This window comes from Microbacterium saperdae, from assembly GCF_006716345.1.
Lineage (GTDB): Bacteria > Actinomycetota > Actinomycetes > Actinomycetales > Microbacteriaceae > Microbacterium > Microbacterium saperdae.
The window spans coordinates 1,013,261-1,069,439 of record NZ_VFOX01000002.1; the positions used below are offsets into that span (position 1 = coordinate 1,013,261).

Below are 56,179 nucleotides of genomic sequence, written 5' to 3' on the forward strand. Positions count from 1 at the left end.
CGCTTCATCATCATCCTCGTGCCGGTCTTCATGATCCTCCCGCTCGGAATGGCCTTCGCCTTCATGGGTGTGCAGATGGCCGTCTTCGGTGTCTACATGGGTGCGTCCTTCGCGCCGAACCACAAGGGCATGCCGATCATCGATCCGAACGCCCGCCTGGACTTCTTCTCGAAGCAGGTCCGCACGTCGCGCAACGTCAGCGGCGGCTGGTGGGTCACCTCGTTCATGGGCGGCCTCAACTACCAGGTCGAGCATCACCTGTTCCCGAACATGCCGCGCCCCAACCTGTCGAAGGCGCGTGAGGTCGTGCGCGACTACTGCATCGCGAACAACGTGCCCTACACCGAGACCAACCTCATCCGGTCGTACGCGATCGTGATCCAGTACCTCAACAGGGTCGGCCTCTCCGCCGGCGCGGACCCGTTCGACTGCCCCGCCGTCTCGCAGTTCGGTCGCGCGTAGTCCTCGCTCTTCCCGAATCGCCCGGATCCTCTCTGCGAGGGTCCGGGCGATTCGCCGTTCTCGGCGTCAGTCCGTCGACGACCACTCGGTGTCGCGCAGCCGTTCGAACGCATCGAGCAGAAGGTCGAGCGTGAACTCGTACTCCGCCTGCTCATCGCAGGCGCCCTCGGGGTTGCGTGCGGCGGCGTCGGATGCGATCGCAACGACGTGCGGATAGCGGGCGGCCATCTGGTGCATCGCGGCCGGCTGCGCCTCGCGGGGCGCCGTCGCCGAAGGGGCGGCGAACGCCTCGGGGCTGAAGCCCCAGATGCGGTATCCGAGGGCGTGCATCGCGTGGTGGGTGAGATCGACCGAGTGTCCGCCGCTGATCAGGTCCCCCGCCACCGCGTTCATGTGATCGAGCACGGCGGGAGTCTGTCGCGTGGCGTTCTCGATCGCGGTGCGCATCCACGGATGCCGCAGCAGGGCCTCGCGCGCGGACAGCAGCCGCAGGCGCACGGCCGCGCGCGAGGGGGAGGATGCCGGCGGGGTGCCGTACTCGCCGATCACGCGGTCGATCATGCCGCCGCGCAGGTCGTCCTTGTCGGAGACGTGCTTGTACAGCGCCATCGGGACGACGCCGAGTTCGGATGCGAGGGTGCGCATGCTCAGCGCCTCGATCCCGTGGTTGTCGGCGAACGTGACTGCCGCGCGCAGCACCAGCGTTCTGTCGAGCGGGATGCGGGACGGTCGGTCGGTCGGCATAAGGCTCCTGCTTGACGAAGTGTACACCGTACACCTAATGTGTCGGTCACAGGTGTACGTCGTACACCCTACTCGTCGTCGAAGGGCCGCCGCATGTCCGACCACCGCACTCTCGCCCGTGTCGCCGGGCTGCTCTACCTGCTCACATTCGCCACGTCGATCCCCGCTTTGGCGCTCAAACAGCCCTTCCTGCAGGCGGGTGGAGCGGGGGCCCCGACCGCGGCGCAGGGGGCGGTCGTGCTCGAGATCCTGCTCGCCCTCAGCTGTCTCGGCACCGCGGTCGTACTCGCTCCCGTGACGCGCCGGGTGAGTGAGCCCCTCGCGCTGGGCTTCGTCGGCTCACGCGTGCTCGAAGCGGCAGCCGTGCTCATCGGCGCCGTCGCCCTTCTCGCGCTGATCCGGATCGGGCCGAACCCCGGCGCCGGTGCCGATGTCCTGGTCGCGACCCATGATGCCGCGTTCCTCCTCGGTCCGGGACTCCTGCCCGCGATCAACGCGGTACTCCTGGGTGCCGTCCTCTTTCGCGCGGGGCTCGTCCCGCGGGTGCTTCCCCTGCTCGGGTTCATCGGCGCGCCCCTGCTGGTGGCATCCGCGTGCGCGACCCTCTTCGGCGCCCTGGACCAGGTCTCGCCGCTCGCCGGGCTCGCGGCGCTCCCCATCGCGCTGTGGGAACTCGGACTCGGGCTCTGGCTGGTACTACGCGGCTTCCGTGCGGATGCGGTGGAGCGGCTTGCGCTGCGACGCTCCGCGGTCGGCTGAGATCCGGGGCCTGGATCTCAGCGCCGTGATCCCGTCGTCTAGAGCAGCCCCAGCTCCATCGCGAGAGTGACGGCGCGCGTGCGATCGGAGACTTCGAGCTTCTCGAACGCGTGCAGGAGATGTGTCTTCACCGTCGCTTCCCCGATGAAGAGATCCTTTGCGATCTGCGGATTGCTGCGACCCGCGGCGACGAGACCGAGCACCTCCAACTCGCGGGGGCTGAGCGAGGGCCGGGTCGGTCGGTCCTTTCGCATCCGGGTGACCAGGGTGGCGGCGATCGACGGCGCGAGCACGGTGTGCCCCTCGGCGACCGAACGGATCCCCGCGACGATCTCCTCCTGCGGCGCGGCCTTCAGCAGATAGCCGCTGGCTCCCGCCTCGATCGCGCCGAGGATGTCGTCGTCGCTCTCGTAGGTGGTGAGCACGAGCACGCGTACATCGGGAAGCTCCTGCGTGATCCGGGAAGTGGCCTCTGCGCCGGACAACGTCGGCATCCGCAGATCCATCAGCACGACGTCCGGACGCAGCGCGGTGGCCAGCGCGACCGCCTCGAGACCGTCGGATGCCTCGCCGACGACCTCCAGCTCCTCGTCGAGCGAGAGCAGACCGACGATGCCGGAACGCACGATCGGGTGGTCGTCCGCCACGATGACACGGATCATGACGACTCCTCCTGCACCGTGAGCGGCACGCGGACCATGAGCGTGGTGCCGGAGACCTCGCCGTCGGTCACATCCAGGGTGCCGCCGACCAGCGCGACCCGGTCGCGCATGCCCGCGAGACCGAAGCCGTTGCCCTCGCCCAGACGGACACCGCCGAGTCCGCGCCCGTCGTCGCTCACGACGAGCATCGCCTCTTCGCCCACCTGCAGGGTGACGGAGGCCGACACGGCGACGGCGTGCTTGCGGACGTTCGCCAGCCCCTCCTGCGCGCAGCGCAGCAGCACGACCTGGATGCCGCGCGGCACCGGCTGAGTGGAGGTGGTCACCGCGACCGGCAGCCCGGTCTCTCTGCTGAACCTCTCGCCGAGTCTGCGCAGGGCTTCCGAGAGCGAGTCGGACGGGTCGGCCGCCGGTGACTCGACGACAACCAGCGCTCTGGCCTCTCGCAGTGCGTCGCGTGCCGCTTCCTCGATCAGGGCGACGGTGTCTGCGGAACCGTCCAGCCGTCCGCGCTCCGCGAGCATCACGATGCTGGTGAGGCTCTGGGCGATCGTGTCGTGCACGTCCCTCGCGAGGCGCGCCCGTTCGGCCGATGCGCCGGCTTCACGGCTCGCCGCTTCGAGTCCCGCCTGCGCGGCGGTGAGGTCGGCGAGCAGGCGCTGGCGTTCCGAGCCCCATTCGGCGATCCGGGTGATCCACAGCCCCAGCGCGAGGCTGAAGGCCGCTGACAGCCCGGAGGTGACGACACCGGCGAGGACGAGCTCCGGCCCGAACCCGCCCCAGAACGAATAGGCGATGGCGACGACGGTGGCGTTGACGAGTGTCACGATGATCGACTGCGCGGTCGACCGCGAGGTCATCCAGATGAGGGGCAGCACCAGCGTCTGCAGCAGGAGCATGTTGGGCTCGATCGAGGTGCCGATCGCCATCAGCGCGATCAGCGCGATCTGGATCATCGCCGAGGCGAGAGGAGACGGCTCCGGCGCCTCGCGGAAGCTCACGTAGCGACGGGCCCCGAACGCGTAGACGGCGACCAGGCCGCAGGCGGTGGCGACCAGCATCCACGGGGAGGCGGCGCTGCGCGAGGGGAGGGTGAAGGCGAGTATCAGGATCACGACGAAGAGCGCGGCGGTCGCGAGGTCCCACCCCAGGCGTTCCTTGCGGACGGTGCTCATGACGACCACTCTGGCATCATCGCGGCGCTGCTGCCTCGAGACGGAGCCGTGCTCACCCGTCGCGGCGGATCCAGCGGAAGGTGATCCGACTGAGTACGAGTCCGGCCACGAGCCACACCAGCAGCATCACGGCGATGAGCCCGATGTCCCAGGCCCCGCTCGTCTCGGCGGTGCGGAACGAGTCGGGGAGGAAGACGGAGCGCATGCCCTGGGCGATCCACTTCACTGGCAGGACGCCGGCTGCGTTCTGCAGCCACTCCGGGAGCATCGAGAACGCGATGTACACCCCCGAGACGAACTGGATCAACAGCACGATCGGGATGACGACCGCCGCGGAGGACTTCCCGGAGCGCGGCACCGCGGACAGCGCGATTCCGAGGAGCGTGCAGGCGATCAGGCCGAGCGCGAAGATCCAGGCGAAACGCCCCCACGCGGCGGGATCAGTGGGGAGTTCCACCCCGTACACGATGACGGCGACGGCGATCAGCAGAGCGATCTGCAGGATAGCCGTGACGAAGACCTCGCCGATCTTCCCGATGAAGTAGGTGACGGGGGAGATCGGCGTCCCCCCGAGCCGCTTCAACGTTCCATCGCTCTTCTCCATCGCGATCTCGAGGGCGGGGCCCTGCACGCCGGAGAGGAGGATGCCACCGGCGATCAGCCCCGGGAGGTAATAGGTCGCCATGCTGATCTTGTCGGGTCCCTCCCCGATGTCGCCCGTGAAGATCGTCGCGAACACCACGTACATCAGGGTCGGGAACAGGAACGTGAAGAACACCTGGTCGCCGGCCCGGAAGTACTGACGGAGCTCGAATCCGATCCGGCGCAGGCCGAGGCGCACGGTGCGGGCGATGCCGAAGCGCGCGGGGGCAGAGGTGACGGCGGTGGACATGTTCACGACTCCTCAGAAACAGCGGCGGCAGAGGCGGAAGTCGGGGTGGAGACGGCGATCGGCCCTGCTTCTGAGGAGTTCTGCCCATCGAACTCGCGGATCAGCTCGAGGTACACGTCCTCGAGCGTCGGTCGGACGATCTCCAGATCCCGGGGCTCGCCGCCGTCGCGATGAAGCGCGGCGACGAGCGCGCCGGGCGCTGTCGTGCGCTCTTCGCGGGTCACGCCGTCGGCGTCGGTCCACCGCACGAGGGGAACGCGCGACTCCGCGCCGCCGAGCTCGTCGATCGCACCGATGGCTGCGATCGTCCCTCCGGCGATCACGGCCGCGCGGTCGCCCAGCTGCGCCGCCTCGTCGAGGTAGTGCGTCGTGAGCAGAATGCTGCTTCCCTCGGCCTTGAGGGAGCGGATCAGCTGCCAGAACTGCCGCCGTGCCTCCGGGTCGAATCCGGTCGTCGGCTCATCGAGGAACAGCAGTTCCGGACGGCCGATGATCCCGAGCGCGACGTCGAGGCGCCGTTGCTGACCGCCCGAGAGCCGCGCGGCACGCGTGCGCTGCTTCTGTTCCAGACCCACCGCGGCGATGACCTCATCGACATCACGCGGGCGAGGGTAGTAGCCGGCGAATTCGCGCAGCAGTTCACGGACCGTGAAGGAGCCCGCCTCGCCGGTGGACTGCAGCACGATCCCCAGCCGCGCCTTCCATTCCAGACCGCCGTGCTGAGGATCGACGCCGAGAACACGCACGTCACCGGACGACCGGTGGCGGTATCCCTCCAGTATCTCGATCGTGGTCGACTTGCCCGCTCCGTTCGGTCCCAGCAGGGCGAGGGTCTCGCCTTCACGGATGTCGAAGCTGATGCCGTCGACCGCGGTGAAGCCGCCGTATTCCTTGCGGAGGTCGCGCACCGTGATCACGCTGTCTGTCATGCATCCAGCCTGGCCCGACCAGGCGCGCACCGGTAGTGGTCGCCCGGCGGATCGTTCCCTCCACCGATCGGTGGAGGGAACGCGAAAGGGGCGGGCACGGATGATCCGTGGCCGCCCCCTTCGTGAGTCCGGGACTCAGCGCTTGCTGCTCTTCTCCGTCTCGACCACGTCGATCGTGATCTTCTCGAGCGGGCTGTCGTCGTCGATGATCTCGTCGTCGAGCACCTCGTCACCGAGGAACTCCTCGGCGGGGGCGTCGTCCTCGTCCTCGACCGGCTCGGCGATGAGGGCAGGGGTCGACGCGGTGGACTGCTCGTCCGAGAACACGCCGTCGGGGCGGATCAACTCGCGCACCTCCGCCATGAAGCTCGTCAGCTGCTGCTGCTGCCAACGGAGCTGACGCGTGCGGTCTTCCGCGTCGCGCAGCACGGCAGACGTGTGATTCGTCACGGAGTCGACGATCTTCTGCGACTTCACGCGGGCACGGTCCAGGGTCTCGCGGGCGCGCACCTGGGCGTCGGCTTCGATGGACTGGGACTGCGAGCGCATCAGTCGTTCGTAGTCCTCCGCCTTGGCCGAGATGCGCTGCGCATGCTCGAGGGACGAGGCGACCTGCTCGTTCGCGTCGTTCGTGATGCGCTCGGCATGAGCCACGGCCTGGTTGTGCAGCACGAGGAACTCCTGCTGTGCGTCGTCCTGGCGACGGGTGAGGGTCTCCTCGAACTCCAGCACGCGCGCGTTCATCTCGCGCACCTCGCGCTCGGCGTCGGCGCGCAGCTGGGTGGTCTCGCGGGTGACGAGCGACCGCAGTGCGGCGGCACCCTTCTCCGCCTCCGTGCGGATGGCGGTGGCCTCCTGGGACGCCTGGTTCACCTTCTCGGCCGCATGGCTCGCCTCGCGGTCCAGGCGTGCCTCGTGCGCCGTGTACTCGGTGTCCATCTTCAGACGCACCTGGTCGGCGTCGCGCTGCGCCTGCGAGGTGATCCGTTCGGCGTCGGCGTCGGCCTCGGCGCGCTGCGCGGCGACTTCCTCGCGGGCGGCGGCCATCAGGCGGTCGGCCTGCACGGCGGCGTTCTGGATCAGGACGTTCGCCTGCTCCTCGGCGACGCGCAGGATCGCTTCGAACTGCTGGCGCGACGGCGCCTCCTGGCCCTCGGCCTTGGGCGCGTCCACCAGCTCGGACGTGAGAGTGGCGATCTGCTGCTCGGCCTCGCTGGCCTGCGCCTTGGCGGCGATGAGCTCGCTCTCGACGGCTTCGCGTGAGGCCCGCTCCTCTTCACGGATGGACTCGATGCTGGTGGTGTGACGCTCGTCGGCGTCGGCGAGGTCCGCGGTGACCTGCTGGAGCTTGGTGCGCAGCGACGCGAGTGCGGCGTCGACCTCGGCCTTGTCGTAGCCACGGAAGCCCACGGTGAACGTGGACGGGTCCTGCGGGTTCGTCTCGATCAGCTGATCGAAGAAGTCAGGCGAGCGCTGACCGTCGCGGTCGGCGGTTCCGGAGGATTCGCTCATGGCGGTTCAAGCCTTTCTGGCGGGGCCGGGAGGTGACGAGCAGGCGCCGATCCGCAGAGCGGAGCGACGGAGTCACGCGGGCCGAAGTATGTCGTGAAGGGACTGGTGCCACGACAGCGACCTGCCGGAAGCCGGGCCGAGCGGTGGCGCGCTAACAGCATAGTTGCGTCCGCTGAGAGATGCGCCCTCAGTTTTCGCGGTCTGCAGTCGCTGCGCGGGCCGAAGGAGAGGGGGTCGGTGCGCCTCTGGGTGGGGCGCTGTTCCGCCGTCAGGGAATGTTGATCAGGTGATCGAGCACCAGTTCGCCGGTGGCGTTGAGCGCACGCATCATCTCGGCGATCAGTTTCGCGTCGATCGGCGGCTGCTCCGCGTCGTCGAATCCGAACTGCAGAGGGATCGCGGGGTGGATCCACACGGTGGCACGCAGGTCGGGGCCGTTGCCCACCGGCCGCCACGTCATCATGAAGCTCTCCTGGCGGCGCAGCTTGGTGGAGATGACGATCTTGAGGTGCGCGAGCGTCGTGTCCTCGATGAGGATCGGATCCGAGGTGCCGTCGTACCGGAGTCTTCCCATAATGAGAACCGTACGCCCATCCGCAGGAGTCCCCTGCATCGGAATCGCTCGCGACGCAATCCCCTTCTGCAACGGGATGCATCGGCTTAGCGTCGCGACATGGACGACATGGACGAGAAGGATGAGACGAAGGAGACGCCGACGATGGTTCGCACCCAGGTCGCGGTCAACGAAGTCGGATTCTTCCTGGCTCAAGGCCAGGACGTCCCCGACCTGAAACGGCGTATCGAGTTCGCGGCGCAGGCGGGTGGTCGTTTCGTGGACTTCATCGTGGTCGGGAACCGTTCGGTGAGCGTTCTGATCTCCGCCTCGAGCCACATCGTGATCTCCGTGGAGACCGTGGAGTTCGACGTTCGCGACAACGGCGATGACACCGTCCCGCTCAGCGGTGTGTTCGACATGCTCTGACGAGCGCCCACCGGAGCGCTCCTGTATGGGTGGAGGGGGAGTGCCCTCGCGGCGGTGGCGCAGACGCGCTGGTACGGTGACGGCGGAGGACATTGCGTCCCTGGGGCCAGCCGAGCAAGAGAGAACTCGACATGAAGCGAACGTCACGGTCGCGGCTCGTCCGCATCGCGATGGCGACCGTGTTGGCGGTGTTGCTCGGCACGATCGCACCCTCCGTGATCTCCTCGGGTGCCGCGTCTGCGGCTACAGACGGCCAGATGGTCTACCCCGCTTCGGGGAACATCCAGTCCAAGGTCGGTGACGGCTGCCGGGGGAACTACCGCGCGCACGACGGTATCGACATCTCGGGCCAGGGCGGGACCCCGATCCTGGCCGCCTATGACGGTGTCATCAAACTGCGAGCGTCGAACGGCGGCTACGGCTTCTACACCGATGTCGAGCATCCGGGTGGATACGTGACCCGATACGGGCACATGGCCGCACAGGGGATGTACGCCCCCGGCACCAGGGTCGTCCGTGGGCAGCAGATCGGTGTGGTCGGCGACACCGGCAGCCCTGGCGCGTACCACCTGCACTTCGAGGTCTGGCGCAACGGCTCGATCTACAGCCAGATCAACCAGGGCTTCACCTGCCTCTCGAACATCACCCGCGGGAACCCGCTCCCGCTGGTGTTCCCGGGACTCGCCACCCAGAACGTCGCCGTTCCGCTGACGGACTTCGATGCCGACGGCCGCGCGGACCTTCTGGGTATCGCCGCCGACGGTGATCTTCATCACATCAAGGGTGACGGCAAGGGGCGTTTCCAGCAGGGAACCACGATCACCTCGGCATGGGGAGCCCACAAGCACCTCTCGTTCGCCGACTTCAACGGGGACGGACGAACCGACATGCTCGTGGCGCGGCCGGACGGGCCGCTCGAGTTCTACGGCGGAAGCCGCACCGGCGGCTTCGACGACTTCCGCGTCATCGGCTCCGGATGGTACAACCTGCTCCATGTGACGTCCGGGGCGGACTACACGGGCGATGGGAAGGACGACATCATCGCCGTGGCGCCGACGGGCGCGTTGCTCATCTATCCCGGCAACGGGAAAGCCGGATTCGCGTCGTCCGCGATCACCGCGGGCAGCGGGTGGCTCGACTTCCGGTTCGTCGTCGGGGGCGATTTCAACGGCGACGGCGCCGGCGATCTCATGGCCGTCGACGGCAGCGGGTATCTCCGTTTCTACCCCGGGCAGTACAACAGGTTCGGCGCCGCACGCGTGATCAGCGGCGGCTGGGGAACCCATCGAGCGCTCACGGGCGGCAGCGACTACACAGGCGACGGCAAGGCCGATCTGGTGGTCGTCACCACATCCGGCGAGATGCTCGTCTACCCCGGGAACGGCGCGGGCGGCTTCGGCGCCGCCATATCGTCCGGTACCGGGTGGGGCGGGTACACCCAGATCGAGTAGCGGTGTTCGGGTGGGCGGAGTCAGCCCAGGACCGCCATGATCAGCACGAGCACCGGAAGACAGCCGAGCGTGGTGACGAAGACGGTGTCGCGGGAGATCGGTTCTCCCACTCCGTAGCGCTGGGAGTAGTTGAAGACGTTCTGCGCGGTGGGGAGTGCCGCCAACACGGTCACGATCAGCACCTCGGACGATGACAGACCGAACACCACGTCGGCGACGAACCAGGCGATCGCGGGCATGATCGCGAGCTTCAGTCCGCTCGCGAGGATCACATCTCTGCGGTGACCACGTGCGCCGAGCACGCGCTGGCCGTGCAACGACATGCCGTAGCTGATCAGCAGCACCGGCACGGCCGCGTCCGCGATCAGTTGCGCCGGATCCATCACGATCGCCGGGAGGGCGATTCCGCTGAGCGAGACGATCGTGCCGAGCAGAGCTCCCAGGATGATCGGATTGGTCGCCGTCCGACGCAGTGTGCGCGCGAGCGAGACGCGTTCGCTCGTGACGGCATCCAGGATCGTGAGCGAGATCGGAGTGAAGATCAGCAGCTGCATCAGGATGACGGGCGCGGGAAACGCCGCGCTGCCGAGCAGATACAGCGAGAGGGGAAGGCCGATGTTGTTGGAGTTGACCTGTCCGGCGGACAGCGCACCGATCACGGTCTCGCCGATCGGGCGGTGCCAGACGAACCGCGCGATGAGGACGTAGACGGCGATCACGGCGATGGCGGCGATCGCCGACACCGGCAGGAGCGAGGAGAAGAGCATCTTCGCGTCCGCGTGAGCGAGCACGGAGAACAGCAGGAACGGCGAGAGCACGAAGAAGATGAGTCGTCCCAGCACGTGCCGCGCGTGCGGGCCGAGCAGGTCGATGCGGGCGATCACGTATCCGATGACGATCGCGACAGCCACCACGGCGAATCCGGTGAGCGTGTCGAGCATCTCCTGAGCGTATCGAGCGATCAGCGGACGCAGGGAGCGCGGGCGGCGCGGATGACGGCGGATGACCGAAGAGGGGACAGCGGTGCTCCCTCGCGCTTCTCTACGATGAAGTCATGACCTCAGCTCGGAAGGCCCGCTCTCTCGCCGTCGCCCTCGCCCTGTTCGCCGGGGTGACGCTCGCGGGATGCGCGGCATCGCCCGAGAGCACGGGGGAGTTCCCGACCGACGCGCCGGAACAGAGCGCGACCGCGACACCGACTCCGGAGCAGACGGTGGCGCCCGCCGAGCCGACGGAGTCCGCGTCGGCATTCACCCCGAGCGCGCTGGCGCAGATCTGCATCGACGCCACCGTGTCGGCCTTCGATCCGGATGTCGAGTTCGACGCATCCGGTGTGCGCGTGGAGCCGCGGACCGTCACCCCTGAGTGGCTGGTCCTGGTTCCCGCCGTGACCATGGGGTACAGCGGCGAGGCGCAGTGCACGATCGGCGGCTCGCCGACGGATCCGGATGTCGACATGGCGGCAGCCTCGATCGAGCGTCTCCCGGAGGAGCAGATCCAGCGGCTCATCCGCGGAGAGAACGAGGGCAACGGGTAAGGGGCGTCGCCGGGGGAGTGCGCCTGCTCGACCCTGGCGATGAGTTCACCGCTGATGCCGGTGGACTCGGCGATCTCGAGCAATCCCGGGGCCGTGCTCAGTCCTGCGCGAAGATCTCGGGGTGCGTGCTGATGAGCTCGGCCTGCTCCGCCCAGGAGAGGCCCGCGATGCTCAGCACCACGCGCACCACCGTCGAGTCGGCGTCGGTCGTCGTCAGCCGCAGCTCGCGCAGCGTGGCCCGGGCGGTCTCCTCGATGAGGAAGGCGAGCAGCTCGGCCGGCATGTCTGCCCGAAACGCTCCCGAGTCCACTCCGACTCTCGTCAGATCACGGATGCGGCGGCGCAGCGGCGCGAGGGCGAGCACGGTGTCGGCCAGATGCGCGTCGTCGAGAGCGATGTTGGCCGAGGCGCGCACGGCGGAGGCCTCGCGCCACAGACGCGTCGCCATCCGCGCCAGGGTCACCCGCGGGTCGGATTCGTCGGTCGTCTCGGCGATGGCGTTGAACCGCTGCGCACCGACGGCGATCACCTCGCGCAGCAGGCTGTCGCGGTCGGCGAAATGACCGTAGACGGACCGACGCGTGAGGCCGGCGGCCTGTGCGATCACGTCGAGCGACGCCGTGGGGTTGGTCGCGAGCACCGACTGCGCCGCGCGCAGCAGGGCCTCGCGGTTGGCCAGGGCATCGCGTCGACGCGGCGGGTTCGGTGCTGTGGTCACTTCGGGGTCCTTTCGCGGGGCGGCGCGGGGTTCAGGACATCAGTCTGGTCGACGCGAGTGCCTCGACCAGTGTGCGGTTGTACGTCATCAGCGGGCGCCGCAGCACGAGGCCGAGGAGCAGCGCGGGAACGATGAACAGTGCGAGTGCGCCCAGCGCCCACCAGAAGTCGGCCTGGTAGACGCCGGCGATCGCCGACCTCACCATGTTCACCGCATAGGTGGCGGGAAGGAAGGGACTGATGCTCTGGAACCAGTCGGGCAGCAGCTGCAGCGGGTATGCGCCGCCCGACCCGGAGATCTGGATCACCAGGAGCAGCACCGAGAGCGCCTTGCCGGCGTTGCCGAACGCGACCACCGCGGTGTAGACGATGAGCGTGAACACGGTCGAGATCCCCCACCCGGCCAGGATCAGCAGGAGCGGGTGCGCGGGTTCGATCTGCACGAAGAGGATCAGCCCGAGGGTCAGCAGCGTGCTCTGCGCGAGCCCGACCAGCCCGAAGATGCCGTAGCGGCCGAGGTACTTCTGCGTCGGAGTGAGCTCGGGGCGATCGGGGAGCGTCTCGGCGTTCACATCGACACGGATCGTCACGGTCATCAGAAGAGCGCCCACCCACAGGGCAAGGATCATGTACAGCGGTGCCATGGCGGCACCGAACCCGGCCACGGGGAAGACAGCGGTGTGGTCGAGGCGCACGGGCTCGGCGAGCGATGTGGCGAGCACGCCGGGGTCGGCGCCGATCAGCTCGCTGAGATCACCGGTGTCAGCGGCCTTCGCCATCGACTGCTGGACGGCGTCGAACCTGTCGGCCATCGTGTTCAGCGATGCCGACAACTGCGTCGTCGCCTCCTGCGCGCGAGACAGCGTCGACAGCACGGAATCGGATGCTCCGGACAGGCCCGACGTGATGCCGGACAGGTCGGAGCGGATTGCCGACACATCGGATCCGATCTGCGAGAGCGTCGACGAGAGGGAGTTCAGCTGCGCTTTCAGCCCGGTGTCATAGGTGGTCCGCGCATCCGCGATCGCCTTCTTGGCCGCGGCGATCGCGGCCGTGATCTCCTGATGGGAGCTCTGCGCCGAGTCGTTGCCGGCCGCGATCTCGGTCGCCGCTTTCTGCAGTCGCTCCTGCAGCGCCTGCTGCCGCGCGATCGCCTCGTCGAGCCGGCTGATCACGGCGTCGAGATCGGGCTGCGCGGAGTCGGGAATGTTCGGTCCGACCTGCGTCTCCAGCGTGTTCTTCACCGCGGCGTACTGATCGGCCTGCTGTTGCACGCGCTCCGCGAGAGTGGTGATCGCCTGCACCTGGCTGCCGCTGAGCGAGTCGGCCCCCGCGTACAGCTCATCGATGCGGCGACCCACGGCGTCGTAGCTGCTCGATGTCGCCGCGAGGGCATCCGCCAGGGATTGCGCTGCCGTCTGCAGGGTCGACTTCAGCGTGTTCGCCGCGTCCACGCCGCTGCCCAGTGCGCCCGAGGTGTCCTGGAATGCGTCACCGGCCGTGCCGACCAGGGCCGAGGCGCTGTCGAGCAGCGGCCGGCTCGTCTCGAGCAGAGCCGTGAACGTGTCGGCCGTGTGCGCGCCGGAGCGCAGCTGGTCGCCCACACTCCCGAGGCGCGCCTCGACGCGGGTGAGCGCCGCCTGCGTGTCTTCATCGGTGAGGTAGTCCGACATCGACGAGACGAGACCGAGAGCGACGTCGCCGAGCGTCTGGGCGAACGTGTCGCTGATCGCGGATGACACCCCTTCGGCACCCTGTCCGGTGATCTTCGGCGCCAGCGCGTTCTTCTTCTCGTTCGTGTAGAGCGCGATGTGCGTGCGGTCGCCGCCGTCGGCGTAGAACGTCAGCATGTCGGCGCTGAACGTCTCGGGAAGCACGATGGCCGCGTAGTACTCGCCGGACTTCGTCCCGTCGATCGCGTCGTGCTCATCGGTGATGACCCAGTCGAGCTGGTCATTCCCGCGGAGTTGGGAGAGCACCTGTTCGCCGACGTTCACGCGGATCGGGACGAGATCGCTCTCGTACCCGGCATCCGTGCTGGCGACGGCGATCTTCAAGTCCTTCGTGTTCGCGAACGGGTCCCAGCTGGCGATGACGTTGAACCAGGTGAACAGCGACGGGATGACGACGAGTCCGAAGAGGACGATGCACGCCATCACGTTCTGGGTCGCGTGACGCACGTCGCGGCGCGTCAGGTGCAGCATGTCCTTCACGCGCGGTCCTCCCCGTCTTCTGTGCGTTCGTCGTCTGTCCGGTGGTCTTCCTCTGTCCGTTCGTCGGCTTCCGGGGCCGGCGGCTCTTCGGGAGTCTCGGCGGCGCCCGCGTCCTCGGTGAGCGCAGATCCTGCCGGCTCTCCATCCGGTTCGGCGCCCGGTTCCGAGTCGGTGTCCGGCCGCGGTTCCGGGTCGAACCACTCGGTGAGCAGGGCGTCTGCGTCGGCGCCGGAGGCCGGGGCATCCGGCACGTCCGGCAGGTCCTCCGTGATCACGGCGACCGGGGTGCGCGGGGACGTGGCGAAGGACGCGTCCGCCATGGCGGGTATGACCGCGTCACGGCCGGCGGGCCCGGCGAGGGCGAGCTGACGCAGCTCGAGGTCGTCGAGCGCGGCGACCTCCGCGCCGTTCTCGAAGCTGTGCTTGATGTACTCGATGGCCACCAGGAATCCGATGACGAGCAGGATCCAGAGCGTCCACAGGCCCAGCAGCTGCGCTTTCGCTCCCGGGAGCGACCAGGCGATGACCCCGATCACGACGAGCCCCGCGACCCCCGTGAGCACCGTCGCCTTCAGAAGGGTCGGGTAGCGGCGCGTGAACGGCTCGGCGCGTCGAGCGAGGTCGTCGCGGTACTCGCCGCGGCTCGACAGCGCCCGGATCACGTCGGTGAGCCGGTACCCGCTGCCGACGACCTGCACCTTCTCGCCGATCAGGAGGTCGGTCGAGAGCACCTGGCGGTTGAAGAGAAGGCTGAAGTTCGCGAGACGGCGGCGCAGGACGAGTCCGAGAAGGAATGCGAGCGCGACGAAGACGGCGAGCGCGCCCAGGTAGCGCCAGTAGTGGCCGTCGTAGAACCCCCCGATCGTCTCCCGCATCGCATCGATGCCGTAGGAGAAGGGGAGGAGCGGATAGATCGCGCGGAAGAATCCGGGCATCAGCTCGATCGGGTACAGACCGGACGCGCCGGGGATCTGCATGATCACCAGCAGGATGCACAGGCCGCGGCCGACGTGGCCGAACGCGACGCAGAGGGCGTAGATGATGCTCACGTAGGCGAGGGCGATGAGCACGCCGGTACCGACGAAGGCGAGCGCGCTGACGGTCTGCACGCCGATGATGAGGTTCCCGACGCAGACGATCAGAGCCTGGCCCACGGCGAGCGTCGCGAAGAGGAAGAAGCGGCCGAAGTAGGCCTGGCGCACGGTGACGTCCTCGACGCCCTCGGTGTCGACCTCGACCCGGAAGATCACCATGAGCACGAAGGCGCCGATCCACAGCGACAGATTCGTGAAGAGCGCGGCCATCGCCGACCCGTAGGTGTCGACCGGGAACACCAGGTGCTCGTCGACCTCGACGGGGGAGGAGATGAACTGCGCGATCTGCTCGGGTTCCAGATCGGTCAGGGTGCCGAGCAGGCCCCATTCGGATGCGGCGTTGAGCGCGATGACGTCGGTGCGCGACGTCTGCAGACCCTGTTCGATGCCGGCGAGGTCGGCGTCGAAGCTCTCCAGCGCCGCCGAGGTGGACACGAGTTGCGAGTCCAGCCCGGCCAGAAGCTCATCGGCCTGCGCCAGTACGCCCTGCTGCGCATCCAGCGCCGCCGAGAGCGAGCCGACGCTCGCGGACAGCTGCGACATGGCGCTGTTCAGTGAGGGGACGGTGCGGGTGAGGATGTCGCGCATGGCCGACGAGGCATCCCTGGTGTCCTGCATCGCCTGGTCGACCGCGTCGGCCGTCGCCTGAACGGAATCCACGGTGTCGGAGGCCTCGACCTTGAGGCTCTTCAGATCCGCGAGCAGCTGCTGGTCGGTGGCGTTGCGCTGCTGCAGCGAGGAGATGACTTCGGTCACACGCTGCTTCGTGTCGTCGCTGAGGTCGGTGTTGTCGAGAAGCGTCTGCAACCGGGCGACCGCCGTCTCGTTCGCCTTCAGCACGTTTGCGACGTCGTCGATCCCGGCGTCGATGCGCACGCCCGCCTGTTCGAGGCTCTGGGTGAGACGGGTGATCGAGACGTTCGCCTTCGAGGAGGCATCGGCGAGCAGAGTCGTGCCCTGGAGGAAGGCCGTGGTGGCGCTGTCGGTGAAGGCGATCACCTGCTTCTGCGTCTCGGCGATGATCGACTGCGTCTGGGCAAGCGACTTCTGCACGTCGCCGAGTGTCCGGTCGACGTCGCCGAGCGTGTTCCGTGCGGACGAGAGCGTGCTGCGGGAGGAGGCGAGCCCATCCTGCGTCTCGGAGAGGTTCTCGCGCGCCGAGGCCAGTGTCTGCGCCGCCTGGTCGAAGGCGTTGAGCGTGTTGTCCCTGGCGTTCAGCAGCCGCAGCTCTGTGGAATCGCCGACGTCTTTGAGGGCGTTCGTCGCCGCGAGGGCCACCTGCTCCTTGAAGGCGCTCGTGACCTGCCTGTCGAGCTCGGAGGCACCGACGTCGGTGATCTTCGGCGCGATCGCTCCGGCCTTCTCGTTGACGTAGTACTCCAGCGCCGGCTGAGTGAAGTCGCCGCTGGTGATGCTGAGCAGGTCGTGGCTGAACTGCGCGGGGATGACGATGGCGGCGTAGACGTCGCCCGTCTTCACCGCCTCCTGGGCCTCGTCCTCGCCCATGAAGGTCCAACCGAGCTGGTCGTTGTCCTCGAGCTGCGCGGTCACCTGCTCGCCGATGTCGATGTGACCGGTGAGGTCGGACGTGGCGCCCTCGTCGAGATCGACGACCGCGACGCGGATGTTCGCGGTGTTCGCGTACGGGTCCCAGAACGCGTTGATGTTGAACCACGCGTACAGAGCGGGGGTGATGAGCACCCCGATGATGATGATCCAGGCCTTGGGTACACGGGAGAGTCGTTCGACGTCGCGCTTGTAGACCCACCAGCTCTGTTTCACAACACGAGTTTACACAGTACGTGCACACCAGCGTGCAAGTTAGCTGAATGCCGGCAGCGGCGGCGATCGCCCGAAGGGTGGAGCCGTGCTATTCGAAGACCGGGCTGAGGAACCGGCGCTCGTAGCGGCGGATGCACTGCGTCCTGCGTGCGAACTCGAACGCCTCGACGCATTCGGGGTCCGTGCGCGAGGCTGTCCGATAGACCTCGTAGGCGGCGAGGGAGGGGAACGTGAACAGCGCGAACGCCTCGTCACTGTCGCCTTCACTCGGCAGGAAGTAGCCGTGGTGTGTTCCGCCGTGCTTCTCGACGAGGCGGATCCATGCCCGGCCGTACTCGGTGAAGTCGTCCAGCTTGTCCGGGTCGATCTCATAGCGCAGGTGAACGGTGATCATGCGGACGATCCTCGCAGATGCAAACCGGCCGTCTCGGCTGTCGACACGCGCCCGGGCAAAGCAAAACCCCCGCCATGTAGAAGCTAGGCGAGGGTTTCTGGGATCACTGTAATGATGATCCGTGTGGCTCCGACGGGCGTCGATCCCGTGACCTCACGATTTTCAGTCGTGCGCTCTACCAACTGAGCTACAGAGCCGTGCGACCGGCGAACCTGTCGCGTCCTAGACGAAGGGCTCTCTCCGAAGAAAGAGCCCGTCGAGCGGAGCGACCCTGACGGGACTTGAACCCGCGACCTCCGCCGTGACAGGGCGGCACGCTAACCAACTGCGCTACAGGGCCATACTTGTTTTCAATTGTATCGGACGAGTGACCCCAACGGGATTCGAACCCGTGCTACCGCCGTGAAAGGGCGGCGTCCTAGGCCGCTAAACGATGGGGCCGAGTCAGTCCCGGGGGACTTCCTTGCCGACGCTCAAGCATAAGGGATGTCTGAGGCAAATCGCGAATCGAGGGCGCGGCGCCTTCCGCCCGGGCGTGTTCAGGAGGACGATGGCGATGTCACCCGTGCGCGCGAACACTCGATCTCACCTGTTGCGGATGTGAAAGTTGTTGTTAGTGTGACATGTGTGAAACCGGCGGAAGGGGCCGCGTGAACGATAGGACTGCGTTGGATGCTGCGATGGCGGCCTCCGACGATTGTGGCTGCGCGCCGACCCCGGCCGAAAGTCGAAGCTTCTGGAAGAGCGAGGGAGTGTCACGTCGTGGCGCCCTCGGGCTCGGCGTGCTCGGAGTCGTCGCCCTCAGCGCGTTCGGCGTCGGCTCCGGCGTCACCGCCGCATATGCCGCGTCGTACCCGAGCTGGGACGACGTGCAGAAGGCGAAGAACAACGAGGCGGCCAAGGCCTCCGAGGTCTCGCGCATCGAGGGGCTCATCCAGTCTCTGACTCAGAAGGTCGCCGACACGCAGGCGGCCGCGAAGGTCGCCTCCGACGAGTTCTACGACGCGCAGCAGAAGTACTTCGCCGCTGCCACCGAGGCAGATGCCAAGCAGGCCAAGGCCGACGAGCAGGCGGCGGTCGCAGACGACTCCGCTCGCAAGGCGGGACAGGTCGCCGCACAGCTCTACCGCAACGGTGGTGACGACACCTCCCTGGAGCTGCTGTTCACCGGATCCGCCCAGAACGCCGACGAGCTGCTCGCGCGCCTCGGCACGATGGACAAGCTCTTCGAGTACAACCGCTCGGTCTACGACAACGCGGTCGCCGCACGCAACTCCGCGCAGTCCCTCAGCGACCAGGCCGTCGTCGCCCGCGACGAGCGCGACCGGCTGCAGAAGATCGCCGAGGAGAAGATGGTCGCGGCACAGAACGCCGCTGACGCCGCTCAGGCAGCGCTCGACGAGCAGTCCGCGAACCTCGCCACGATGCAGGCGCAGCTGGCAGCCCTCAAGGACACGACGACGAAGACGGTTGCCGGCTACAAGGCGGGCGTCATCGCCGAGGAGAAAAAGCGCAAGGAACGCGAGGCGGCAGAGGCAGCTGCGGCTGCCGCCGGTAACGGCGGCGGTGGCGGAGGAGGCGGCGGCGGTGGAGGCAGCCAGGGCAGCGGCGGCTGGCGCCGTCCACACGGCGGCGGCAAGAGCTCGGGCTATGGACCGCGTTCCGTGCAGTGCGGCTCGCAGGGCTGCTCGTCGAGCTTCCACTACGGCACCGACTTCGCCAACGGCTGTGGCGCGGCCATCTACGCCGCGCAGTCCGGCACGGTCGACTACGCGGGCGGCAACGGCGGCTACGGGAACTACATCCGCATCCAGCACGGCGGCGGCATCGGAACCGGCTACGCGCACATCCGCAACGGCGGCATCCTGGTGCGCTCCGGCCAGTGGGTGCGGTCGGGACAGGTCATCGCCTACGCGGGGAACACCGGCCGCTCGTTCGGCTGCCACCTGCACTTCGAGGTCTACGTGAACGGGAACGCCGTGAACCCGGTGCAGTTCCTCGCCCAGCGCGGCGTCTCCGCCTGAGCATCCGCGCCACCGCAGACGAGAAGACCCCCGGCCGCTCTGCGGAACCGGGGGTCTTCGTCTCGACAGGGTCAGCGACCCGACAGGTCAGTGGCCCTGCTCGCCGAAACGGACGATGGCCTCGTCGAGGATGCGCTGCGCTTCGGCGGCGTTCCCCCACTCGTCGACCTTGACCCACTTGTTGGGCTCGAGGTCCTTGTAGTGCTCGAAGAAGTGCGAGATCTCCTTCTTCGTGAACTCGGCGATGTCCTCGATGTCCTGGATGTGCGCCCAGCGCGGGTCCTTCGAGAGCACGGCGACGAGCTTGTCGTCTCCACCGGCTTCGTCGCTCATCTTCAGGACCGCGACGGGGCGGACCTCGACGACGACGCCCGGGTAGATGGCGTGGTCGAGCAGCACGAGCACGTCGAGCGGGTCGCCGTCTTCGCCCAGGGTGTTGTCGAAGTAGCCGTAGTCGGCCGGGTATCCGAAGGTCGTGTAGAGCACGCGGTCGAGGTGCACTCGCCCGGTCTCGTGGTCGACCTCGTACTTCACGCGGCTGCCGCGCGGGATCTCGATGACGGCGTCGTGTGCGCCCATGCGTGTGCTCCTCAGGAAAAGTTCGGTTGGATGCCGCGGACTAGCCTAGTCGCGGCTGCTGCACGCCTGCGGGCGATGACCGTTCACGTCCCGGTCGGGGAGGCCGGTGGGGTCGGTTCCGGCGTGCGCTTCCGGAGGAGACGATTCAGCAGGCGGCTCATCGGGTCGCTCAGCAGCAGCAGGAACAGCCCCGAGTATCCGTTCGGGGATGCCGCGACAGCGATCGTGAGCGCGGCCGAGAACAGCAGGATCGCCGCGACGTCGCCGATCACGCCGGCGCGGATCGTATCGGCCGCTGCGGTGGTGAGCTCGGGATGACGTGACAGGTACAGCCATCCGGCGAGCGTCGTGACCTGGGTCATGATGAGCGTGCCGATGTAGACCACAGCCTGCAGCGGATCCGAATCCATCTGGCCGATCATGGCCGTGGGCACCGGCAGCCACACGATGGTCGCCATCCACGCGACGTTGATCCACAGCAGCGGACCGGTGACGAACTCGACGTCGCGATACTGCCGATGGTGCCCCATCCAGAACGTCGCGATGAGGAGGAAGCTCAGACCGAAGCTCAGCAGCTGCCCGGAGTGCTCGGAGAGGAACTCGGCCGTTCCGATGTCGCCCGACGCGGCGTCGGACACCGACTCCATGAGCGGCAGGATGAGCAGCGTCATCGCGATCGCCACGACGGCGTCGACGAATGCCTTGAAACGCTCGCTCCGGAACGGTCGTGTGCCCGTGTGATGTGCCACGGCGCCAGACTAGACCGCGCCGCATCCGCAGGCCATGGGCGCGCGCAGAACCCGACGCGTGTCCTACCGTGGAGGGGTGCCGTCGCTCTCACCTGTCATCGCCGAGATCCGCCTCGCCGTGCGCACCGCGCTCGCCGAGGTCCCCGAAGGATCCACCGTCATCGTGGGCCTCTCCGGAGGGGCGGACTCGCTCGCGCTGACCGCGGCCACCGTCTTCGAGGCGAGGAGTCGTGGCATCCAGGTGCGGAGTCTGACCGTCGACCACGGACTGCAGGAAGGGTCGTCGCTCATCGCGAGCACCGCGGCGGTCGCGGCGGAGGGCGTCGGCGTCGACGATGCGTTGCAGACCCGCGTCGAGGTCGACCGGTCATCCGGTTCGGGGGTCGAGGCCGCCGCGCGCGACGCCCGATACATCGCACTCGCCGGCATCGCGCGTGCGGAAGGAGCAGCGGCCGTGCTGCTCGGCCACACCCTGGACGACCAGGCGGAGACCGTGCTCCTGGGCCTGGCCCGGGGCTCCGGCGCGACCAGCCTGCAGGGTATGGCGCCGATCCGCGAGGACGAGGACGGACTCCGGTGGATCCGCCCGCTGCTCGGGGTGCGTCGCGAGACGACCCGGGCGTTCTGCGCGGCATCCGCTCTCGAGTTCTGGGACGACCCCCACAATCTCGAGACGCGTTTCGCCCGCGTGCGTGCGCGCGAGACCGTGCTGCCGGTGCTGGAAGCCGAGCTCGGCCCCGGTATCGCCGAGGCCCTCGCACGCACGGCCGAGCAGCTGCGGGAGGACGCGGAGGCGTTCGACGAGATGATCCACGAGACGATCGAGGACATCGTCGAGCACGCCGAAGCCGGCATCTCGGTCAGCGTGGCAGCGCTCGCCGCGAACCCGGCAGCGCTGCGGAACCGCATCATCCGTCTCGTGGTCGACAGCGAGTTCGGCGTGAGTCTCACCCGCGCGCAGACCCTGGAGGTGGCGCGTCTCGTGACGGACTGGTCCGGTCAGGGGCCGATCGACCTGCCGGGATGCTCCGCCGTGCGCCGAGGCGGACAGGTCGTGTTCGCCGCGCGCGGCTGACCCCGGGCCGCGCGTGACGGGGCCGAAGACGACTTCTGCGGCCCCTCGTGTGCGAGGAGACCGCAGAAGTTCAGAATGGCCGCCGTCGTGGCGACGCAGAGCGTGGTGCCTACTTCTTGCCGCCCAGGAGGCCGCCGAGCAGTCCGCCGAGGTCGATGCCTCCGCCGGAGCTGCTGTTGCCGCCTCCGCCGAGCAGCCCGCCGAGCACGTCGCCGATGCCGCCGCCGCTGGAGCCGCTGTTGCCGCCTCCGCCCAGCAGACCGCCGATGAGGTCGCCGATCCCGCCCGAGCCCTCGGCTCCGGCATCCGCCTTCTCCGCCTTGCCCTTGTTGGCGTTCGCGATCAGGCCCATGACGATGGGCGCGAGGATCGGGAGAAGCTTGCCGAAGTCGATACCGGCGGTCGCCTTCGACTCGGTGAGCTGCTGGGTGACCTCCTTCTGGTTCGCTCCGAGGATGTGGCTGACGATCTTGCCGCCATCGGCCTCATCGATGTCGTCGACGGTGGCGACGCGCGTGGTCCCCTCGTGCTTCTTCAGGGCCGCCTGGATCGCGGAGGAACCCTCGTCGGTCTCTGCGTTCTTGGCCAGTCCGCCCAGCAGCACGGCTCCGCCCTGTTCGACCGCGGCCTTGGCGACGTCGGGGGAGACGCCGAGCTTCGCGGCGATGTCGTCGATCGGCACCTGCGTGAGGATGTCGTCAAGGGCCATGGTGAATCCTTCCGTCTGTGGGCGTGAGCCCGTCTCACCGCTCACAGTAGTGCGGATGCCACGGGTGTGGGGGAGCGGATACGGGGGATCCCTCGAGCCGGGGACGGAGCATCCGATCATGTCGCCTAAAATCGATCCATGCGCGCCGCGGAGATCCAGGATGACCTTGCACAGATCCTCGTCACAGAGGAGGAGATCCTCGCCAAGCTCGATGAACTGGCGACGCAGGTCGCCGCGGACTACGCCGGGAAGGACCTGATCCTCGTCGGCGTGCTCAAGGGCGCGGTCATGGTGATGGCCGACTTCGCTCGCGCGCTCCCCTTCCATGCGCCGATGGACTGGATGGCCGTGTCGAGCTACGGTGCCAGCACCAAGTCGAGCGGCGTGGTGCAGATCCGCAAGGACCTCGACACCGACCTCAACGGCAAGCACGTGCTGATCGTCGAGGACATCATCGATTCCGGCCTCACGCTCAGCTGGCTGCTGGAGAACTTCGAGTCGCGGGGCGCCGAGTCGATCGAGGTGCTCGCCCTGCTGCGCAAGCCCGAGGCCGCGAAGGTCGTGATCGACTGCCGGTACGTCGGCTTCGACATCCCCACGGACTTCGTCGTCGGGTACGGCCTCGACTACGACGAGCGCTACCGCAACCTGCGCGACGTGGCGGTGCTCGCACCGCACGTCTACAGCTGACGCGTCGACATGCTCAGCGACCGGTGGGTCCCTGAGCTCGCCGACGGGTACGCCGTGGGCGAATCACAGCAAGCGGCAAACAAGGGCGCGATACGCTGATCCGATCATGGATGTGAAGAAGATCACCAGGAACCCCCTGATCTACGTGGCGCTGATCGGTCTGCTGCTGTTCGGCGGCTTCCTGCTGATCTCGAACCTCGGTGCGCCCAAGCAGATCACCACGCAAGAGGGTCTGAAACTGCTCGCCGGCACCACGGTCACCGAGGTCGTCACCACCGACGGCGACCAGCGCGTCGACATGACGTTGTCGAAGGCGTTCGAAGGCTCCGAGAACGTGCAGTTCTACTACGTCGATGCCCGGGCCGACGAGGTCGTCACGGCGATCAACGACGCCGATCCCAAGGACGGCTTCAACGACGCGGTCCCGCGCGCCACCTGGTTCGACGGCTTCATCTCCCTGCTCCTCCCGCTCGTGCTGCTCGGTCTGCTGTTCTGGTGGCTGCTGTCGTCGATGCAGGGTGGCGGCGGCAAGGTCATGCAGTTCGGCAAGTCGAAGGCGAAGCTCGTCAACAAGGAGACGCCCACCGTCACCTTCGCCGACGTGGCCGGCGCCGACGAGGCCATCGAGGAGCTCCATGAGATCAAGGAGTTCCTGCAGGATCCCGCGAAGTTCCAGGCGATCGGCGCCCGCATCCCGAAGGGCGTGCTGCTGTACGGCCCTCCCGGAACCGGTAAGACCCTTCTGGCCCGCGCCGTCGCCGGCGAGGCCGGGGCCCCGTTCTACTCGATCTCCGGATCGGACTTCGTCGAGATGTTCGTCGGTGTCGGTGCCTCGCGTGTGCGCGACCTGTTCAACGTGGCCAAGGAGAACGCACCCGCGATCATCTTCATCGACGAGATCGATGCCGTCGGTCGTCACCGTGGAGCCGGCATGGGCGGCGGAAACGACGAGCGCGAGCAGACCCTGAACCAGATGCTCGTCGAGATGGACGGCTTCGACCCGAACGCGAACGTCATCGTGATCGCGGCGACGAACCGTCCCGACATCCTCGACCCCGCACTGCTGCGCCCCGGACGTTTCGACCGTCAGATCGGCGTCGACGCCCCGGACCTCAAGGGGCGCCAGCGCATCCTCGAGGTGCACAGCAAGGGCAAGCCGCTCGCGAAGAGCGTCGACCTCGAGGTCGTCGCCCGCAAGACTCCCGGATTCACGGGTGCGGATCTGGCGAACGTGCTGAACGAGGCCGCGCTGCTGACCGCGCGTTCGAACGCGCAGCTGGTCGACAACCGTGCGCTGGACGAGGCCATCGACCGCGTCATCGCGGGCCCGCAGCGTCGCACGCGCGTGATGAAGGACAAGGAGAAGCTCATCACCGCGTACCACGAGGGCGGACACGCTCTGGCGGCGGCGGCGATGAACTACACCGACCCCGTGACCAAGATCACGATCCTGCCGCGCGGCAAGGCGCTCGGGTACACGATGGTGCTGCCGCTGGACGACAAGTACTCCATCACCCGCAACGAGCTGCAGGACCAGCTGACGTACGCCATGGGCGGCCGCGTCGCGGAGGAGATCATCTTCCACGACCCCACCACCGGCGCCTCGAACGACATCGAGAAGGCGACGTCGATCGCTCGCAAGATGGTGATCGAGTACGGCATGACCACGCAGGTCGGTCCGGTCAAGCTCGGAACCGAAGGCGGCGACATGTTCGTCGCCCGCGACATGGGTCGTGGCCGCGAATACTCCGAGAAGGTCGCCGAGCGCGTCGATGCCGAGGTGCGCGCGCTCATCGAGCAGGCTCACAACGAGGCCTACACGGTGATCAGCGAGAACCGTGACATCCTCGACCGCCTCGCTCTGGCGCTGCTGGAGGAGGAGACTCTCGACCACAACCAGATCGCGGAGATCTTCACCGAGATCAAGAAGCTCCCCGAGCGTCCGCTGTGGCTGTCGAGCGAGGCGCGTCCTGTCTCGGAGCGTCCTCCGATCGAGGTGCCGAAGAAGGATGTCTCTCTCGCTGCTTCCGTCGAGGCGCCGGCTGCGGCCGCGCGCACGCAGACGGGATCGGCGGGTGCCGGTCAGGCGCGACCAGCGACGGCGTGACCGTGGCCGTCGACAGAGGTCGCGTCGAACGGCTCACCCGCGAACTGCTGGAGGCGATCGGTGAAGACCCCGATCGTCCCGGGCTGAAGCAGACGCCGTCGCGCATGGCGGAGCTCTACTCGGAGTTCTTCTCCGGCGTCGGAGAGGATGCCGCGGAGCCGCTCGCGCGCACGATCAGCGTGACGCGGGGTCCCGCTCCTGACACGCTGCCCTCCGGGGCGGTGCTGCTGCGTGACATCCGGTTCCGCTCGGTGTGCGAGCACCACCTGCTTCCGTTCGCCGGCCGCGCGCACCTCGCCTATCTTCCGGGTGAACAGGTCGTCGGCCTGGGGGCGCTCGTCCGCGTCGTCGAGATCCTCGCCTCGCGGCCGCAGGTGCAGGAGCGGCTCGGCGAGCAGATCGCCGACACCATCGCGGAGCACCTCGACACCCGGGGGGTCCTGGTCGTGCTGGATGCCAGCCACGGATGTGTCACGATGCGCGGCGGACGCCAGCCCGAAGCTTCCACCCTCACCATCGCGGCCCGAGGCGATTACACCGATCCGATCGCGCGCGCCGAGCTCATCGCCCTGATCGGAGCCTCGACGGCAGCTGCCGCGCACGCGAGGCAGCCCGAATGACCGGGATCTGGGGCATCGTCAACGTCACCCCGGACTCCTTCAGCGACGGCGGGCGGTACTTCGACGTCGGTCGCGCGGTCGCACAGGGGCTGCAGCTGCGCGCCGACGGTGCCACCGTGCTCGACATCGGCGGGGAGTCGACGCGTCCCGGTGCGGAACGCGTCGGCGCGGCCGTCGAGCAGCAGCGCGTGCTCCCCGTGATCGAGCAGCTCGTCGCGGCCGGTGCGCCGGTCAGCATCGACACGATCAACGCTTCGACCGCCGCCGCGGCAGTGCGGGCGGGAGCGAGGATCGTGAACGACGTGTCGGGCGGGCTCGCCGATCCCGACATGCGCGTCGCCGTCGCCGAGTCGGGCGCCGACTACGCGATCGGGCATTGGCGCGGTTTCTCCGATGACATGTACGCGCAGGCGGAGTACCGCCGCGCGGCCAGGGAGGTCGCGGGGGAGCTGCAGGAGCGCATCGGCGAGGCCGCGGCGTCCGGAATCGCGCCGTCACGGCTCATCGTCGATCCGGGCATCGGCTTCGCGAAGGCGGGCGAGCAGAACTGGGATGTGCTGCGCGGGCTCGACGAGATCGTCGCGCTCGGACCGCGCGTGCTGATCGGCACCTCGCGCAAGCGCTTCCTCGCGGAGACCCTGCGTCAGTCGGCGGGCGATGCATCCGCTGACGCCGCGGTGTCGGAGGCGCGACGCGACCTCGCGACGGCGGTCACCAGTGCGCTGGCTGCTCGCGCCGGCGTCTGGGCCGTGCGGGTGCACGATGTCGCCGCCACTCGCGACGCCCTCGCGATCACGCACGCCTGGGACGGTCGCTGAGGCGATCGGGCTCGTCCCGGGTCGTGAACGGGAGCGGCGGTCGGGGGTCCGCCGTACGCTAGGGGCATGGACTCCCTCGACCAGATCGCACTGACCGGCCTCACCGTGTTCGGCCGACACGGTGTCTACGACCACGAGCGCGAGAACGGGCAGGAGTTCACGATCGACCTGCAGCTGTCGTTGTCGCTGGAGCAGGCCGCCGCGACGGATGACGTGAGCGACACCGTGCACTACGGAGAGCTGGCCGAGAAGGTGGCAGCCGTCGTCGCCGGGGAGCCGGTGAACCTGATCGAGACGCTCGCCTCGCGGATCGCCGATGTCGCGCTGGACGACCAGAGGGTGCAGTTCGTGACGGTCACCGTGCACAAGCCGCACGCCCCCATCCCCCTCACCTTCGCCGATGTCGCGGTCTCCGTGCACCGAGGGCGCAAGCCCGCCGGCCTGGAGGACATCACCGCATGAGCCGCAACCTGACCATCCCGCCGAACATCCCGCCCTCCCGCGAGGGCCGCCCCGAGACGGTCGCCGTCGTCGCCCTCGGCGCCAACCTCGGCGACCGGGAGGCGACCATCCGAGGAGCGGCCGAGCGCATCGCCCGACTTCCGCTGGTCACCGACGTGCGCCTGTCGGCGCTCTTCGAGACCGTCGCCATGCGCCTCGACGGACCCGACCCGGATGCGCCCGGCTACGTGAACGCGGTCGCCCTCGTCACCACGCGTCTCGCGCCCGAGATCCTGCTGGGGATGCTGCACGCCATCGAAGACGAGAACGGTCGGGAGCGCCATCAGCGGTGGGGCGACCGGACGCTCGACCTCGACCTGATCACCTACGGCGACGTGGTCTCCGACGATCCCCGGGTCCAGCTCCCGCATCCTCGCGCGGCCGAGCGACTCTTCGTGCTGGAGCCCTGGCTGGATCTCGACCCCGACGCCCGGTTGCGGGGGCGCGGGCGGGTGGCGGACCTCGCCGAGGAGCTGCGGGCCCGAGGCGACGGATGAAACGCACATCGGCGGGCCTTCTCGTCGTGCTCGCACTGTTCGCGGCCGGGGGCGGCTATCTGCTCGATCAGCTGCTCACCGCGGGCGGCCGGGCGACGTTCACCCCTTCTCTCCTGCTGCCGGTGCTCCTGCTGCTGATCGCGGCCGCGGCGCTGGGGGTCTCCTGGCCGGTGCGGCGCAGCGTGCGCTCCGGCATCCGCATCGATCCGTTCCGAGCGCTGCGCGCGGCGACGCTCGCTCGGGCGTCCAGCCTGGTCGGCGCACTGATGGCAGGTTTCGGTGCCGGACTCCTGGTGTTCCTGCTGTCCCGCCCCATCGATCCCCCGGTAGGGTCGACTGTGGCCATGCTGGCCCTGATCGGGAGCGCGATCGTGCTCGTGATCGCCGCGCTCGTCGCCGAACAGTTCTGCACCCTGCCGAAGGATCCTGATGACTCAGAACCCAGAGAACTCTCCCCTGAACCCGGCAGAGGGCACTGACCTCGCCGCCCTCGATCAGGGGACGTACACGCAGCTGCGCACGGCTCGCAACGAGGCCCGGCTGGAGCTCGACGGCACCTGGCACCAGATCTCGCCGCGCTACGTCGTGTCGCAGATCGTGCAGAACGCCATCTTCCTGTTGATCGTCGTGATCGCCGCGGTGGTGCTCAACGTCGTGCTCTCGCAGGACTGGGTCTGGATCCCCGCCGGGGTCGTGATCCTGATCACCCTCATCACTCTCATCATCCTTCCCCGCCAGGCCAAGGCCATCGGGTACATGCTCCGCGCCGACGACATCGTCTTCCGCAAGGGCATCCTGTGGCAGCGGATGATCGCCGTGCCGTACGGCCGCATGCAGCTCGTCGACATCACCCAGGGGCCGCTCGACCGCGCCTTCGGCATCACGCAGCTCAAGATGGTGACGGCGGCAGCGACCACGGGCGTGCAGATCCCCGGCCTCACCCAGCGCGCGTCCGAAGCGCTGCGCGACACCCTGATCGAAGTGGCCGAGACCCGTCGGACCGGCCTGTGAGCGAGCAGTTCCCGGCGCCGCCTGCTCCGTCCGCCGCAGCCGGAGCCCCCGCCGCCGATTCCCTGACGCTCGCCGACGGCGAGTGGCACCGGATGCACCCGCTCACCCCGCTCTTCAAGGGTGGTCTGGTGCTGATCATCGTCGCCGGTATCGTGATCGCGAACATGCGCGACCGCGTCATCGCGTGGGTCGTCGACATCTTCGAGCCCGATGCGCACTACGGCGACTACACCGGCGGCGACCCCGTCGACTGGGTCCTCGACAACAATCTGATCCTGATCGCGCTCCTCAGCGTGCTCGGGCTGCTCGTCGTCCTGATCCTGGTCTTCTGGTTCATCTGGCGCTTCCAACAGTTCCGGATCACCGGCGACCATGTCGAGGTGCGCAAGGGCATCATCTTCCGGTCTCACCGACGCGCCCCGCTCGACCGCGTGCAGGGTGTCAACCTGACCCGCCCGTTCCCCGCCCGCATCATCGGACTCGCCAAGCTCGAGGTCGTGGGCGCCGGCAACGACGCGAACGTCGAGCTCGAGTACCTGGCGACAGGACGGGCGGAGTCCGTGCGCGCGGACATCCTCCGCCTCGCCTCGGGCGCCCGCGCCGCTCGGCAGAACGCGGTGGATGCCGCAGGCGGCGTTCCGGCCGCGCCCGGTGCCCCCGCGACCGCACGTGCCCAGCTGGTCGGATCGATGAACGACGGCGTCACCGGGATGATCACGGGGGTCGACCTCGCGGATGTCGCTCCGGAGAGCGTCGTCAAGATCCCCACCGGTCGCCTGGTCGGCTCGCAGCTGATCTCGGGTGTGCTCTGGATCGTGTTCTTCGGGGTCATCTTCGCCGTCGCGATCGGCGGAATCTCCATCGGCGCCCTGATCGACGGAGAGGCTGCGAGCGGATTCATCGGACTGGGGCTGGTGCTCGGCATGGGCATCCCGTTCGTGATCGCCGTCGTGGGTATCACCTGGGCGCAGATCTCGAAGTCGTTGAGGTACTCGATCGCGCCGACGCCGGACGGCGTGCGGATCACCTACGGCCTGCTGACGACGGTCACCGAGACGCTTCCGCCGGGGCGCATCTTCGCCGTCGAGGTCTCGCAGTCGCTGCTGTGGCGGCCGTTCGGCTGGTGGACGATCAAGATCAACCGGATGAGCGGCAAGAGCGCGTCGCAGCAACAGTCGGGCAGCGCCCAGCAGTTCAATGTGGTGCTCCCCGTCGGCAAGCGTCCCGATGTCGAGCGGGTGCTGGGTTTGATCCTCCCCGACGTGCCCGCGAGCGACATCCCTCTCATCTGGGAGCACGGCGTGCTCGGCCCGATCGAGGGAGATCCGTATCGCACCATCCCGAAGCGCGCGTGGTGGCGTCGCCCGGTGTCGTGGAAGCGCCACGGCTTCGCGGTCACGGACTTCGGTCTGCTGCTGCGCCGCGGTGTCGTGTGGCGCAAGCTCGCGGTGTTCCCGCTCGCGCGTCTGCAGGGCGTCTCGCTCTCGCAGGGCCCGATCGATCGCGCGCAGCGCGTCTCCGGCGCGCAGGTGCACACGGCACCCGGGCCCATCACCGGACTGCTCTCGGGCCTCGAGCGGGACGACGCGCTCTCGCTGCTGGATGACGTGAGCCGCGCTGCCGCTGCCGCGGCCGCGCGTGACACCACGCATCGCTGGAGCGAGCATGCGAGTGCCGTCGCGGATGGCGTGGTGCCGGTCGCCCCTCCGGCTCCTCCGGTGCTGAGCGGGCAGAGTCTGCCGCCGGCGCCGCCCGCAGCGCCGTACGTCGGAACCCCGGCTCCGCCTGCGCCGCCCCTGCCTCCCGTCGCGGCTCCTGCTCCGCCGGTGCAGCCTCCTGCTCCGCCGGTGCAGCCTCCTGCTCCGCCTGTCGCGCCGCCCGTGCCGCCGGTGGCGCCGCCCACTCCGCCGGTGGCGCCGCCTGCTCCGCCGGCCGCGCCGCCTGTGCCGCCGGTCGTGCCTCCGACGAGGGACTGAGCGCGTGGTGCGTGACGGGCGCCTCGGCGTCGGCATCATCGGTGCAGGTCGTGTCGGTCCGGTGATCGGGGCGGCGCTCGGCGGCGCCGGCCACGCCATCGTCGGCATCACGAGCGGCTCCGACGACGAACGTGCATCGGCCGTGCTGCCGGACGTTCCGGTCCTCGATGCGCTCGAGGTGGTCCGTCGCGCCGAACTCGTCATCCTCGCCGTGCCGCACGATCAGCTGCCGTCCCTCGTCGCCGGTATCGCCGAAGTCGGAGGCTGGCAGATCGGGCAGCTCGTCCTGCACACGGATCCCGCCTATGGCATCGAGGTGCTGCGTCCGGCCGCGGAGCGCGGGGCGATCCCGTTGGCCGTCCACCCCGCGATCACCTTCACGGGGACGTCGATCGACCTGCGGCAGCTTCCTGCGAGCTTCGCGGCCGTGACCGCCCCCGCCGCCGTGCTTCCGATCGCTCAGGCCCTTGCCGTGGAGATGGGATGCGAGCCCGTCGTGATCGCCGAAGAGGATCGTGCCGTCTACGCCGACGCCATCCAGACCGCAGCCGACTTCTCGCGCTCGATCATCGGCCAGTCGACAGCGCGGTTGCGGGAGATCGGCGTCGAGAATCCCGGCGGGTATCTCTCCGCACTGGTGCAGTCGACGGTCGAACGGGCGCTGCGCGAAGCATCCGACCCGCCTCCGCTCCTCTGATCTGACGTCGCTGGCGCGTCAGCGTCCGCCGGAGAAACCTCCGCCTCCGCCTCCGCCGGAGAAGCCACCGCCGAAGGATCCTCCCGAGCTCGACGAGCTGCTCGCCGAGGGCGCCGTATACGTCGCGGCCTCGTGCGATGTCATCGCGAACGCGGCCAGCTGCACACGCAGGTAGGGCGACGTGGGGTCGCCGATCCAGCCGGGGCCGCGCTGCTCCACCGAGTACGCGTACTCCAGCACGCGCCCCCATTCGTCTTCCATCCCGAACAGCATCGCGTAGGGGAGCAGGCGTTCGTAGACCAGGATCACGTTCGCCGAGCCGTCCTGACGTCGCTCGGCGCCGCTGTAGGACTGGAGCATGCGGAGTCGGTCCTCCTCGGCGACGCGGATGAACTCCTCGACGCCCTTCAGGTACTCGAGCTGTCTGGCGCCCTCGACCGTGAGCACGGTGTGCTTCGAGAACGTGTAGAAGCTCGAGATCAGCACGATCACCACGCCGAAGCCGATCGCGACCATCGCAGGAATCGCGGAGATCCGCCCGCTGATCACTCCCCAGAGCCCGAGGACGAGACCGACGGCGCCGATGGCGATCGCGCACCACTGCAGGATCATCGCGCCGCGGCTGCGCGCTGTCGTGGTGTACCCGCGGGTTTCCGCCGCGGCCTTCCCGCTCTGCTGCAGGGCCGCCATCCGCCCGGCGAAACTCTCGCTCGACGAAGGAAGCGCCGCGACGCCCTCGCTGTCCGCGCCGACGAACAGCGCGTCGAGCGCCTCGACGTCGAGCTGGTCGGGGATCCGCGTGCCCGGCAGTCTCCGCAGACGCGGCTGTTCGACGTCCGACCCCTCCTCGATGCGGAGCGTGCCGCGCACGGCGAGATGCACGATCTCGGCGGGGATCGGGTCCTTCGCGCCGGGGACGATCGCGGCCGCGAGCAGCGGAGGCATCGAATCAGGCACGTCGTATTGCGCGACGATGATCCCGTCGGCCGTGCGTCGGCGCCGCGCGGTGGCGGTCACCGCGATCCATCCTGCGACCGAGAGACCCACCGCTCCGACCGCGGCGACCGCGGGGCCGATGTCGGTCACCGCATTCGGCTGCCGCGCGGGGGCCTGTGCGGCTGTTCCCGGTTCGAAGCCGATGGCGACGGTCACGCCGTCGCCGGCTGCGCGCTCGCCGGATTCGACATGGAACACCGCGGTGTCGCCGTCGACCTCCGGCCCCTGGATCGGGCACTCCGCCGACGACCCCGAGAATCCGGTGTAGCAGCGTGCCGATCCGGTCAGATGCCCGCTGAGCGTGGCGTCGACGGCGATGTCGGCGCGGAACTCTTCGATGGCCTGCGTGCTGTCGAGCGGGAGGAGGTCCCAGTAGAACTCGTCGACGCCGTTGTCTGCGGCGAGGATGACGTCGCGCATCGAGTACTGGATCACGTAGGTGGTGAGCCCGTGCACGTAGTCGTCGTTCCCGGTGAGGATGAGGAGCACACCGTCATCCGTCTCGGTCTCGAACGGCACGTCGGCACCCGTCTCATCGGTCACGGACAGCACCGTGGTGTCGGTCCAGGCGCCTTCGTAGCTGGTGGGTAGTCCGCGCACGATCCCACGGTTCTGGTCGACCTCGGGGAACCGTGCGACCAGGGTCTCTGTCACCTGCATCCGGGAACGGCCGTCCTCGTCCAGGCCGATCTCGTACCGAGCATCCCACGACGCGTAGGAGAACGCGTTGACATCCTCCTCGGCGAGGAGAGCGGAGGAGGTGGGCGCCGCAGCGAGGGCCGGCGCGGTGTCCGGCGTCGTGGCCGCTGCCGCGGATGGCATCAGCGCGAGGCCGGAGACGGCGAGAGCGAGCGCAGCGAGCAGGCGGACGATCCGTGTGGCGACCATACTTCGAGGCTACCCAGGCGACGCCCACGAGTCGGCACCCGACCTCGGTAAACTGGACACGACTTTTCAAGGAGCCCCGCAATGACTGACGCGTCCGCCGCGCCCGAGCAGAACCCGAACGACCCTTCCACGGGCTCGGGTGACGACGACATCCACGAGCAGAAGGCCGTGCGGCTCGCCAAGCGCGAGCGGCTGATCGAGAAGCGCGCGGATGCGGCCGGCGGGGCGTTCCCGGTGGCTGTCCCCGTGACGCACACGATTCCGGCGCTCCGCGCGGAGTACGGCGAGCTCGAAGCCGGTGCCGAGACCGGCGTCGTCGTCGGCATCGCGGGCCGTGTGGTCTTCAGCCGCAACACCGGCAAGCTCTGCTTCGCGACGCTGCAGGCCGGCGACGGCTCCCGCATCCAGGCCATGATCTCGCTCGCGAACGTCGGCGACGAGTCGCTGGCGGACTGGAAGGAGTACGTCGACCTCGGGGACCACGTCTTCGTGCACGGAGAGGTCATCTCCAGCCGCCGTGGCGAGCTGTCGATCATGGCGGACGAATGGGCGATCGCCGCCAAGGCGATCCTGCCGCTCCCGAACGCCTACTCCGAGCTCAGTGAGGAGGGGCGCGTCCGCAGCCGCTACCTCGACCTCATCGTGCGTGAGCAGGCCCGCACCACCGTGCGTGCCCGTGCGGCCGTGAACGCGAGCCTGCGGGCGACGTTCTCGTCGCACGACTACCTCGAGGTGGAGACTCCGATGCTGCAGGTGCAGCACGGTGGAGCCTCCGCTCGGCCTTTCGTCACGCACTCGAACGCCTTCGACACCGAGCTGTACCTGCGCATCGCCCCGGAGCTGTACCTGAAGCGTGCGGTCGTGGGCGGCATCGAGCGTGTCTACGAGATCAACCGCAACTTCCGCAACGAGGGCGCCGACTCGACGCACAGCCCCGAGTTCGCGATGCTCGAGGCGTACCAGGCCTACGGCGACTACAACCAGATGGCCGCGCTCACGCAGGAGCTCGTGCAGAAGGCCGCGATCGCGGTCTCCGGCTCGACCACCGTGACCTGGGCCGACGGCACCGAGTACGATCTGGGCGGCGAGTGGGACCGCATCTCGATGTACGAGTCGCTCTCCACCGTCTCGGGTCGCACGGTCACGCCGCAGGACGCGGTCGAGGACCTGATCGCCTTCGCCGAGGCCAGTGGTGTCGACATCCCGCCGCAGGCCACGCACGGCAAGCTGGTGGAAGAGCTGTGGGAGCACTTCGTGAAGGGCGACCTCGTCCGGCCGACGTTCGTGATGGACTTCCCCGTCGACACCTCTCCGTTGGTGCGCGAGCACCGCTCGATCGACGGTGTCGTGGAGAAGTGGGACCTGTACATCCGCGGATTCGAGCTCGCGACCGGATACTCCGAGCTCGTCGACCCCGTGATCCAGCGCGAACGCTTCGTCGAACAGGCGAAGCTCGCCGCCCGCGGCGACGTCGAGGCCATGCCCATCGATGAGGAGTTCCTGCGGGCCCTCGAGCACGGCATGCCGCCGTCCGGAGGCATGGGCATGGGCATCGACCGGCTGCTCATGGCGATCACGGGACTCGGCATCCGCGAGACCATCCTCTTCCCCCTGGTCAAGTAGCGCTGCCGGCCGCAGCCGCACCGCCTCGCCGGAACGTCCATTCCGGCAGGACGGCGGCGTCGACCATCGTGCGCAGCAGCGCGGCAAGTCCGTACTGCGGGTCGATGTCGCGCACGAGGTCGAGGTAGTGGCCCGCATGGCTCGAGCGGCCCAGCGCCCATGACAGCCACGCCGCTGCCGTGAGAGGCCCCGGCCGACAGGCGCGCGGCGCGGCGGCGGCCGCGTACCGCACGACCTCGAGCGCCAGCCGGAGACGGTCGGGGTCCGGGGCGGGTCCCATGCCCAGGAAGACAGCGCCCAGATCGTCCGAGATCATGCGGCCATCCCGCGCGAACGCCAGCTGCGCCTGGAGCGTACGGATCCCGCCGTCGACGCCGGTCGCCCACTGCGCGAGGGCGACGTCACGGAAGACAGGTCGATCGAGGCACCACAGCAGGGCGCCTGTCGCGGACACCGGTGTCGCGTCGGGATGCTCGAGAAGCGCCTCGAAGAACGCCGGGATGTCGGCGAGTGCGGCGATCCCCGCGAGGGCTGCCGGGCCCTCCCTGCCGGTCAACGGACCGATCGCGTCGTGATCGAGCAGTTCGCCGATCTCGCGCAGTGCGCGGGCGACCCGTTCCTTTCTGGCGAGGTCGGCCACCGGCAGCGCTGTTCCCGCCAGCTGGTCGCCCGCGACATCTCCGAGCCCGGGTACCTCCGGCACGGGCGCGAGATCGCCGAGATCGCCCAGAAGCGGCTCATCGGCCAGATAGCTCGACCATCCGCGCGGCGTCACGCACAGGGCATCGACGATCCGGAGCCCCGCGTCCTCTGCGCGCCACAGCAGCTCGTCGACGGCGACCGCGACCGGCAGCACGAGCCCATCGGACGTGCTCTCCGGGCCCTCGTCGGAGTAGACGACCACGGCGACGGCATCCGTTCCGGACACACGGGCGATGAGGCCGACCGCGGCGTCGGCGTAGGCCTCGAGGTCGGTGTCGCCCGACGGGAGGTCGAGGCGCATCGCTCCGTGGGTACGGGAGCCCTGGAACGGCAGGAGAACGACGCTGCGGCGAGGGGTGAACCCGGCGAGGGCCGGAACGATGCCGAGGAAATCGGCGGAATCTGAGGCGCGGAGAACTGTGGTCATGACCCGAGTATCGGGGCCGTGGCGCAGTCGCCGGAGCGGAATCGGGCGATGTGGATGGAATCCGTCGCGGGCCGGAGATGGGGACGAAGAGTCGAGGAGGGCGATCGCCGCGTACCATGGGGGTATGGAGAATTTCTGGCTCGCAGTGGCATGGTCGCTCCTGCCGACCGTCGGCGTCAGCATCGTCTTCTTCATGGTCGTCCGCGGCATCCTCCGCTTCGACCGCACCGAGCGCAAAGTGCACGCGCAGATCGAGGCAGAAGAGCGCGCGGCGCGAGGCCTCCCTCCCCGCTCCTGAGCGAGGTCGCACCCATCGGCTACTGTGTAGCCAGCGCGCGGGAGACCGTGCAGACCTGTCGCGATCGTCGACGCAGGGGTGAGGGGACACGATGACCGCGGAGACCTGGGGATGGTGGATCGCCGCATTCCTCCTGGTGCTCGACCTCGTGATCCGTGCGACGGCGATCATCGTCATCCCGCGCAATCGTCGACCCACCGCCGCGATGGCCTGGTTGCTCGCGGTGTTCTTCATCCCTTTCGTCGGCGTCTTCCTCTTCCTCCTGATCGGAAACCCTCGCCTGCCGCGTGCGAGAAGGCGCAAACAGGATCAGATCAACGAGTACATCGCCGAGACCAGCGAGAACCTCCACTTCGGCACCCTGCGTCCGAATGCTCCCGCATGGTTCGGGCCCGTCGTGCAGATGAACCAGAAGCTCGGAGCACTGCCGCTCTCCGGCGACAACGGGGCGCACCTCATCTCGGACTACCAGGAATCGCTCGACGAGATGGCGGAGGCCATCCGCACGGCGCAGGAGTACGTGCACGTCGAGTTCTACATCCTGCAGTCCGATGAGGCGACCGACAACTTCTTCCGGGCGCTCGAAGAGGTCTGCGCGCGCGGCGTCGAAGTACGCGTGCTCCTGGACCACTGGGCGAACCGGTGGAAGCCGCGCTACCGCGAGACGGTGCGCCGCCTCGACGCGATGGGAGCCGACTGGCACCTGATGCTGCCGGTGCAGCCGCTGAAGGGGCGCATGCAGCGTCCCGACCTGCGCAACCACCGCAAGCTCCTCGTCGTCGACGGCGTGGTGGCTTTCCTCGGCTCGCAGAACGTGACGGACTCGACCTACAACCTCCCCAAGAACATCAAGCGCGGTCTGCACTGGGTCGATCTGATGGTCCGTCTCGACGGCCCTGTCGTGCTGAGCGTCAACGCGATCTTCGTCGCCGACTGGTACAGCGAGACCGACACGGTGCTGGAAGGCATCGACATCACGCACGCCGACATCGGCTCGGGCGACCTCGACTGCCAGGTCGTGCCCTCCGGCCCCGGGTTCGAGGTCGAGAACAACCTCCGCCTGTTCCTCGGGCTGCTGTACGCGGCGAAGAAGCGCATCATGATCGTCAGCCCGTACTTCGTCCCCGATGAGGCTCTGTTGCTGGCGGTCACGGCCGCCGTCGATCGCGGCGTCAACGTCGAGCTCTTCGTGTCGGAAGAGGGCGACCAGGCGATGGTCTACCACGCGCAGCGGAGCTACTACGAGGTGCTGCTCAAGGCCGGCGTCCGCATCTGGATGTACCGCAAGCCGTACATCCTGCACACCAAGAGTCTGACGATCGACGACGAGGTCGCGGTGATCGGGTCCAGCAACATGGACATGCGCTCGTTCGGTCTGAACCTCGAGGTCTCGATGCTCGTCCGCGGCGAGGAGTTCGTCACGGAGATGCGTGAGGTCGAGGACAAGTACCGTTCCCTGAGCCGTGAGCTGACGCTGGAGGAGTGGATGCAGCAGCCGCTGCGCTCCACCGTGCTCGACAACCTCGCGCGGCTCACCTCCGCCCTGCAGTAGCCGCACGCGCAGGCCGTTCTCCTGCGGCGCCCGCGTGCGACCCTCGGATACGACGATGCCGCGGGAACCAGCTCAGCGCTGACTCCCGCGGCATCGCGGTGGGGGATCAGATCACTCGGCGACGGGGATCGCCTGTGCCTTCAGGGTCGAGATCGTCGACTCCTGGGCGGACTGCAGCGACTCGAGCAGGGTGCCCTGACCCGTGACCGCCTTCTGGAAGCCGTCCGACACGTCGGCGTAGGTCTGCGTCATGGTCGGTCCCCACACGAAGTCGGGGTTGACCTGCGACGCGGCCTCGGCGAAGACGTCGTAGATGGCCTGGCCGCCGTAGAATTCGACGCCCTCCTTGAGCGATGCGAGGTTCAGCCCGTCGGTCGTCGCCGGGTAGATGTTGGCCGACTTGTTCAGTGCGGTCAGCGCCTCGTCTGAGGTGTTCAGCCACAGCGCGAACTTGGTGGCCTCGTACAGGTGCTCGGTGCCCTTGAAGACCGCGACCGAGGAGCCGCCCCAGTTGCCCGAGCTCTTGCCGCCCTCTTCCCACTGCGGGGATGCCGCGACGGACCACTTGCCCGCGGTGTCAGGCGCGCCGCTCGCGATGGAGTTGGCACCCCAGACGGCGGAGTTCCACGACCACACCTCGCCGGAGTTGTAGGCGTTGTTCCACTCCTCGGTCCAGGCCGGGTACGTGGAGACGAGGTCCTCGTCGAGGAGCTCCTGCCAGTACTCCGCGACCTGCGTGGTCGCGTCGCCGGTCAGGTCGACGGTCCACTCCTCACCGTCGTTGGCGAACCAGCCGCCGTTGTTCTGCCACACGAAACCGGCGAACTGGTTGATGTCGGCGGTGGAGAAGTTGGTGATGTATCCACCGGCCGCACGGATCTTCACCGCGGCGGCCTTGTACTCCTCCCACGTGGTGGGGACGTCGATGCCGTTCGCCTCGAACAGGTCGGAGCGGTAGAAGAGCGCCATGGGACCGGAGTCCTGCGGGATGCCGTAGACGCCGTCCTCGCTGCCGAGGGTGACCTGGCCCCAGGTCCACGGGATGAACTCGTCTTCCGCAGCGACGACGTCCTCGCACGCGGAGAGGTCGGCGAGACCGTCCTGCACGCGGAAGCTCGACAGTGCGTCGTACTCGATCTGGCCCAGGTCGGGAGCGTTGCCGGCCTTGAGCTGGCTGAAGAAGCTCTGGTAGGTGCCGGAGTTGCCGTTCGGTCCGGTCTGGACCTTCACCTGGATGTCGGGGTTCTCCTCGTTCCACATCGCGGCGACGTCTTCGATGCCGGGGATCCACGACGTGAACTCCAGCGTGACCTTGCCGTCCGCGGGGGTGCAGGTGGCAGCATCCGTGCTGCCTTCCGTGCCACTGCCTGCCGCGCATCCCGCCAGCGCGATGGCGCTGAGCAGTGCGACGCCGGTGGCGACTGCCCTCTTGGTGTGCTGCATGATCTTCCTCTTTCGGTGGGGTGTTTCGGGTTTACAGGGAGACCGCCGGGGCCCGGCGGCGGAGGTCATTTCACCGAGCCGTTGCCGAGACCGCTCTGCCAGAAGCGCTGCAGCATCAGGAACGCGATGATGAGCGGGATGATCGACAGGAACGACCCGACGAGCACGTAGGTGCGCAGCTCGGGGATCTGATTGAGCTGGGTGTTCCACGCGAACAGTCCGTAGGTGATGGGGAAGAGCTCCTGGCTGCGCAGCATGATCAGCGGCAGGAAGAAGTTGTTCCAGATGGTGACGAACTGGAACAGGAACACGGTGATCAGCGCCGGTGTCATCAGCCGGACCGAGATCGTGAAGAACGTGCGCACCTCGCCGGCGCCGTCGAGGCGCCCCGCCTCGATGAGCTCGTCGGGCACCGACGCCGAGGCGAAGATGCGCGTCAGATACACGCCGAACGGGCTCACGATGCTCGGCAGCAGCACGGCCCAGAACGTGTTGGTGAGATTGACCTGGCTGAACAGGAGGAACAGCGGCAGCGCGAGTGCCGTGGCCGGGACCAGGACACCGCCCAGCACGACGTTGAAGAACAGTTCCCGGCCGGGGAACGTGTACTTCGCCAGCGCATAGCCGCACATGCCGGCGAACACCGTCGCGAGCAGGGCGCCGAGCCCGGCGTAGCCGATGCTGTTGAGGATCCAGCGCAGATAGATGCCACCGTCGTAGGTGAAGAGGTCGCCGATGTTCTCGAACAGGTTCCAGTCGGCGAACCAGAGCGGAGCCGTGGTGAGCAGATCGCCGCGGTCCTTGGTGGAGGCGATGAAGAGCCACCAGATCGGCGTGAGGAAGTACAGGGTGAAGACACCCATGATCAGCATCGCGGCGCCGCGCGAGATGAGGCTCTCGCGAGGCCCGCGGGGGTTCAGATCGTCGGCGGTCGCGCCGCGCTTCAGAGTCAGCATGCTCATTGCTCAGCCTTCCGCTGGGAGATCTTCAGGAATGTGAACGACAGGATGAACGTCGCGAGCGCCAGCACCACGGAGAAGGCGGCTGCGAGGTTCGTGTTCGGGATCGAGTTGGTGGCGTAGATGGTCATGTTCGGGGTGAAGGTGCTCGACACGGCCGCGCTGAACGAACGGAAGACCTGAGGTTCGGCGAGGAGCTGGAAGGTGCCGATGATCGAGAACACCGTGGTGAGCACGAGCGCAGGTGCGACCATCGGGATCTTGATGGACCAGGCGATGCGGATCTGACCGGCGCCGTCGAGACGGGCGGCCTCGTAGACCTCGGCGGGGATGGCCAGCAGCGCGGAGTAGATGATCAGCATGTTGTAGCCGACGAAGACCCAGGTGACGACGTTCGCGATCGACCACAGCACCATCTCCGGGGAGAGGAAGTCGATCGAGCGGGTGACGTCGGTGAACGGCGACAGGTTGGGGGAGTAGAGGAAACCCCACATGATCGCGGCGATCACGCCGGGAACCGCGTACGGTGCGAAGAACGCGAGACGGAAGAACTTCTTGCCCTTGAGCACGGGGGAGTCCAGGAGCAGGGCGAACAGCAGCGCGAGGCCGAGCATCACCGGCACCTGGATGACGCCGAACAGCAGCACGCGGCCCACGGACTCCCAGAACGGGGCATTGGCGAACACGTTGGCGTACTGGGTGAGTCCGCCGAACACCTGCTGCGGCTGACCGTATGTGCCCTCGCGCTCGACGACGAGCAACGACTGGTAGATCGCGTACCCGATCGGGATCAGGTAGAAGAGCAGGAAGAGGACGCCGAACGGGCCCGCGAAGAACGTGATCGCTCCCTTGTGCGGGGTGAATCGACGACCCGGTTGCTTTCGCCCCCTCCCTGACTCGGTGACGAGCAGCTGTGTGGCGGTCATGCGATCGACTCCTCTCGAATGATGCGCACGGCTCCGGCGGGCACGACGACGTGCCCCCCTGCCGCGGTCTCGGTGACCAGGTCGAGGCCGGTGGCTTCGACGGTCACCTCCGCGGCGCCGTGGTTGACGATGAACAGGTAGGAACGGTCGGCGCTCCGGCGGCGCACGAGCTCGAGCGTGCCGAGAGCGCCGATGACGGATGCCGGGGGTGCGAGGTCGACCTCGGCGGCGATGCGCGCCATCAGGTCGCGGTAGGCGTCGGCGGTCGGGAGGGTGGCGAGGTACCAGGCAGTGCCTTCGCCCCAGGTGTTCCTGGTGATCGCGGGGGAGCCGTCGGCGGCACCTCCGTCGAACGAGGCGACGACCTCGGCGGTGGTCACGCGTCCGCGCTCCGACCACAGTCGCGCATCGGATCCGTCGCTCAGGTGCACGGTGGTCTCGGCGGCCACGGGGGCGAACTCCTCGATGCGCACGCCGAGGGCGTCGCGGAAGGGGCCGGTGTAGCCGCCCGTGTAGATGCGATCCTGCTCGTCGACCGTGCCGCTGGAGAACGTGATCAGCGCCGTACCTCCGCTCGCGATCCAGTCGGTGATCACGGCGGCGTCCTGGGTGCGCACGAGGTGCAGGCCGGGCACGACCACCAGTCGGTAGCCGTCGAGGTCGCTGCCCGGGCGGACGACGTCGACCGTGATGCCGAGGTCGTGCAGCGCCTTGTACGCGGCGTGCATCTGATCCAGGTAGGCGATCGCGTGGCTGGGGCGGGCATCGGCATCGGCGGCCCACCAGGATTCCCAGGAGAAGACGATCGCGGCGTGAGCCTCGACCCGCGAGCCGGCCACCTCCGACAGTCGTCCGAGCGTGGCGCCGAGCGCTGAGACCTCACGCCAGACGGCGGTATCGGTGCCGGCATGCGGGAGCATCGCGGAGTGGAACTTCTCGCTGCCCTGCACCGAGGCGCGCCACTGGAAGAAGCAGATGCCGTCCGCTCCGCGGGCGACGTGGGTGAGCGAGTTGCGCAGCAGCTCGCCGTCACCCTTGGGGAGGTTGAGCGGCTGCCAGTTCACGGCGCCCGTGGAGTGCTCCATGAGCAACCACGGTGCGCCCTGGGCGAGACCGCGGGTGAGATCGGCGTTGAAGGCGAGCTCGGAGGTGGGGTCGGCGAGGCGGTGGTCGAGGTAGTGGTCGTTCGCCACGATGTCCATGTCATCGGCCCACGACCAGTAGTCGAGGTTCTCGATGTGCGTGGTGACCATGAAGTTGGTGGTGATCGGACGGGGGCTGAGCGGGCGGATGACCTCGGCCTCGGCCCGGTAGTAGTCGATCAGCTGGTCCGAGCTGAAGCGGTGGAAGTCGAGGGTCTGCCCGGGGTTGCGCAGCGACAGCGTGGCGCGGGGCGGGAGGATCTCGGCCCATTCGCGGTAGGTCTGACTCCAGAAGGAGGTGCCCCACGCCGTATTGAGGGCGTCGATGTCCTGGTACCGCTCGCGCAACCAGAGGCGGAAAGCCTCGGCGCTCTCGTCGCAGTAGCAGAGGGCGTTGTGGCATCCGAGCTCGTTCGACACATGCCACAGCTCCACGGCGGGGTGCTCTCCGTAGCGGCGTGCCACCTGCTCGACCAATGCGAGCGCCGCGGTGCGGAAGATCGCTGAGCTGGGACAGAATGCCTGACGTCCTCCGGGGTAGCGTCGTGTGCCGTCCTCGACCATCGGCAGGATCTCGGGATGCGCCGTGGTCAGCCAGGCCGGGGGAGAGGCGGTGCCGGTGCCGAGGTTGACCCGGATTCCGGCGGCATGCAGTCGCGCGACGATGTCGTCGAGACGCGCGAAGTCGTACTCACCCGCGCGGGGCTCGATGTGCGCCCAGCCGAAGATGTTGATCGCCACGAGGTCGACGCCGATCTCCCGCATCAGAGCGATGTCCTCGTCCCACACCTCGGGAGTCCACTGCTCCGGGTTGTAGTCGCAGCCGAAGGCGATGCCGTCGTGGGTGAAGGGCCGTGCGGGGGTGATCATGCGCTCCTCGGATCTGTGAACGTGCACAGTCCGAAGCGCTAATTCTCGGCGCTGAGATTCTGTGAACGTGTACAGAGTAAACATCCCGACTCTGCGGTGTCAACAACAACCCCCATCTGTGTGCGTGCACATACGATGGGTCCGATGAGCAACGAGCGGAGGCACCGGGCGACGGTCAAGGATGTCGCGACCGAAGCCGGAGTGTCCCGGGGCACGGTGAGCCGGGTCCTCAACGGCCAGCCCTATGTGTCGAGCGAGGCGCGCGCGGCGATCGAGGCCGCCATCGCGAAGGTCGGATTCGTGCCGAACCGGGCGGCCAGAAGCCTCGTGATGCAGCGCACGCAGGCCATCGGCCTGATCGTGCACGAGCCGCACTCCCTCTTCATCGAGGACCCGAACATCGGGGCGATCCTGCTGGGCGCCAATGCGGCGCTGTCCGAGGCCGACTACCAGCTGTCGTTCCTGATCGCGGATTCAGCCCGAGACATCGAACGCCTCGCCCGCTATCTCACCGGAGGTCTGATCGACGGGGTCATCGTCGTCTCCGCCCGGGAGGGGGATCCGATCACGAAGGCGATCGCACAGCTCGACCTCCCCGCGACATTCGTCGGGCATCCGCACGACATCGGCGACGCGGCCTATGTCGCGATCGACAATCGCGGAGCCGCGCGTGAGATCACGCGCCGTCTGGCGGCGACAGGGCGGCAGCGCATCGGCATGATCGCGGCTGCGCTGGATCGCGACTCCGGGGCCGATCGCCTGGCCGGATTCGTCGACGCCCGCGGCAACGACTTCGATCCGCGTCTCGTCCAGCGCGTCCCGCTGTACTCCTATGCCGACGGACAGGCGGGCATGCGTGCGCTGCTGGAGACGTGTCCCGACATCGACGGGGTGTTCGCCGCGAGCGACGCGGTCGCGGCGGGGGCGATGGATGTGCTGCAGGCGGCGGGGAAGAGCATCCCGCAGGACGTCGGCGTGGTCGGCTTCGACGACAGCTCGTGGGCGCTGCGGTGCGATCCTCCGCTGTCGACCATGAGGCAGTCGGCGAACGAACTGGGCCGTGCCGCCGCCGAGTCGGTGCTGGCGCAACTGCGCGGCGAGAAGCCGTCGACGGAGAGCCGGATTCTCGAGTGCACCGTGGTGTGGCGCGAGTCCGCCTGAGGGGTGCGCAGAGCACACCCCGCCAGTACCCTGGGGGCATGACTTCCCCGCTGCGTGTCCTCACCTCTGTCGCCGGCGTCTTCGCCGCGGCGCTGCTCGTCGCCGGCTGCACGGCCGGTCCCGGCTCCCAGACACCGACGAGCTCGCCGGCGCCGAGCGCCGACAGCAATGATGACGCGAATGACATCGAGGGAACGATGCTCGACGACGGCCGTATGTTCGCGGTCATCACGTGGGGGTCGTCGACCTGCGTGCCGGTCGTCGGTGACGTGACCGGATCCGGCCAGAACGTGACCGTGACACTGGTCGAGCCGGAGGCGACAGACGGCGCGGAGAAGGCGTGCACCGCCGACATGGCCCCGCGGGCGAGCGTGGGAGCGCTGCCCGAGGGCATCGACCCGACCGCAGATGTCACGCTGCAGGTGACCTACGGCGACATCGTCGAGGACGTCGATCTCGACGGCAACGCGGCCTTCGCGGGCAAGCCGGGCACGTCGACCGAGTACACGCCTTCCGCCGGCTGGTTCGACGACAGCAGCCTCGTGCTGCTGACCTGGGGCTCGTCGTCGTGCGCGCCGGTCGTCGAGTCGCTGGAAGGTTCGGGCAGCTCCGGCACGGTGACCTTCGTGACCGATGAGAACCAGGTGTGCACCATGGACATGGCTCCTCGGGCCACGATCGTCAGCTTCGGCGATGACGAGATCGACGAGGACGGCTTCACGCTCACGCTCGTCGGCGGCGGACTCGAAGGCGACGTCAAGGTCAGCTGACCCGCAGGGGGCGCCTCAGAACGAGATGATCCGGTGGCCGGGAGGCAGGGCCAGCAGCAGCGAGCCGGGATCGACGCGGCAGGTGATGCGGACGGCTTCGCCGAACTCATCGCCGTCGAGTTCGATCGGGATCGGCGTCGATGCCGCGGCTTCGGCGGCGAGACCGCGGAAGTAGTGCACCGACGCGTCCTTCCCGCGGCGTTCCAGCACGCGGCGTCCGGCGCGGAACCGGCGCAGTACCGAGTTGTCCCACCAGATCTTGCGCCACACTCCGAGCCAGCCGAGCATTCCGGTCGGCTGGATCACCGCGACGTCGAGCGTGCCGTCCGTGATCGACGCGTCGGGGATCAGCGCGATGCCCGCCGGGAGCGTGCCGCAGTTCGCGAACAGGATGCTGTGCACCTTCGTGGTGTGCAGGCGTCCTTCGTCGATCTGGTACACCGCGCGGAAGGGCTTCGCGCCGGCGAGTGACCGCGCGGCGCCGTCGACGTAGGCGATCCAGCCGACGGACTTCTTCAGGTCCGATCGCGTGTTGGCGATCATGTCGGCGTCCAGCCCGATGCCGGCCAGCACCACGAAGGCGTGCTCGGACTCGCTGCCGTCCGCACGCGTGAACCGTGCCCAGCCGATGTCGATGGGAAGTCGGTGGTCCCCGAGCGCGGCGCGGATCATCTCCGCGGGGTCGGCGAGGGGCAGGCCGAGGTTGCGGGCGAGGAGATTGCCCGTGCCGCTGGGCAGGATCGCCAGGGGCACCCCGGTGTTCGCGATGGCTTCGGACACCGCGCGCACCGTGCCGTCGCCCCCGGCGACCAGCACGACATCCACGCCCCGCGCGAGTGCCTCGGCGGTGGCCGCCTGTCCGGCATCCTCGATCGTGGTCGTGTAGAACGCGGGATGCTCCCACCCGGCCTCGCGGCTCAGATCCCGTACGGTCGCGCGCAGGTGCTTCTCGTCGACCTTGATGGGGTTGTAGACGAGCGCCGCCTGGCGTCGAGCGGAAGCGCGCTTCGTCATGGCGCTACTCTAAACCCGCACCCGGTCCCCACCGTTCACGGTCGGCCGGGCGCGGCACGAGGAGAGGCAGATGGACGAGGGAACACCGCACGCAGCCGCTGATCAGGGGCGCGCGCTGCTCTCGACGATGATCGCCGACGAGCCGCAGCGGCTCCGACGCCGCAGCATCTCGCTCGGCGTGCCGGTGGACGATGCCGATGACGCGGCGCAGACGGCGCTGATGCGGGCCTGGCGCTCGATCGAGCACCTGGAGATGCCGGAGCCGGGGCGCCTCTGCTCGTGGCTCGACGCGATCGCGCGCAACGTCGCCATCGACCTCGCCCGCCATCGGGCGCGCCACCCGGAGTCCGCCTTGAACGATGCTCTGCCCGATCAGGAGAATGTGGCGGGCGCCGTCGAGATCAGAGTGCTGCTCGACGGAGCCCTGTCGGCTCTGCGTGCCCTGCCGGATTCGCTGCGGACTCCTCTGCTGCTGACCGTGGTGGAGGGATTGTCGACGGCCGAGGTCGCAGATCGGCTCGGCATCGAACCCGCGGCCGCCCGGCAGCGGATCTCCCGTGCCCGCAAGGCGATGGGCGCATGCCGGAAGTCGGGGATGGGCGAGGACTGAGGGAGACCGGCCGGCGCGCCGGCCTCCCTGTGCGTCACGCGGTGCCGAAGGGGTTGTCGATCGCGTAGCGCCATCCATGCGTCTCGTCATGCACGGCCACGTCGGCGGTCGTGCCCGCGAGAGCGATCGGCGACCCGTCGGGAGCCGCGCCCTCGATCGTCCAGTCGGCGACGGCGAGGCCCACGCCGTCGCTCTCGAACACGTGCCGGACCGTCATCACGATCGGCAGGTTCAGACCGAGGAACTGCTCCAGCGCCCCGCGCACGGCGTCCTCGCCGGTGACAGGCTGACCGGGGGCAGGGACGAAGACGACGTCGGGGGCGTTCAGCGCCATCAGTCCGTCGAGGTCACGGGCGTTGAATCGGTCCGCGAAAGCCAGGTTGAGCTGATCCAGGGAGGTGACCGGAGTGCTCATGTGTTTCCTTTCAGGAGGGGCCGGCCGGATGGCGACCACTGTGGAGAAAGACGTCGCCGCGACGAAGGTGTGACATCGCAGCAGTCGGGGCTTCCCGCGCCGGGGATCCGCCTCAGGCTGGCACCGTAGAATCGATGGATGATCGACCTCGCACTCCTCCGCGAAAATCCGGAGATCGTCCGCCGTTCACAGGCAGCCCGCGGCAATGACCAGGGCTCCGTCGACGTCGCACTCGAGGCCGATCGATCGCGCCGCGCGGCGCTCGCCGCGTTCGAGGAGTTGCGGGCCGAGCAGAACGCCTTCGGCAAGCAGGTCGCCAAGGCTCCGAAAGAGGAGAAGGCCGCGCTCGTCGCGCAGGTGAAGGACCTCGCTGAGCGCGTCAAGCTCGCGCAGCAGGCGGCCGGAGCAGCAGCGGATGCGGCGGCGGCGGCGCTGGGTCGCATCGAGAACGTCGTCATCGACGGCGTCCCTGCGGGCGGTGAGGCGGACTTCGTCGAGCTGCGCCGCGTCGGCGAGGTGCCGGCATTCGACTTCGAGCCCCGCGATCACCTCGAGCTGGGTGAGCTCCTCGGAGCGATCGACATGGAGCGCGGTGCGAAGGTCTCCGGCGCCCGCTTCTACTTCCTCCGCGGCATCGGAGCGCGTCTCGAGATCGCCCTGATGAACCTCGCGCTCGACAAGGCGCTGCAGAACGGTTTCGTCCCGCTGATCACCCCCACGCTCGTGCGCCCGGAGATCATGCAGGGGACCGGTTTCCTCGGCGAGCATGCCGATGAGGTCTATCACCTCGACAAGGACGACGACCTGTATCTGGTCGGTACCAGCGAGGTCGCCCTCGCCGGCTACCACAAGGACGAGATCGTCGATCTGTCGGAGGGCGCGCTGCGCTACGCCGGCTGGTCGACCTGTTACCGCCGCGAAGCGGGATCGCACGGCAAGGACACCCGCGGCATCATCCGTGTGCACCAGTTCAACAAGCTGGAGATGTTCGTCTACATCGATCCCGCTGACGCCGAGGCCGAGCACCTGCGCCTCGTCGCACTGCAGGAGGAGATGCTGACCTCGCTCGGGCTCGCCTACCGTGTGATCGACGTGGCCGCGGGTGACCTGGGATCGAGCGCCGCCCGCAAGTACGACATCGAGGCGTGGGTTCCGACCCAGGGCGCGTTCCGCGAGCTCACCTCGACCTCCAACTGCACGACCTACCAGGCGCGCCGTCTCGATGTGCGGCACCGCCCGGCGGTCGATGAGGGGCAGCAGGCCAAGACGCAGCCGGTCGCCACGCTGAACGGCACGTTGGCGACCACACGCTGGATCGTCGCTCTGCTCGAGACGCATCAGCAGGCCGACGGTTCGGTGCGGGTTCCCGAGGTGCTACGCCCGTACCTGGGCGGACTCGAAGTGATCGAACCGACGCGTCGACCGGCGCAGGGGTCCAGATGACTGCCCCCTGGCTGGTCGGGCTCGACGTCGACGGCACGATCCTGCTGCAGGACGAGACGATGAGCCCCGGCGTACCCGAGGCGGTCGCCCGCGTCCGCGATGCCGGCCACGAGGTGACCATCGCCACGGGGCGCAGCTGGATGGCGACCCGACGCTACGTCGAGGAGCTCGGCCTCACGGCGGAGTACGTGGTGTGCTCCAACGGCGCCGTCACCATGCGGCGGGTGGGTGACGACTGGGAGCGCTGGAACGTCGAGACCTTCGACCCGACTCCGGTGCTCGCCCTGCTGCGCGATCGCCTCCCCGAAGCCCGGTACATGGTCGAACTCGCCTCCGGGCAGCGGTTGTACACCGAGCAGCTCGACGACTGGACGCTCGACGGTGGCCGTCGTGTGAGCTTCGACGAGCTGGCCGCCGAGCCGGTCTCGCGCGTCGTGGTCGTCTCGCCCGGGCACGACGAGGAGGACTTCCACCGCTTGGTGGCGGATGCCGGACTCAACGAGGTCTCGTATGCGATCGGCTGGACCGCGTGGCTCGACATCGCCCCGCAGGGGGTCGACAAGGGCACGGCGCTGGAGCAGGTGCGGGTCGAGCTCGGCCTGGCGGAGGACCGGGTCCTGGTCGCGGGAGACGGGCGCAACGACATCGGGATGTTCGGCTGGGCGCGGGCGCTCGGAGGGCGCGCAGTGGCGATGGGGCAGGCACCCGACGTGGTGAAGGACGCGGCGACGGAAGTCACCGGCGACGTCGCCGACGGGGGCCTCGCCGTGGCGCTGGACACGCTTCCAGCACGCGCTCAGGTGAGCGCGGGAGAATAGAACTCGGCTAGACTCACGCCTTGTCGACAGATGCGTCTGTCGAGGAGGGTTGTCCGAGCGGCCGATGGAGCTGGTCTTGAAAACCAGTGGGCAGAGATGTCTCGTGGGTTCGAATCCCACACCCTCCGCATTCCGAGCACGGTGACCCCGCACCGCACGCTGATCCGAAAGGCCCCGAGTGAGCGAAACCACCCGACGCCGTCGTACCATCGCGCGGCACGGCCAGCTCCGCACGCCCGGACCTGTCAGCCAGCTGCTCAAGTTCATCGCGATCGGCCTCGCTGTGGTCCTCGTCAGCGGCATCGGTGTGGCGGGCTATATCGCCTATGACTTCTCGAGCACGGTCGCGGCGAACGCCGTCGATCTCGAGGGCCAGGAAGCCGTGCCCCCGAACATCGGCGAGTACAAGGGCGGATTCAATCTGGTCCTCGCCGGTGTCGACACCTGCGAAGAGGAGTACGCCGCCCTCTTCGGCGACCGCTGCAGCGGCAGCGACTCCGAAGGCTCCCTCAACGACGTGAACCTGCTGGTGCACGTCTCCGAGGAGCCGCGTCGGATCACCGTCGTCAGCTTCCCCCGCGACCTCATGATCCCGATCCCGGAGTGCACCGACGACAAGGGCACCGTCCACTCCGCGATGAGCAAGCAGCCGCTCAACGTGGCGTACACCGACGGTGGACTGAACTGCGTCGTGAAGACCATCTCCGAGCTCAGCGGCCAGGAGGTGCAGTTCGCGGCATCGGTCACTTTCGGTGGCGTGATCGAGATCACGAACGCGATCGGCGGCGTCGACGTGTGCCTGGCGAACCCGATCAGGGACCGGTACACGGGCCTCGACCTGACGGCGGGGAATCACACCGTCGAGGGCCTGCAGGCACTGCAGTTCCTGCGCACGCGCCACGGCGTCGGCGATGGCAGCGACCTCGGACGCATCGGCAACCAGCAGCAGTACATGTCGAGTCTGTCGCGCAAGCTCATCAGCGGCGAGGTGCTCGGCAATGTGCCGGTCATGCTCAAGCTTGCCAACACCGCGCTGAGCAATCTCGAGGCGAGCACCTCACTCGCCAACAACCCGATGACGATCGTGCAGATCGCCCTCGCGGTCAAGGAGGTGCCGTTCGAGGACATCGTCTTCGTGCAGTACCCGACCGGTGCGGACTACGCAGACCCGAACAAGGTCGTGCCGAACACCGAAGCCGCCACGGCGCTCTGGGACGCGATCGAAGCCAACGCCCAGCTGCAGATCACACACGAGAACACCAGCAACGACGGCGTGATCGTCGAGGAACCCACGGCTCCGACCGACGAGGCGACGCCGGACCCCACGGCCACTCCGGAGAACGTCGTGGCGCTGCCTGACACGATCAAGGGCAACTCCGCGGCGCAGCAGACCTGCTCGAACGGCAACGTCCGCTGAGTCGCGAGAAAACGGGGTCTTGCATCCGCTTGCGTGATCTTGCAAGAACTTGCGTACACTGACCCCATGTCGAAGCGCCTGGCCGAGGTGGCCCGCAAGGTCGGAGTGAGCGAAGCCACGGTCAGCCGTGTGCTCAACGACAAACCCGGAGTGTCTGATGCCACCCGACAGGCGGTGCTGACCGCACTCGATGTGCTGGGCTACGAACGCCCGACCAAGCTCCGTGGCGAGCGCGCCCGGCTGGTCGGCCTCGTGCTTCCCGAACTGCAGAATCCCATCTTCCCCGCCTTCGCGGAGATCGTCGGCGGCGCGCTCACGCAGAACGGCTATACACCCCTGCTGTGCACGCAGAATGCCGGCGGCGTCACGGAGTCGGACTACGTGGACCTGCTCCTCGCGCAGCAGGTCTCCGGCGTGATCTTCCTCGGCGGCAACTACACGCAGGCGGATGCCGCGCACGAGCACTACGAGCGTCTGCGGCAGGTGAATCTGCCCACGGTGCTGGTGAACGCGCGGGTGCCGGAGCTGCGCTTCGCGACCGTGTCGACCGACGATGCGGCCGCTGCCGAGCAGGCCGTTCTGCACGTGCATCAGCTCGGACACCGGCGGATCGGCCTGCTGTTGGGGCCGGAGGACCACGTGCCTTCGCAGCGCAAGCTCGATGCCGCACGCCGTCTGCTGGAACGCCTCGGGTCGCCCCTGTCGGATGAGCTCGTCGTCCGGGGCATGTACTCCCTCGAATCCGGACAGGCGGGTGCCACCCGACTGTTCGCGGCGGGCGCGACGGCCGTCGTGTGTGCGAGCGATCCCATGGCTCTCGGCGCGGTGCGCGCCGCCCGACGAGCGGGCCTCGCGGTGCCGGGCGACGTCAGCGTCGTGGGCTTCGACGACTCCGCGCTCATGAGCTGCACGGAGCCGCCGCTCACCACGGTGCGGCAGCCGATCGAGTCGATGGGCCGCGCCGTGATCGAGCTGCTGTTGGCGCAGATCGCGGGCACGGCTCAGCCGGGTGACGAACTCCTCTTCGAGCCGGAGCTGGTGCTGCGCGCCTCCACCGGCCCTCACGCCTGACCCCGCCCCGCAGCGGCCCGGTCGGCGGCTGTTGTTGCGCCTGCAAGTCATCGCAAAATTCCAACAATCTGTTTAGTTCTTGCAATGATCGGAAGGAAAAGCTACATTCGGAGCATCGCCACCGATGACGAGGAGTTCCGTGGACACCGATGTTCTGCGCAGCACGAGCCCTGCACGCCCCGTGACCTTGCCCGCCGACGCCGGCTGGTGGCGCACGGCCGTGATCTACCAGGTGTACGTGCGCAGTTTCGCCGACGGGAACGGCGACGGGATCGGCGACCTCGCCGGCGTCCGCTCGCGGCTGGGATACCTCAAGAGCCTCGGCGTCGACGCCCTCTGGTTCACCCCCTGGTACCCGAGCCCGCTCGCCGACGGCGGGTACGACGTGCAGGACTACCGCGGCATCGATCCGCGCTTCGGAACGCTCGAGGAGGCCGAGCAGCTCATCGCGGAGGCTCTTGAGCTCGGCATCCGCACGATCGTCGACATCGTCCCGAACCACGTCTCCGACCAGCACGAATGGTTCCGGCAGGCACTCGCGGCCGGTCCCGGAAGTGCGGAACGCGAGCGGTTCTGGTTCCGCCCCGGCCGTGGGGCCGACGGTGCCGGCATCCCGACCAACTGGGTCTCCAGCTTCCAGGGCGAGACGTGGACGCGCACGCAGAACCCCGACGGGACGCCCGGCGAGTGGTACCTGCACCTGTTCACTCCCGAGCAGCCCGATCTGAACTGGAACCATCCCGATGTGCGCCGCGAGCATGAGGACGTGCTGCGGTTCTGGTTCGATCGCGGCGTCGCCGGAGTGCGGATCGACTCCGCCGCGCTGCCGGTCAAGGACCCGTCGTTGCCTGATCTGCCCGTGGGGACCGCACCGATCGTCGGACATCCGCACATCGACAGGGATGAGCTGCACGACATCTACCGCAGCTGGCGTGCCGTCGCAGATGAGTACGACGGCGAGCGGGTGCTCGTCGGGGAGGTCTGGCTGGAGGATGCCGAGCGGTTCGCCCGCTACCTGCGCCCCGGAGAGATGCACACCGCATTCAACTTCGGCTTCATGTCGCAGCCGTGGAGTGCGCAGGCGATGCGTGCATCGATCACGCGCACCCTGGCCGAGCACGCGCCGGTCGGCGCCCCGGCGACCTGGGTGCTGTCGAACCATGACGTCACCCGGCCCGCGACCCGCTACGGGCAGGCCGACTCCTCCTTCGCGTTCGACCGCAAGCGGTTCGGCACCGCGACCGATTCCGCACTCGGCACCCGCCGGGCACGGGCGGCGGCCCTCCTGGTCGCTGCGCTCCCCGGCAGTCTGTACATCTATCAGGGCGACGAGCTCGGTCTGCCCGAAGTCGAGCTGCCGCTCGAAGTGATCGAGGACCCCATGCATTTCCGCTCCGGGGGAGTCGATCCCGGCCGGGACGGATGCCGAGTGCCGCTGCCGTGGGCAGGAGGATCGAGCCCGTACGGATTCGGTGGCATGCCCTGGCTGCCGCAACCCGCGGACTGGGCTGCGCTCACGGTCGACGCCCAGGAGCTCGATCCGCAGTCCACCCTGAACCTGTACCGCGCGGCGATCGCGCGCCGTCGCGAGACCGCCGACTTCGCCGGGAGCGACCTGGAGTGGCTCGAACTCGGCGCCGACGTGCTGGCTTTCCGCCGCGGCGACGGCACGGTCAGCATCACCAATCTCGGGCCCGTTCCGGTACCGCTTCCCGCGCACCACGAGGTCCTCCTCGCCAGCGCCCCGCTCGACGGCGTGCTGCCGCCCGATGCCACGGCCTGGCTCGCCCTGCGCGCGCCGCGTGAGCGTTCTCCGCGAGAGACCCCTTAGCCCTGCACCACCCGATCAGCACCACATGGAAGGACAGACAATGAAGTCACCCACGAAGACCCTGGTCGCCGGCATCGCCGTGCTGGCGACCGTCGGCGCTCTCGCCGGCTGCAGCGCGGGCGGAGACGAGGGCGCCGCAGACGGCAAGACCGAGCTGCGCGTCGCGACGTTCCCGCCCGGAGCCGATGCAGCCGCGTATGAGGCGTTCGCGGCGCAGGAGAAGCAGTTCGAGAAGGAGTACCCCGACATCGACATCATCGGTGTCGAGTACGAATGGGAGGGCCCCACCTTCGCCGTGCAGCTCGCCGGCGGCAGCCTGCCCGACGTGTTCACCGTGCCGTTCACCGATTCCAAGACGCTCCTCGAGAACGGGCAGCTGATGGACGTGACCGACGCGATCGACAAGCTCGGGTACACCGACAAGTTCAACCCGATCATCCTCGACGGCGTCACCGGTGCCGACGGCAAGATCTACGGGTTCCCCCGGCAGGCGTATGCGGCGGCGCTCCACTACAACCGCGACCTGTTCGAGCAGGCCGGTCTCGACCCCGACAACCCTCCGCAGACCTGGGAGGAGATCCGCGAGGCGGCCAAGGCCATCCACGACGCCACCGGCAAGACCGGCTACGCGCAGATGGCCATCAACAACACGGGCGGCTGGCAGCTCACCTCGCAGACCGTCGCGCGCGGCGGTCGCACCCAGACCGACAACGGAGACGGCACGGCGGAGTCGACGATCGACAACGATGCCACGAAGGCGGCGCTGCAGTTCCTGCACGACGTGAAATGGGAGGACGGCTCCTTCGGCTCGAAGGTCGACCTCGACTGGGGAACCATCAACCAGGAGTTCGCAGCCGGCAACGTCGGCATGTACACCTCGGGCTCCGACATCTACACGGCTCTCGTGCGCGACTTCGGAATGGACTCCTCGATCTACGGCATGACCGTCGTGCCGATGGAGGGCGACGACCCCGGAACCCTCGGCGGTGGCGACATCGCGGTGATCAGCCCCACGGTCGATGAGAAGACCAAGGCCGCGGCGGTGACCTGGATCGACTGGTACTACATGCAGAAGCTGATGGACAAGGATGCCGCCGTCCTCGACGCCAAGACGCTGAACGAATCGGGTCAGGCCGTGGGCACCCCGCTGCTGCCGGTGCTCAGCCGTGAGCTGTACGACGAGTCGCAGGAGTGGATCGCGGACTACATCAACGTGCCGGTCGACCAGATGGCACCGTTCAGCGACCGCATCTGGGATCAGACGCCGGTCGGTGAGCCGAAGGTGAAGACCCAGGAGGTCTACGCACTGCTCGACACCGTGGTGCAGAAGGTGCTCACGGACCAGAACGCCGACATCGACGCCCTCCTCGCCCAGGCGCAGACCGACGCGCAGTCGAAGCTCGACGAGTAGTAGTCCATGACGATGACGCTCCCTGAGCAGCGGGCGGCGGTGGAGACCTCTCCGCCGCCCGCTGTGCGCCGTTCCCGCCGCCGTTCGCCGCTGAGCTGGTACCGCGGCGGCGGGCTGGCGAACCTGCTGTTCGTGCTGCCGATGCTGTTCGTGTTCGTGTTCTTCTCGTGGTCCCCGATCGTGCAGTCGGTGATCATGAGCCTGCAGAAGACGAACCTCATCGTCTCGGAGTGGGTCGGGTTCGACAACTACCTCGCCGTGATCGGAGACCCTGAGCTCGGTCGCGCCGTGATCAACACGCTGTGGTTCGCGGTGCTCGCGCTGCTGTTCGGGTTCCCGCTGCCGTTGCTGATGGCCGTGCTGATGAGCGAGGTGCGGCGGGGCAAGGGCATCTACTCGGCGCTGGCGTATCTGCCGGTCGTGATCCCGCCCGTGGTGGCCGTGCTGCTGTGGAAGTTCTTCTACAGCGCCGATCCCTCCGGCGTCTTCAACTCTGTCCTCGGCTGGGTCGGCATCCCGCCGCAGCCGTGGATCCAGGATGCTGTTCAGGCCATGCCCTCCCTCGTGCTCGAGGCGACCTGGGCGGGAGCAGGGGGATCGATCATCATCTATCTCGCCGCCCTGCTCGGCGTGCCGCCCGAGCTGTACGACGCCGCCGAGGTCGACGGTGCGGGGATCTGGAAGAAGGTGTGGCACGTCACGCTCCCGCAGCTGCGCGGCATCCTCTTCATCATGTTGATCCTGCAGGTGATCGCGACCGCGCAGGTGTTCCTCGAACCGTTCCTGTTCACGGGAGGCGGGCCGGCCGGGGCGACCAAGACCGTGCTGCTGTACATCTACGACAAGGCGTTCCGCAACAGTCTGGGCGGTGACTACGGCGAGGCGACCGCGGTCTCGGTGCTGCTGGCGATCGTGCTGGCGATCCTGTCCTGGCTGTACTTCAAGCTCACCGACCGTTGGAGCACGACATGAGTCTCTCGACCCGCGCTGCCGAACGAGCAGCCGAGAAGGCGGCCGACCGGGTGGGGGACCGC

54 protein-coding genes and 4 tRNA genes (2 of these 58 cut by a window edge) are annotated in these 56,179 nt (G+C 68.3%); 32 read left to right on the plus strand and 26 right to left on the minus strand.

Going from position 1 to position 56,179, the window contains the following annotated elements:
• Window positions 1-462: the 3' portion of a fatty acid desaturase family protein gene (locus FB560_RS19380; RefSeq protein WP_407662575.1), read on the plus strand. It extends 651 nt beyond the left edge of the window; the window shows 462 of its 1,113 coding nt (coding positions 652-1,113); its start codon lies off the left edge, out of view; the stop codon is at window positions 460-462.
• Window positions 463-528: 66 nt separating this feature from the next.
• Here FB560_RS19380 and FB560_RS19385 read toward each other — a convergent pair whose 3' ends face one another.
• Window positions 529-1,206, minus strand: a complete 678-nt coding sequence (locus tag FB560_RS19385; protein WP_141874343.1) for a TetR/AcrR family transcriptional regulator — start codon at window positions 1,204-1,206, stop codon at window positions 529-531.
• 93 nt (window positions 1,207-1,299) lie between these two features.
• On the opposite strand from FB560_RS19385, the gene FB560_RS19390 reads away from it, so the two are divergent.
• Complete coding sequence (locus tag FB560_RS19390; protein WP_141874344.1) at window positions 1,300-1,965, plus strand: DUF4386 domain-containing protein; 666 nt, start codon at window positions 1,300-1,302, stop codon at window positions 1,963-1,965.
• 38 nt (window positions 1,966-2,003) lie between these two features.
• Here FB560_RS19390 and FB560_RS19395 read toward each other — a convergent pair whose 3' ends face one another.
• The 6 genes from FB560_RS19395 to FB560_RS19420 all read right to left on the minus strand — a co-directional run bounded on the left by FB560_RS19395 (window position 2,004) and on the right by FB560_RS19420 (window position 7,709).
• Window positions 2,004-2,627, minus strand: coding sequence for a response regulator (locus FB560_RS19395; protein ID WP_141874345.1), 624 nt, complete (start codon window positions 2,625-2,627; stop codon window positions 2,004-2,006).
• Window positions 2,624-3,802 carry a sensor histidine kinase gene (locus FB560_RS19400; protein WP_141874346.1) on the minus strand — a complete coding sequence of 393 codons (1,179 nt, stop codon included), beginning with the start codon at window positions 3,800-3,802 and terminating at the stop codon, window positions 2,624-2,626. Before FB560_RS19400 ends, FB560_RS19395 begins: the two co-directional genes overlap by 4 nt.
• A 52-nt stretch (window positions 3,803-3,854) precedes the next feature.
• Window positions 3,855-4,694, minus strand: coding sequence for an ABC transporter permease (locus FB560_RS19405; RefSeq protein ID WP_141874347.1), 840 nt, complete (start codon window positions 4,692-4,694; stop codon window positions 3,855-3,857).
• Window positions 4,695-4,696: 2 nt separating this feature from the next.
• On the minus strand, window positions 4,697-5,623 hold the full coding sequence (locus FB560_RS19410; RefSeq protein ID WP_141874348.1) for an ABC transporter ATP-binding protein: 927 nt from the start codon (window positions 5,621-5,623) through the stop codon (window positions 4,697-4,699).
• A 135-nt stretch (window positions 5,624-5,758) separates the two neighbouring features.
• Complete coding sequence (locus tag FB560_RS19415; RefSeq protein WP_141874349.1) at window positions 5,759-7,135, minus strand: DivIVA domain-containing protein; 1,377 nt, start codon at window positions 7,133-7,135, stop codon at window positions 5,759-5,761.
• A gap of 268 nt (window positions 7,136-7,403) precedes the next feature.
• Window positions 7,404-7,709, minus strand: a complete 306-nt coding sequence (locus FB560_RS19420) for a DUF7882 family protein (RefSeq protein WP_141874350.1) — start codon at window positions 7,707-7,709, stop codon at window positions 7,404-7,406.
• Window positions 7,710-7,808: 99 nt separating this feature from the next.
• Here FB560_RS19420 and FB560_RS19425 point away from each other — a divergent pair, with 99 nt between their 5' ends.
• Together FB560_RS19425 and FB560_RS19430 are read left to right on the plus strand one after the other, a co-directional pair.
• Window positions 7,809-8,117 (plus strand): hypothetical protein, encoded by a 309-nt coding sequence (locus FB560_RS19425; RefSeq protein ID WP_229673015.1) that lies wholly within the window; start codon window positions 7,809-7,811, stop codon window positions 8,115-8,117.
• Window positions 8,118-8,248: 131 nt separating this feature from the next.
• The gene (locus FB560_RS19430; protein ID WP_141874351.1) at window positions 8,249-9,568 is read left to right on the plus strand and encodes an FG-GAP-like repeat-containing protein; all 1,320 of its coding nucleotides are present in this window, start codon (window positions 8,249-8,251) and stop codon (window positions 9,566-9,568) included.
• Between the two features lie 20 nt (window positions 9,569-9,588).
• Here FB560_RS19430 and FB560_RS19435 read toward each other — a convergent pair whose 3' ends face one another.
• Window positions 9,589-10,509, minus strand: a complete 921-nt coding sequence (locus FB560_RS19435; protein WP_141874352.1) for an AEC family transporter — start codon at window positions 10,507-10,509, stop codon at window positions 9,589-9,591.
• 113 nt (window positions 10,510-10,622) lie between these two features.
• Between FB560_RS19435 and FB560_RS19440 the strand changes: the two genes are divergently transcribed.
• Window positions 10,623-11,105: a hypothetical protein gene (locus FB560_RS19440; RefSeq protein WP_141874353.1), complete on the plus strand. Its 483-nt coding sequence runs from the start codon at window positions 10,623-10,625 to the stop codon at window positions 11,103-11,105.
• A 97-nt stretch (window positions 11,106-11,202) separates the two neighbouring features.
• Here FB560_RS19440 and FB560_RS19445 read toward each other — a convergent pair whose 3' ends face one another.
• The 7 genes from FB560_RS19445 to FB560_RS19475 form a co-directional block, all read right to left on the minus strand.
• On the minus strand, window positions 11,203-11,823 hold the full coding sequence (locus FB560_RS19445) for a TetR/AcrR family transcriptional regulator (RefSeq protein WP_141874354.1): 621 nt from the start codon (window positions 11,821-11,823) through the stop codon (window positions 11,203-11,205).
• 31 nt (window positions 11,824-11,854) lie between these two features.
• Window positions 11,855-14,026, minus strand: coding sequence for a YhgE/Pip domain-containing protein (locus FB560_RS19450; protein WP_229673073.1), 2,172 nt, complete (start codon window positions 14,024-14,026; stop codon window positions 11,855-11,857).
• Window positions 14,027-14,031: 5 nt separating this feature from the next.
• Window positions 14,032-16,911: a YhgE/Pip domain-containing protein gene (locus tag FB560_RS19455; RefSeq protein WP_141874356.1), complete on the minus strand. Its 2,880-nt coding sequence runs from the start codon at window positions 16,909-16,911 to the stop codon at window positions 14,032-14,034.
• A gap of 88 nt (window positions 16,912-16,999) precedes the next feature.
• A complete protein-coding gene (locus tag FB560_RS19460) occupies window positions 17,000-17,305 on the minus strand; it encodes an NIPSNAP family protein (RefSeq protein WP_141874357.1) in 306 nt (101 codons plus the stop codon).
• 124 nt (window positions 17,306-17,429) lie between these two features.
• A tRNA-Phe gene (locus FB560_RS19465) sits at window positions 17,430-17,502 on the minus strand.
• Window positions 17,503-17,571: 69 nt separating this feature from the next.
• A tRNA-Asp gene (locus tag FB560_RS19470) sits at window positions 17,572-17,645 on the minus strand.
• 28 nt (window positions 17,646-17,673) lie between these two features.
• Window positions 17,674-17,746 (minus strand) — tRNA-Glu (locus FB560_RS19475).
• Between the two features lie 209 nt (window positions 17,747-17,955).
• On the opposite strand from FB560_RS19475, the gene FB560_RS19480 reads away from it, so the two are divergent.
• The gene (locus tag FB560_RS19480; protein ID WP_229673016.1) at window positions 17,956-19,329 is read left to right on the plus strand and encodes a M23 family metallopeptidase; all 1,374 of its coding nucleotides are present in this window, start codon (window positions 17,956-17,958) and stop codon (window positions 19,327-19,329) included.
• Between the two features lie 87 nt (window positions 19,330-19,416).
• Here the strand turns inward: FB560_RS19480 and FB560_RS19485 are convergent, their stop codons facing one another.
• Together FB560_RS19485 and FB560_RS19490 are read right to left on the minus strand one after the other, a co-directional pair.
• The gene (locus FB560_RS19485; RefSeq protein ID WP_141874358.1) at window positions 19,417-19,908 is read right to left on the minus strand and encodes an inorganic diphosphatase; all 492 of its coding nucleotides are present in this window, start codon (window positions 19,906-19,908) and stop codon (window positions 19,417-19,419) included.
• Window positions 19,909-19,991: 83 nt separating this feature from the next.
• Window positions 19,992-20,657, minus strand: coding sequence for a TMEM175 family protein (locus FB560_RS19490; RefSeq protein ID WP_229673017.1), 666 nt, complete (start codon window positions 20,655-20,657; stop codon window positions 19,992-19,994).
• Between the two features lie 76 nt (window positions 20,658-20,733).
• Here FB560_RS19490 and tilS point away from each other — a divergent pair, with 76 nt between their 5' ends.
• Window positions 20,734-21,732 carry a tRNA lysidine(34) synthetase TilS gene (gene tilS, locus FB560_RS19495; RefSeq protein WP_141874359.1) on the plus strand — a complete coding sequence of 333 codons (999 nt, stop codon included), beginning with the start codon at window positions 20,734-20,736 and terminating at the stop codon, window positions 21,730-21,732.
• A gap of 109 nt (window positions 21,733-21,841) precedes the next feature.
• On the opposite strand, the gene FB560_RS19500 is transcribed toward tilS, so the two are convergent.
• Window positions 21,842-22,441: a DUF937 domain-containing protein gene (locus FB560_RS19500; RefSeq protein WP_141874360.1), complete on the minus strand. Its 600-nt coding sequence runs from the start codon at window positions 22,439-22,441 to the stop codon at window positions 21,842-21,844.
• Between the two features lie 138 nt (window positions 22,442-22,579).
• On the opposite strand from FB560_RS19500, the gene hpt reads away from it, so the two are divergent.
• From hpt to FB560_RS19550, 10 genes are all read left to right on the plus strand, one after another.
• Window positions 22,580-23,131 carry a hypoxanthine phosphoribosyltransferase gene (gene hpt, locus FB560_RS19505; RefSeq protein ID WP_141874361.1) on the plus strand — a complete coding sequence of 184 codons (552 nt, stop codon included), beginning with the start codon at window positions 22,580-22,582 and terminating at the stop codon, window positions 23,129-23,131.
• A 106-nt stretch (window positions 23,132-23,237) separates the two neighbouring features.
• Window positions 23,238-25,238 carry an ATP-dependent zinc metalloprotease FtsH gene (gene ftsH / locus FB560_RS19510; RefSeq protein WP_141874362.1) on the plus strand — a complete coding sequence of 667 codons (2,001 nt, stop codon included), beginning with the start codon at window positions 23,238-23,240 and terminating at the stop codon, window positions 25,236-25,238.
• Window positions 25,239-25,240: 2 nt separating this feature from the next.
• A complete protein-coding gene (gene folE, locus FB560_RS19515) occupies window positions 25,241-25,858 on the plus strand; it encodes a GTP cyclohydrolase I (RefSeq protein WP_141874363.1) in 618 nt (205 codons plus the stop codon).
• Entirely contained in the window at window positions 25,855-26,676 is an 822-nt protein-coding gene (gene folP / locus FB560_RS19520; RefSeq protein ID WP_141874364.1) for a dihydropteroate synthase, read from the plus strand. The genes folE and folP overlap by 4 nt, the downstream gene beginning before the upstream one ends.
• A gap of 66 nt (window positions 26,677-26,742) precedes the next feature.
• Window positions 26,743-27,138, plus strand: a complete 396-nt coding sequence (gene folB / locus FB560_RS19525) for a dihydroneopterin aldolase (RefSeq protein WP_141874365.1) — start codon at window positions 26,743-26,745, stop codon at window positions 27,136-27,138.
• Complete coding sequence (gene folK, locus FB560_RS19530; protein ID WP_141874366.1) at window positions 27,135-27,674, plus strand: 2-amino-4-hydroxy-6-hydroxymethyldihydropteridine diphosphokinase; 540 nt, start codon at window positions 27,135-27,137, stop codon at window positions 27,672-27,674. The genes folB and folK overlap by 4 nt, the downstream gene beginning before the upstream one ends.
• Entirely contained in the window at window positions 27,671-28,153 is a 483-nt protein-coding gene (locus tag FB560_RS19535) for a DUF3180 domain-containing protein (protein ID WP_141874367.1), read from the plus strand. The genes folK and FB560_RS19535 overlap by 4 nt, the downstream gene beginning before the upstream one ends.
• Window positions 28,104-28,685 (plus strand): PH domain-containing protein, encoded by a 582-nt coding sequence (locus FB560_RS19540; RefSeq protein WP_141874368.1) that lies wholly within the window; start codon window positions 28,104-28,106, stop codon window positions 28,683-28,685. The genes FB560_RS19535 and FB560_RS19540 overlap by 50 nt, the downstream gene beginning before the upstream one ends.
• Entirely contained in the window at window positions 28,682-30,661 is a 1,980-nt protein-coding gene (locus FB560_RS19545) for a PH domain-containing protein (protein WP_141874369.1), read from the plus strand. Before FB560_RS19540 ends, FB560_RS19545 begins: the two co-directional genes overlap by 4 nt.
• Window positions 30,662-30,665: 4 nt before the next feature.
• Window positions 30,666-31,358, plus strand: a complete 693-nt coding sequence (locus FB560_RS19550) for a DUF2520 domain-containing protein (protein ID WP_141874370.1) — start codon at window positions 30,666-30,668, stop codon at window positions 31,356-31,358.
• 18 nt (window positions 31,359-31,376) lie between these two features.
• Here FB560_RS19550 and FB560_RS19555 read toward each other — a convergent pair whose 3' ends face one another.
• Complete coding sequence (locus tag FB560_RS19555; RefSeq protein WP_141874371.1) at window positions 31,377-33,242, minus strand: DUF2207 domain-containing protein; 1,866 nt, start codon at window positions 33,240-33,242, stop codon at window positions 31,377-31,379.
• A gap of 81 nt (window positions 33,243-33,323) precedes the next feature.
• Between FB560_RS19555 and lysS the strand changes: the two genes are divergently transcribed.
• Window positions 33,324-34,865, plus strand: coding sequence for a lysine--tRNA ligase (gene lysS / locus FB560_RS19560; protein WP_141874372.1), 1,542 nt, complete (start codon window positions 33,324-33,326; stop codon window positions 34,863-34,865).
• Here the strand turns inward: lysS and FB560_RS19565 are convergent.
• Window positions 34,858-35,994 (minus strand): DUF4192 family protein, encoded by a 1,137-nt coding sequence (locus tag FB560_RS19565; protein WP_141874373.1) that lies wholly within the window; start codon window positions 35,992-35,994, stop codon window positions 34,858-34,860. The genes lysS and FB560_RS19565 overlap by 8 nt on opposite strands.
• Before the next feature lie 124 nt (window positions 35,995-36,118).
• Here FB560_RS19565 and FB560_RS20765 point away from each other — a divergent pair, with 124 nt between their 5' ends.
• Window positions 36,119-36,292 (plus strand): hypothetical protein, encoded by a 174-nt coding sequence (locus FB560_RS20765; protein ID WP_170198223.1) that lies wholly within the window; start codon window positions 36,119-36,121, stop codon window positions 36,290-36,292.
• Window positions 36,293-36,383: 91 nt separating this feature from the next.
• Window positions 36,384-37,844: a cardiolipin synthase gene (gene cls / locus FB560_RS19570; protein ID WP_141874374.1), complete on the plus strand. Its 1,461-nt coding sequence runs from the start codon at window positions 36,384-36,386 to the stop codon at window positions 37,842-37,844.
• 111 nt (window positions 37,845-37,955) lie between these two features.
• Here the strand turns inward: cls and FB560_RS19575 are convergent, their stop codons facing one another.
• The 4 genes from FB560_RS19575 to FB560_RS19590 all read right to left on the minus strand — a co-directional run bounded on the left by FB560_RS19575 (window position 37,956) and on the right by FB560_RS19590 (window position 43,184).
• Window positions 37,956-39,287 (minus strand): ABC transporter substrate-binding protein, encoded by a 1,332-nt coding sequence (locus tag FB560_RS19575; RefSeq protein WP_141874375.1) that lies wholly within the window; start codon window positions 39,285-39,287, stop codon window positions 37,956-37,958.
• A 65-nt stretch (window positions 39,288-39,352) separates the two neighbouring features.
• Window positions 39,353-40,249, minus strand: a complete 897-nt coding sequence (locus FB560_RS19580; protein ID WP_141874376.1) for a carbohydrate ABC transporter permease — start codon at window positions 40,247-40,249, stop codon at window positions 39,353-39,355.
• Window positions 40,246-41,172, minus strand: a complete 927-nt coding sequence (locus FB560_RS19585) for a carbohydrate ABC transporter permease (protein WP_141874377.1) — start codon at window positions 41,170-41,172, stop codon at window positions 40,246-40,248. The genes FB560_RS19580 and FB560_RS19585 overlap by 4 nt, the downstream gene beginning before the upstream one ends.
• A complete protein-coding gene (locus FB560_RS19590) occupies window positions 41,169-43,184 on the minus strand; it encodes a beta-galactosidase (RefSeq protein ID WP_141874378.1) in 2,016 nt (671 codons plus the stop codon). Before FB560_RS19590 ends, FB560_RS19585 begins: the two co-directional genes overlap by 4 nt.
• A gap of 144 nt (window positions 43,185-43,328) precedes the next feature.
• Here FB560_RS19590 and FB560_RS19595 point away from each other — a divergent pair, with 144 nt between their 5' ends.
• Both FB560_RS19595 and FB560_RS19600 read left to right on the plus strand, forming a co-directional pair.
• Entirely contained in the window at window positions 43,329-44,345 is a 1,017-nt protein-coding gene (locus FB560_RS19595) for a LacI family DNA-binding transcriptional regulator (RefSeq protein WP_141874379.1), read from the plus strand.
• A gap of 38 nt (window positions 44,346-44,383) precedes the next feature.
• The gene (locus FB560_RS19600) at window positions 44,384-45,115 is read left to right on the plus strand and encodes a hypothetical protein (RefSeq protein WP_141874380.1); all 732 of its coding nucleotides are present in this window, start codon (window positions 44,384-44,386) and stop codon (window positions 45,113-45,115) included.
• Between the two features lie 15 nt (window positions 45,116-45,130).
• On the opposite strand, the gene FB560_RS19605 is transcribed toward FB560_RS19600, so the two are convergent.
• On the minus strand, window positions 45,131-46,129 hold the full coding sequence (locus FB560_RS19605) for a diacylglycerol/lipid kinase family protein (RefSeq protein ID WP_141874381.1): 999 nt from the start codon (window positions 46,127-46,129) through the stop codon (window positions 45,131-45,133).
• Window positions 46,130-46,199: 70 nt separating this feature from the next.
• Between FB560_RS19605 and FB560_RS19610 the strand changes: the two genes are divergently transcribed.
• Window positions 46,200-46,739 (plus strand): RNA polymerase sigma factor, encoded by a 540-nt coding sequence (locus FB560_RS19610; protein ID WP_141874382.1) that lies wholly within the window; start codon window positions 46,200-46,202, stop codon window positions 46,737-46,739.
• Between the two features lie 34 nt (window positions 46,740-46,773).
• Here the strand turns inward: FB560_RS19610 and FB560_RS19615 are convergent, their stop codons facing one another.
• Entirely contained in the window at window positions 46,774-47,154 is a 381-nt protein-coding gene (locus FB560_RS19615) for a YybH family protein (protein ID WP_141874383.1), read from the minus strand.
• Between the two features lie 138 nt (window positions 47,155-47,292).
• Here FB560_RS19615 and serS point away from each other — a divergent pair, with 138 nt between their 5' ends.
• The 9 genes from serS to FB560_RS19660 form a co-directional block, all read left to right on the plus strand.
• Window positions 47,293-48,597 (plus strand): serine--tRNA ligase, encoded by a 1,305-nt coding sequence (gene serS / locus FB560_RS19620; RefSeq protein WP_141874384.1) that lies wholly within the window; start codon window positions 47,293-47,295, stop codon window positions 48,595-48,597.
• The gene (locus FB560_RS19625; RefSeq protein WP_141874385.1) at window positions 48,594-49,415 is read left to right on the plus strand and encodes an HAD family hydrolase; all 822 of its coding nucleotides are present in this window, start codon (window positions 48,594-48,596) and stop codon (window positions 49,413-49,415) included. The genes serS and FB560_RS19625 overlap by 4 nt, the downstream gene beginning before the upstream one ends.
• A 43-nt stretch (window positions 49,416-49,458) precedes the next feature.
• Window positions 49,459-49,543: transfer RNA gene (locus FB560_RS19630), tRNA-Ser, on the plus strand.
• A 50-nt stretch (window positions 49,544-49,593) separates the two neighbouring features.
• Window positions 49,594-50,832, plus strand: coding sequence for an LCP family protein (locus tag FB560_RS19635; RefSeq protein WP_141874386.1), 1,239 nt, complete (start codon window positions 49,594-49,596; stop codon window positions 50,830-50,832).
• 66 nt (window positions 50,833-50,898) lie between these two features.
• On the plus strand, window positions 50,899-51,903 hold the full coding sequence (locus FB560_RS19640; protein WP_141874387.1) for a LacI family DNA-binding transcriptional regulator: 1,005 nt from the start codon (window positions 50,899-50,901) through the stop codon (window positions 51,901-51,903).
• A 124-nt stretch (window positions 51,904-52,027) separates the two neighbouring features.
• Window positions 52,028-53,734: a glycoside hydrolase family 13 protein gene (locus FB560_RS19645; RefSeq protein ID WP_141874388.1), complete on the plus strand. Its 1,707-nt coding sequence runs from the start codon at window positions 52,028-52,030 to the stop codon at window positions 53,732-53,734.
• Between the two features lie 40 nt (window positions 53,735-53,774).
• Window positions 53,775-55,145 carry an ABC transporter substrate-binding protein gene (locus tag FB560_RS19650; RefSeq protein ID WP_141874389.1) on the plus strand — a complete coding sequence of 457 codons (1,371 nt, stop codon included), beginning with the start codon at window positions 53,775-53,777 and terminating at the stop codon, window positions 55,143-55,145.
• 6 nt (window positions 55,146-55,151) lie between these two features.
• Window positions 55,152-56,117 carry a carbohydrate ABC transporter permease gene (locus FB560_RS19655; RefSeq protein ID WP_188895048.1) on the plus strand — a complete coding sequence of 322 codons (966 nt, stop codon included), beginning with the start codon at window positions 55,152-55,154 and terminating at the stop codon, window positions 56,115-56,117.
• Window positions 56,114-56,179: the start of a carbohydrate ABC transporter permease gene (locus FB560_RS19660; RefSeq protein ID WP_141874390.1), read on the plus strand. It continues 870 nt past the right edge of the window; the window shows 66 of its 936 coding nt (coding positions 1-66); the start codon lies at window positions 56,114-56,116; the stop codon falls past the right edge of the window. The genes FB560_RS19655 and FB560_RS19660 overlap by 4 nt, the downstream gene beginning before the upstream one ends.

Bases quoted from the DNA above. Each gene is read 5' to 3' on its own strand.
- FB560_RS19535 (WP_141874367.1), top strand. From the start codon at position 27,671: ATGAAACGCACATCGGCGGGCCTTCTCGTCGTGCTCGCACTGTTCGCG.
- folP (WP_141874364.1), top strand. From the start codon at position 25,855: ATGACCGGGATCTGGGGCATCGTCAACGTCACCCCGGACTCCTTCAGC.
- folB (WP_141874365.1), top strand. From the start codon at position 26,743: ATGGACTCCCTCGACCAGATCGCACTGACCGGCCTCACCGTGTTCGGC.
- FB560_RS19650 (WP_141874389.1), top strand. From the start codon at position 53,775: ATGAAGTCACCCACGAAGACCCTGGTCGCCGGCATCGCCGTGCTGGCG.
- FB560_RS19600 (WP_141874380.1), top strand. From the start codon at position 44,384: ATGACTTCCCCGCTGCGTGTCCTCACCTCTGTCGCCGGCGTCTTCGCC.
- serS (WP_141874384.1), top strand. From the start codon at position 47,293: ATGATCGACCTCGCACTCCTCCGCGAAAATCCGGAGATCGTCCGCCGT.
- FB560_RS19625 (WP_141874385.1), top strand. From the start codon at position 48,594: ATGACTGCCCCCTGGCTGGTCGGGCTCGACGTCGACGGCACGATCCTG.
- FB560_RS19540 (WP_141874368.1), top strand. From the start codon at position 28,104: ATGACTCAGAACCCAGAGAACTCTCCCCTGAACCCGGCAGAGGGCACT.
- FB560_RS19555 (WP_141874371.1), bottom strand. From the start codon at position 33,242: ATGGTCGCCACACGGATCGTCCGCCTGCTCGCTGCGCTCGCTCTCGCC.
- FB560_RS19585 (WP_141874377.1), bottom strand. From the start codon at position 41,172: ATGACCGCCACACAGCTGCTCGTCACCGAGTCAGGGAGGGGGCGAAAG.
- FB560_RS19500 (WP_141874360.1), bottom strand. From the start codon at position 22,441: ATGGCCCTTGACGACATCCTCACGCAGGTGCCGATCGACGACATCGCC.
- FB560_RS19595 (WP_141874379.1), top strand. From the start codon at position 43,329: ATGAGCAACGAGCGGAGGCACCGGGCGACGGTCAAGGATGTCGCGACC.
- FB560_RS19610 (WP_141874382.1), top strand. From the start codon at position 46,200: ATGGACGAGGGAACACCGCACGCAGCCGCTGATCAGGGGCGCGCGCTG.
- FB560_RS19425 (WP_229673015.1), top strand. From the start codon at position 7,809: ATGGACGACATGGACGAGAAGGATGAGACGAAGGAGACGCCGACGATG.
- FB560_RS19565 (WP_141874373.1), bottom strand. From the start codon at position 35,994: ATGACCACAGTTCTCCGCGCCTCAGATTCCGCCGATTTCCTCGGCATC.
- FB560_RS19590 (WP_141874378.1), bottom strand. From the start codon at position 43,184: ATGATCACCCCCGCACGGCCCTTCACCCACGACGGCATCGCCTTCGGC.
- FB560_RS19430 (WP_141874351.1), top strand. From the start codon at position 8,249: ATGAAGCGAACGTCACGGTCGCGGCTCGTCCGCATCGCGATGGCGACC.
- FB560_RS19485 (WP_141874358.1), bottom strand. From the start codon at position 19,908: ATGGGCGCACACGACGCCGTCATCGAGATCCCGCGCGGCAGCCGCGTG.
- FB560_RS19420 (WP_141874350.1), bottom strand. From the start codon at position 7,709: ATGGGAAGACTCCGGTACGACGGCACCTCGGATCCGATCCTCATCGAG.
- FB560_RS19645 (WP_141874388.1), top strand. From the start codon at position 52,028: ATGACGAGGAGTTCCGTGGACACCGATGTTCTGCGCAGCACGAGCCCT.
- FB560_RS19440 (WP_141874353.1), top strand. From the start codon at position 10,623: ATGACCTCAGCTCGGAAGGCCCGCTCTCTCGCCGTCGCCCTCGCCCTG.
- ftsH (WP_141874362.1), top strand. From the start codon at position 23,238: ATGGATGTGAAGAAGATCACCAGGAACCCCCTGATCTACGTGGCGCTG.
- FB560_RS19400 (WP_141874346.1), bottom strand. From the start codon at position 3,802: ATGAGCACCGTCCGCAAGGAACGCCTGGGGTGGGACCTCGCGACCGCC.
- FB560_RS19415 (WP_141874349.1), bottom strand. From the start codon at position 7,135: ATGAGCGAATCCTCCGGAACCGCCGACCGCGACGGTCAGCGCTCGCCT.
- lysS (WP_141874372.1), top strand. From the start codon at position 33,324: ATGACTGACGCGTCCGCCGCGCCCGAGCAGAACCCGAACGACCCTTCC.
- FB560_RS19640 (WP_141874387.1), top strand. From the start codon at position 50,899: ATGTCGAAGCGCCTGGCCGAGGTGGCCCGCAAGGTCGGAGTGAGCGAA.
- FB560_RS19385 (WP_141874343.1), bottom strand. From the start codon at position 1,206: ATGCCGACCGACCGACCGTCCCGCATCCCGCTCGACAGAACGCTGGTG.
- FB560_RS19405 (WP_141874347.1), bottom strand. From the start codon at position 4,694: ATGTCCACCGCCGTCACCTCTGCCCCCGCGCGCTTCGGCATCGCCCGC.
- FB560_RS19460 (WP_141874357.1), bottom strand. From the start codon at position 17,305: ATGATCACCGTTCACCTGCGCTATGAGATCGACCCGGACAAGCTGGAC.
- FB560_RS19410 (WP_141874348.1), bottom strand. From the start codon at position 5,623: ATGACAGACAGCGTGATCACGGTGCGCGACCTCCGCAAGGAATACGGC.
- FB560_RS19395 (WP_141874345.1), bottom strand. From the start codon at position 2,627: ATGATCCGTGTCATCGTGGCGGACGACCACCCGATCGTGCGTTCCGGC.
- FB560_RS19450 (WP_229673073.1), bottom strand. From the start codon at position 14,026: ATGCTGCACCTGACGCGCCGCGACGTGCGTCACGCGACCCAGAACGTG.
- FB560_RS19615 (WP_141874383.1), bottom strand. From the start codon at position 47,154: ATGAGCACTCCGGTCACCTCCCTGGATCAGCTCAACCTGGCTTTCGCG.
- FB560_RS19435 (WP_141874352.1), bottom strand. From the start codon at position 10,509: ATGCTCGACACGCTCACCGGATTCGCCGTGGTGGCTGTCGCGATCGTC.
- cls (WP_141874374.1), top strand. From the start codon at position 36,384: ATGACCGCGGAGACCTGGGGATGGTGGATCGCCGCATTCCTCCTGGTG.
- FB560_RS19575 (WP_141874375.1), bottom strand. From the start codon at position 39,287: ATGCAGCACACCAAGAGGGCAGTCGCCACCGGCGTCGCACTGCTCAGC.
- hpt (WP_141874361.1), top strand. From the start codon at position 22,580: ATGCGCGCCGCGGAGATCCAGGATGACCTTGCACAGATCCTCGTCACA.
- FB560_RS19580 (WP_141874376.1), bottom strand. From the start codon at position 40,249: ATGAGCATGCTGACTCTGAAGCGCGGCGCGACCGCCGACGATCTGAAC.
- FB560_RS19655 (WP_188895048.1), top strand. From the start codon at position 55,152: ATGACGATGACGCTCCCTGAGCAGCGGGCGGCGGTGGAGACCTCTCCG.
- FB560_RS19605 (WP_141874381.1), bottom strand. From the start codon at position 46,129: ATGACGAAGCGCGCTTCCGCTCGACGCCAGGCGGCGCTCGTCTACAAC.
- FB560_RS19390 (WP_141874344.1), top strand. From the start codon at position 1,300: ATGTCCGACCACCGCACTCTCGCCCGTGTCGCCGGGCTGCTCTACCTG.
- folK (WP_141874366.1), top strand. From the start codon at position 27,135: ATGAGCCGCAACCTGACCATCCCGCCGAACATCCCGCCCTCCCGCGAG.
- FB560_RS20765 (WP_170198223.1), top strand. From the start codon at position 36,119: ATGGAGAATTTCTGGCTCGCAGTGGCATGGTCGCTCCTGCCGACCGTC.